The organism is Taibaiella helva (genome assembly GCF_003545695.1).
GTDB lineage: Bacteria > Bacteroidota > Bacteroidia > Chitinophagales > Chitinophagaceae > Taibaiella > Taibaiella helva.
Genome location: NZ_QUZZ01000004.1, coordinates 57,672 through 115,342, shown reverse-complemented (window position 1 = coordinate 115,342; position 57,671 = coordinate 57,672). Strand labels below are relative to the sequence as shown.

Annotated in this window: 52 protein-coding genes (2 of these 52 cut by a window edge); 22 read left to right on the top strand and 30 right to left on the bottom strand. The window is 50.7% G+C overall.

The features are described from left to right. Both DZC79_RS08225 and DZC79_RS08220 read left to right on the top strand, forming a co-directional pair. Positions 1-818 carry the 3' portion of a BT_3928 family protein gene (locus DZC79_RS08225; protein WP_118951082.1) on the top strand. It extends 409 nt beyond the left edge of the window, so 818 of the gene's 1,227 nt are visible here — the last part of the coding sequence; its start codon lies off the left edge, out of view; its stop codon occupies positions 816-818. An 84-nt stretch (positions 819-902) separates the two neighbouring features. Next, a complete protein-coding gene (locus DZC79_RS08220) occupies positions 903-1,058 on the top strand; it encodes a lmo0937 family membrane protein (RefSeq protein ID WP_118951483.1) in 156 nt (51 codons plus the stop codon). Between the two features lie 143 nt (positions 1,059-1,201). Here the strand turns inward: DZC79_RS08220 and DZC79_RS08215 are convergent, their stop codons facing one another. The 4 genes from DZC79_RS08215 to DZC79_RS08200 all read right to left on the bottom strand — a co-directional run bounded on the left by DZC79_RS08215 (position 1,202) and on the right by DZC79_RS08200 (position 5,650). Then, positions 1,202-1,759 (bottom strand): DUF1579 domain-containing protein, encoded by a 558-nt coding sequence (locus DZC79_RS08215; protein ID WP_118951081.1) that lies wholly within the window; start codon positions 1,757-1,759, stop codon positions 1,202-1,204. Positions 1,760-1,897: 138 nt separating this feature from the next. Further along, the gene (locus tag DZC79_RS08210) at positions 1,898-2,347 is read right to left on the bottom strand and encodes an Hsp20/alpha crystallin family protein (RefSeq protein ID WP_198666827.1); all 450 of its coding nucleotides are present in this window, start codon (positions 2,345-2,347) and stop codon (positions 1,898-1,900) included. A gap of 537 nt (positions 2,348-2,884) precedes the next feature. Continuing rightward, positions 2,885-5,305 carry a TonB-dependent receptor gene (locus DZC79_RS08205; RefSeq protein WP_157977006.1) on the bottom strand — a complete coding sequence of 807 codons (2,421 nt, stop codon included), beginning with the start codon at positions 5,303-5,305 and terminating at the stop codon, positions 2,885-2,887. Between the two features lie 105 nt (positions 5,306-5,410). Then, a complete protein-coding gene (locus tag DZC79_RS08200) occupies positions 5,411-5,650 on the bottom strand; it encodes a hypothetical protein (RefSeq protein WP_118951078.1) in 240 nt (79 codons plus the stop codon). A 253-nt stretch (positions 5,651-5,903) separates the two neighbouring features. Between DZC79_RS08200 and DZC79_RS08195 the strand changes: the two genes are divergently transcribed. Continuing rightward, positions 5,904-6,998: a glycosyltransferase gene (locus DZC79_RS08195; protein ID WP_118951077.1), complete on the top strand. Its 1,095-nt coding sequence runs from the start codon at positions 5,904-5,906 to the stop codon at positions 6,996-6,998. Here DZC79_RS08195 and DZC79_RS08190 read toward each other — a convergent pair. Continuing rightward, the gene (locus DZC79_RS08190; protein WP_118951076.1) at positions 6,976-8,049 is read right to left on the bottom strand and encodes an endonuclease/exonuclease/phosphatase family protein; all 1,074 of its coding nucleotides are present in this window, start codon (positions 8,047-8,049) and stop codon (positions 6,976-6,978) included. The two genes, DZC79_RS08195 and DZC79_RS08190, sit on opposite strands and share 23 nt — an antisense overlap. 175 nt (positions 8,050-8,224) lie before the next feature. On the opposite strand from DZC79_RS08190, the gene DZC79_RS08185 reads away from it, so the two are divergent. Continuing rightward, entirely contained in the window at positions 8,225-10,366 is a 2,142-nt protein-coding gene (locus DZC79_RS08185; protein WP_118951075.1) for a heavy metal translocating P-type ATPase, read from the top strand. Positions 10,367-10,411: 45 nt separating this feature from the next. Further along, a complete protein-coding gene (locus tag DZC79_RS08180) occupies positions 10,412-11,668 on the top strand; it encodes a DUF445 domain-containing protein (RefSeq protein WP_118951074.1) in 1,257 nt (418 codons plus the stop codon). A gap of 76 nt (positions 11,669-11,744) precedes the next feature. Here the strand turns inward: DZC79_RS08180 and DZC79_RS08175 are convergent, their stop codons facing one another. Continuing rightward, a complete protein-coding gene (locus DZC79_RS08175) occupies positions 11,745-14,591 on the bottom strand; it encodes a M16 family metallopeptidase (protein ID WP_118951482.1) in 2,847 nt (948 codons plus the stop codon). A 290-nt stretch (positions 14,592-14,881) separates the two neighbouring features. On the opposite strand from DZC79_RS08175, the gene DZC79_RS08170 reads away from it, so the two are divergent. Beyond that, on the top strand, positions 14,882-15,352 hold the full coding sequence (locus DZC79_RS08170) for a peroxiredoxin (protein ID WP_118951481.1): 471 nt from the start codon (positions 14,882-14,884) through the stop codon (positions 15,350-15,352). Between the two features lie 81 nt (positions 15,353-15,433). Further along, the gene (locus tag DZC79_RS08165; RefSeq protein ID WP_118951073.1) at positions 15,434-16,453 is read left to right on the top strand and encodes a T9SS type A sorting domain-containing protein; all 1,020 of its coding nucleotides are present in this window, start codon (positions 15,434-15,436) and stop codon (positions 16,451-16,453) included. Between the two features lie 80 nt (positions 16,454-16,533). Here DZC79_RS08165 and DZC79_RS08160 read toward each other — a convergent pair whose 3' ends face one another. Continuing rightward, a complete protein-coding gene (locus DZC79_RS08160) occupies positions 16,534-17,487 on the bottom strand; it encodes an NAD-dependent epimerase/dehydratase family protein (protein ID WP_118951072.1) in 954 nt (317 codons plus the stop codon). Positions 17,488-17,596: 109 nt separating this feature from the next. Next, on the bottom strand, positions 17,597-18,715 hold the full coding sequence (gene carA, locus DZC79_RS08155; RefSeq protein WP_118951071.1) for a glutamine-hydrolyzing carbamoyl-phosphate synthase small subunit: 1,119 nt from the start codon (positions 18,713-18,715) through the stop codon (positions 17,597-17,599). 458 nt (positions 18,716-19,173) lie between these two features. On the opposite strand from carA, the gene DZC79_RS08150 reads away from it, so the two are divergent. The 3 genes from DZC79_RS08150 (at position 19,174) to DZC79_RS08140 (ending at position 21,484) form a co-directional block, all read left to right on the top strand. Beyond that, complete coding sequence (locus tag DZC79_RS08150) at positions 19,174-19,560, top strand: helix-turn-helix domain-containing protein (protein WP_118951070.1); 387 nt, start codon at positions 19,174-19,176, stop codon at positions 19,558-19,560. Positions 19,561-19,641: 81 nt separating this feature from the next. Then, entirely contained in the window at positions 19,642-20,664 is a 1,023-nt protein-coding gene (locus DZC79_RS08145) for a quinone-dependent dihydroorotate dehydrogenase (protein WP_118951069.1), read from the top strand. Between the two features lie 46 nt (positions 20,665-20,710). Next, a complete protein-coding gene (locus tag DZC79_RS08140; protein WP_118951480.1) occupies positions 20,711-21,484 on the top strand; it encodes a TerC family protein in 774 nt (257 codons plus the stop codon). Positions 21,485-21,654: 170 nt separating this feature from the next. Here the strand turns inward: DZC79_RS08140 and DZC79_RS08135 are convergent, their stop codons facing one another. From DZC79_RS08135 to DZC79_RS08125, 3 genes are all read right to left on the bottom strand, one after another. Beyond that, positions 21,655-22,896, bottom strand: a complete 1,242-nt coding sequence (locus DZC79_RS08135) for a M16 family metallopeptidase (protein ID WP_118951068.1) — start codon at positions 22,894-22,896, stop codon at positions 21,655-21,657. A gap of 175 nt (positions 22,897-23,071) precedes the next feature. Next, positions 23,072-23,584, bottom strand: coding sequence for a hypothetical protein (locus DZC79_RS08130; protein ID WP_118951067.1), 513 nt, complete (start codon positions 23,582-23,584; stop codon positions 23,072-23,074). Between the two features lie 257 nt (positions 23,585-23,841). Further along, complete coding sequence (locus tag DZC79_RS08125; RefSeq protein WP_118951066.1) at positions 23,842-25,491, bottom strand: CTP synthase; 1,650 nt, start codon at positions 25,489-25,491, stop codon at positions 23,842-23,844. Between the two features lie 185 nt (positions 25,492-25,676). Between DZC79_RS08125 and DZC79_RS08120 the strand changes: the two genes are divergently transcribed. Genes DZC79_RS08120 through DZC79_RS08105 form a run of 4 tightly spaced genes read left to right on the top strand, consistent with a single transcriptional unit; the run spans position 25,677 to position 28,548 of the window. Continuing rightward, on the top strand, positions 25,677-26,348 hold the full coding sequence (locus tag DZC79_RS08120) for an HAD family hydrolase (protein ID WP_394342494.1): 672 nt from the start codon (positions 25,677-25,679) through the stop codon (positions 26,346-26,348). 54 nt (positions 26,349-26,402) lie between these two features. Further along, entirely contained in the window at positions 26,403-26,981 is a 579-nt protein-coding gene (locus DZC79_RS08115) for a DinB family protein (RefSeq protein WP_118951064.1), read from the top strand. Continuing rightward, positions 26,971-27,558, top strand: coding sequence for a Crp/Fnr family transcriptional regulator (locus DZC79_RS08110; RefSeq protein WP_118951063.1), 588 nt, complete (start codon positions 26,971-26,973; stop codon positions 27,556-27,558). Before DZC79_RS08115 ends, DZC79_RS08110 begins: the two co-directional genes overlap by 11 nt. A gap of 57 nt (positions 27,559-27,615) precedes the next feature. Next, positions 27,616-28,548 (top strand): NAD-dependent epimerase/dehydratase family protein, encoded by a 933-nt coding sequence (locus tag DZC79_RS08105; RefSeq protein ID WP_118951062.1) that lies wholly within the window; start codon positions 27,616-27,618, stop codon positions 28,546-28,548. Here DZC79_RS08105 and DZC79_RS08100 read toward each other — a convergent pair. Further along, a complete protein-coding gene (locus DZC79_RS08100; protein ID WP_118951479.1) occupies positions 28,545-30,437 on the bottom strand; it encodes a chloride channel protein in 1,893 nt (630 codons plus the stop codon). The genes DZC79_RS08105 and DZC79_RS08100 overlap by 4 nt on opposite strands. Positions 30,438-30,630: 193 nt before the next feature. On the opposite strand from DZC79_RS08100, the gene DZC79_RS08095 reads away from it, so the two are divergent. Further along, positions 30,631-31,320: a Crp/Fnr family transcriptional regulator gene (locus DZC79_RS08095; protein WP_118951061.1), complete on the top strand. Its 690-nt coding sequence runs from the start codon at positions 30,631-30,633 to the stop codon at positions 31,318-31,320. Positions 31,321-31,323: 3 nt separating this feature from the next. Here DZC79_RS08095 and DZC79_RS08090 read toward each other — a convergent pair whose 3' ends face one another. Then, positions 31,324-33,108, bottom strand: a complete 1,785-nt coding sequence (locus DZC79_RS08090; RefSeq protein ID WP_118951060.1) for a chloride channel protein — start codon at positions 33,106-33,108, stop codon at positions 31,324-31,326. 148 nt (positions 33,109-33,256) lie between these two features. On the opposite strand from DZC79_RS08090, the gene DZC79_RS08085 reads away from it, so the two are divergent. The 3 genes from DZC79_RS08085 (at position 33,257) to DZC79_RS08075 (ending at position 36,678) form a co-directional block, all read left to right on the top strand. Then, positions 33,257-33,949 carry a DedA family protein gene (locus DZC79_RS08085; protein WP_118951059.1) on the top strand — a complete coding sequence of 231 codons (693 nt, stop codon included), beginning with the start codon at positions 33,257-33,259 and terminating at the stop codon, positions 33,947-33,949. A 79-nt stretch (positions 33,950-34,028) separates the two neighbouring features. Continuing rightward, complete coding sequence (locus DZC79_RS08080) at positions 34,029-34,640, top strand: YdeI/OmpD-associated family protein (RefSeq protein WP_118951058.1); 612 nt, start codon at positions 34,029-34,031, stop codon at positions 34,638-34,640. 49 nt (positions 34,641-34,689) lie between these two features. Further along, entirely contained in the window at positions 34,690-36,678 is a 1,989-nt protein-coding gene (locus DZC79_RS08075; RefSeq protein ID WP_157977005.1) for a TonB-dependent receptor, read from the top strand. 12 nt (positions 36,679-36,690) lie between these two features. On the opposite strand, the gene DZC79_RS08070 is transcribed toward DZC79_RS08075, so the two are convergent. The 7 genes from DZC79_RS08070 to DZC79_RS08040 all read right to left on the bottom strand — a co-directional run bounded on the left by DZC79_RS08070 (position 36,691) and on the right by DZC79_RS08040 (position 43,778). Continuing rightward, positions 36,691-37,011 (bottom strand): hotdog family protein, encoded by a 321-nt coding sequence (locus DZC79_RS08070; protein ID WP_118951478.1) that lies wholly within the window; start codon positions 37,009-37,011, stop codon positions 36,691-36,693. A gap of 34 nt (positions 37,012-37,045) precedes the next feature. Continuing rightward, positions 37,046-37,711 carry a hypothetical protein gene (locus DZC79_RS08065; RefSeq protein ID WP_118951056.1) on the bottom strand — a complete coding sequence of 222 codons (666 nt, stop codon included), beginning with the start codon at positions 37,709-37,711 and terminating at the stop codon, positions 37,046-37,048. Beyond that, positions 37,689-38,336 (bottom strand): LolA family protein, encoded by a 648-nt coding sequence (locus DZC79_RS08060; protein ID WP_198666824.1) that lies wholly within the window; start codon positions 38,334-38,336, stop codon positions 37,689-37,691. Before DZC79_RS08060 ends, DZC79_RS08065 begins: the two co-directional genes overlap by 23 nt. A 57-nt stretch (positions 38,337-38,393) precedes the next feature. Then, the gene (locus DZC79_RS08055) at positions 38,394-39,467 is read right to left on the bottom strand and encodes a PA0069 family radical SAM protein (protein ID WP_118951477.1); all 1,074 of its coding nucleotides are present in this window, start codon (positions 39,465-39,467) and stop codon (positions 38,394-38,396) included. A gap of 96 nt (positions 39,468-39,563) precedes the next feature. Further along, complete coding sequence (locus DZC79_RS08050) at positions 39,564-39,902, bottom strand: hypothetical protein (protein ID WP_118951054.1); 339 nt, start codon at positions 39,900-39,902, stop codon at positions 39,564-39,566. A 116-nt stretch (positions 39,903-40,018) separates the two neighbouring features. Further along, on the bottom strand, positions 40,019-41,548 hold the full coding sequence (amaB, locus tag DZC79_RS08045) for an L-piperidine-6-carboxylate dehydrogenase (RefSeq protein ID WP_118951053.1): 1,530 nt from the start codon (positions 41,546-41,548) through the stop codon (positions 40,019-40,021). 148 nt (positions 41,549-41,696) lie between these two features. Beyond that, on the bottom strand, positions 41,697-43,778 hold the full coding sequence (locus tag DZC79_RS08040) for a S9 family peptidase (RefSeq protein WP_198666823.1): 2,082 nt from the start codon (positions 43,776-43,778) through the stop codon (positions 41,697-41,699). A gap of 181 nt (positions 43,779-43,959) precedes the next feature. On the opposite strand from DZC79_RS08040, the gene dprA reads away from it, so the two are divergent. Both dprA and radC read left to right on the top strand, forming a co-directional pair. Continuing rightward, positions 43,960-45,072 carry a DNA-processing protein DprA gene (dprA, locus tag DZC79_RS08035; protein ID WP_198666822.1) on the top strand — a complete coding sequence of 371 codons (1,113 nt, stop codon included), beginning with the start codon at positions 43,960-43,962 and terminating at the stop codon, positions 45,070-45,072. Positions 45,073-45,094: 22 nt separating this feature from the next. Beyond that, the gene (radC, locus tag DZC79_RS08030; RefSeq protein ID WP_118951050.1) at positions 45,095-45,799 is read left to right on the top strand and encodes a RadC family protein; all 705 of its coding nucleotides are present in this window, start codon (positions 45,095-45,097) and stop codon (positions 45,797-45,799) included. On the opposite strand, the gene DZC79_RS08025 is transcribed toward radC, so the two are convergent. The 9 genes from DZC79_RS08025 to DZC79_RS07985 form a co-directional block, all read right to left on the bottom strand. Beyond that, positions 45,800-47,056, bottom strand: coding sequence for a competence/damage-inducible protein A (locus DZC79_RS08025; RefSeq protein WP_118951049.1), 1,257 nt, complete (start codon positions 47,054-47,056; stop codon positions 45,800-45,802). 60 nt (positions 47,057-47,116) lie between these two features. Continuing rightward, a complete protein-coding gene (locus DZC79_RS08020; RefSeq protein WP_118951048.1) occupies positions 47,117-48,052 on the bottom strand; it encodes a LolA-like protein in 936 nt (311 codons plus the stop codon). Positions 48,053-48,133: 81 nt separating this feature from the next. Continuing rightward, complete coding sequence (locus DZC79_RS08015) at positions 48,134-48,811, bottom strand: 2-C-methyl-D-erythritol 4-phosphate cytidylyltransferase (RefSeq protein WP_232831791.1); 678 nt, start codon at positions 48,809-48,811, stop codon at positions 48,134-48,136. A 91-nt stretch (positions 48,812-48,902) separates the two neighbouring features. Continuing rightward, complete coding sequence (locus tag DZC79_RS08010) at positions 48,903-49,325, bottom strand: hypothetical protein (protein WP_157977004.1); 423 nt, start codon at positions 49,323-49,325, stop codon at positions 48,903-48,905. 59 nt (positions 49,326-49,384) lie between these two features. Further along, the gene (locus DZC79_RS08005) at positions 49,385-49,882 is read right to left on the bottom strand and encodes a phosphoribosyltransferase family protein (protein ID WP_118951045.1); all 498 of its coding nucleotides are present in this window, start codon (positions 49,880-49,882) and stop codon (positions 49,385-49,387) included. A 48-nt stretch (positions 49,883-49,930) separates the two neighbouring features. Beyond that, positions 49,931-51,148, bottom strand: a complete 1,218-nt coding sequence (locus tag DZC79_RS08000) for an ABC transporter permease (RefSeq protein WP_198666821.1) — start codon at positions 51,146-51,148, stop codon at positions 49,931-49,933. A gap of 154 nt (positions 51,149-51,302) precedes the next feature. Then, the gene (locus tag DZC79_RS07995) at positions 51,303-52,040 is read right to left on the bottom strand and encodes a T9SS type A sorting domain-containing protein (RefSeq protein WP_118951043.1); all 738 of its coding nucleotides are present in this window, start codon (positions 52,038-52,040) and stop codon (positions 51,303-51,305) included. 241 nt (positions 52,041-52,281) lie between these two features. After that, on the bottom strand, positions 52,282-53,784 hold the full coding sequence (locus DZC79_RS07990; RefSeq protein WP_118951042.1) for a T9SS type A sorting domain-containing protein: 1,503 nt from the start codon (positions 53,782-53,784) through the stop codon (positions 52,282-52,284). A 243-nt stretch (positions 53,785-54,027) separates the two neighbouring features. Continuing rightward, positions 54,028-55,557, bottom strand: a complete 1,530-nt coding sequence (locus DZC79_RS07985; RefSeq protein WP_118951041.1) for a T9SS type A sorting domain-containing protein — start codon at positions 55,555-55,557, stop codon at positions 54,028-54,030. 243 nt (positions 55,558-55,800) lie between these two features. On the opposite strand from DZC79_RS07985, the gene DZC79_RS07980 reads away from it, so the two are divergent. Further along, on the top strand, positions 55,801-57,132 hold the full coding sequence (locus DZC79_RS07980; RefSeq protein ID WP_232831790.1) for a bifunctional folylpolyglutamate synthase/dihydrofolate synthase: 1,332 nt from the start codon (positions 55,801-55,803) through the stop codon (positions 57,130-57,132). Here the strand turns inward: DZC79_RS07980 and DZC79_RS07975 are convergent. Continuing rightward, positions 57,129-57,446 carry an eCIS core domain-containing protein gene (locus DZC79_RS07975; RefSeq protein WP_118951475.1) on the bottom strand — a complete coding sequence of 106 codons (318 nt, stop codon included), beginning with the start codon at positions 57,444-57,446 and terminating at the stop codon, positions 57,129-57,131. The two genes, DZC79_RS07980 and DZC79_RS07975, sit on opposite strands and share 4 nt — an antisense overlap. Positions 57,447-57,533: 87 nt before the next feature. Between DZC79_RS07975 and DZC79_RS07970 the strand changes: the two genes are divergently transcribed. After that, on the top strand, positions 57,534-57,671 hold the start of the coding sequence (locus DZC79_RS07970) for a Nif3-like dinuclear metal center hexameric protein (protein ID WP_118951040.1). The gene runs 963 nt beyond the window's last position; 138 of the gene's 1,101 nt are visible here — the first part of the coding sequence; it begins with the start codon at positions 57,534-57,536; the stop codon falls past the right edge of the window.

Below are 57,671 nucleotides of genomic sequence, written 5' to 3'. Positions count from 1 at the left end.
CGCTTACGGCGATGCAGAGCTTTATGAAAGATATTGTGCTGCTGGCTCTCGTTATTATCCTTTTCCTTGCCCGGAAACATGTACCCGCCCTGTTCCGCCGTCCCATTAATACCTCGCTGATGATCCTGGCGCTGTTCGGTTCGCTCCTGGTGCAGTGGTATGCGCTGGAGCATTTACCTTATGTCGATTGCCTGCCCTTTAAAGTAGGAAACAATATATGGCAGAAAATGCAGCCGCCTCCCGGTTCCACACCCGATGTGGTCGAATACCGTTATACCATGAAGAACCTGAAGACCGGTGAAACCAAAGAGATGTCGCTGGAAGACTATACCAATTCCAATATCTGGCAGGATTCGCTGACCTGGAAAACAGAAGGCGAGCCCAGGGAGAAAATCATTAAGAAGGGCAACAATACGCCCGAGATCAAGGAATTTAACGTAAGCGACTACGATGGGAACGATTATACCGAAACCCTGCTGAAAGAGCCCGGGTACAACTTTATCTTTTTCCTGAAGGATGTACGGAAAGCCTCGACGCGCAACATGGACAAGCTGCGCCGCCTGTTTGCCAAGTGTGAGAAGAATAATGTAGGCTTCTACTTGCTTTCTGCCAATTCAAAAGAAGAGACAGAAAAGTTTATCAGGGACAACAAGCTGAATATTTACTACTTCGCCATTGATGCAACAGTATGCAAAACGGCTATGCGCAGTAATCCCGGTTTGATGCTGATCAAGGCCGGTACCGTTCTGGGTAAATGGAGCTATAACGATTATCCCGATGGCTTTGAGCTGAATGGAGAAAAGCTGCTGATAAAGTAAGTCTTATTGGCATTTCTTTATGAGTCGGTTACCAACCAAAATATTGCCCGGACGTTAATAATGCATAAATCAAAACTGCATACTATGTCTGGTCTATTGTATCTTATTGCCGTCATCCTGGTTATCGGATGGGTATTTGGTTTCTTCGTTTTCCATGTAGGAGGTGGCCTTATTCATATCCTGCTGGTAATCGCCGTCATAGCCGTATTGCTACGGATCATCAGGGGGGAAAGAATTTAACGGTTTTGCCCGCTGTTACAGGAGCTGTCTCTAAAAGATGGCTCCTGTTGTTTTAATGGCTGCACCGTAGGACAAAAGAATGCCCGGGCTCAGCCCGGGCATTCTTTATTGCGACAAAGATAATCTTCAGGATATGTGATGCTTTAGGTCGCACGGGTAAGCTTGATCACCATAGACTTGTACTCCTTGCCATTTGCGGTGTTGAACATTTCCATTTCCTGCGTATTGGCATCAACCCAACGAAGCGTTTGCCTTACCGGCATGGCTTTGCCCGTAACCGGATCGGTAGTGGTGCCTTTAAGCTCAAGCATTTTCTTTGCCGCATCGTATTTGCCTTCCATATACATAATACCGGTACCCATATTGTCGATCCAGGTGCTGAAGAAGACCCTGCGGCCATTATCGTAGCCGGTAGTGCTGATGCCTTCGAAGGGCATGCCCATCATATCGCCGGTATGTACGCTGCGCTGGTAGCGGCCGCCGAGGATCATTTCATTATTGCAGGAGGCCTTGGCGGTAGAGGGCGGTGCGTCGGGCGCCATGTAGAACGTGATCTCCTCATTCCATTTGCCATTTTCCTTGGCCATGGCCTGGTGCTGTTCGCCCGGGGTCATAAAGGCCATCCAGGCTTTTTCTTCCGCCGTTTGCGCGACGGCAGAGAGGCTGATCAGTGTTGCGGAGAGTAATAGAAGCTTTTTCATAGAACGTAGTTTTGTGCAAATATATTCTATTAATCTTTATATCGTCTTCGCTTTAATGGAATTTTCATATAGCAAAAAGGGAGCTGTTCCCTATGGAAGCAGCTCCCTGACAGATGAAACCCGGTGGGCAAAAACCGCTTACTGGATATCGATCACTTTGTTGGTTGCAATAACGGCTTCTTTCTTCGGCAGGGTCAGCAATAAGATACCGTTGTTATAGGCAGCAGTGATCTTTTCGGTGTCTACCTGTTCGCCGAGCGTAAAGCTGCGTTTGAAAGAGCGATGCTTAAACTCCCTGCGCAGCCATTTGCCTTCTTCTTTTTGTTCGCCTTCTTTTAGCTCGAAAGAGAGGGTCAGCACTTTGTCGTTCACCTGGAGCTTGAGGTCTTCCTTGGCCACGCCGGGTGCAACCACTTCAAGGGTATAGCCCGATTCGTTTTCTTTTACGTTTACAGGCACCTGGTAGCTATGGCGTACCCATTCATCATGTCCCGCATCATCGCGGAAAAAACGGGCCGCATTACCGTTAAAGATATCTTCAACCAGGCCATTGAATGTACGGGGCAGGAAATGATTTGTTCTTACCATTTTCATTAGATTTAAGTTTGAATTAAAATTTTTAAAGGATTACCTTTTGTTTGAAAGCTGTAGAGCAAAACCTGTACCAGTGAAAATTTTATGACTTATTGTCATTTGCAAATGAGATTTAATGACGAAATGTCATTTTTGATTTTTTCAGAATGAAGATCAGGCATGAATGCTGAATTTTAAGCAGAAATGGGTGATATTACAAAAAAAACATTTCATTTTACCGTTCTTTTTTTTGAAATTTGCCTTACTTACGATGGGTTAGTAAGTAAAGCTCTACCGCTCCGGACTTCTTCGCCGGGGCGGTTTTTTTATATCGCTGCGAACAAGATAAAGCATGGCTTTATTGCTTCGGAAAGCATTTGCCATGCTTATACCTGTTTATCCTTACCTGCAAGCGTTCAATACCTGAAAACATTTGCAGGTACTCGTTTCAGGGTAAAGGCAAGACAGCAATCTGTTATTACAGGACACATAAAAAAAGAGAAGCCTTTATGCTTCTCTTCTTCTTTTATAGAACGACGTTGTAGTGCTTACCTAAAACTTGGCCGCCAGCTTTACGTTGATCAGCCTGGCTGTAAGCCTGTTGGGTACAGCATAAAGGCGGTTGCTGGTGTAGTCCTGTATCCATTGGTAAGAAAGCGTATTCTGTATGCCCAGCAGATTGAAGACTTCTGCACTAAGCCATACCGATTTAAAGGCGCTGAAGAAACTGAAGGCCGGACGGTTTTTCTTAGTGCCGTCGATCAGCAATGCCGAGAAGCCGATATCTACACGCTTGTAGTCGGGGATGCGTAGCTGGTAAGCCGGATCAAGCCCTTTATCCGGAGGGCTGAAGGGCAGGCCGGTCGCATACATAAGGTTAAGGAACATTTTGAAGTTCTTGTTGCGGGGCAGATAGTCGGAAAAGAACATACCGAAGTTGACGCGCTGGTCGGTTGGCCTGGGGAAATATTGCGAATAGGTGCCTGTAGCCGGATCAAGAATCGCATTGTCCGTTTTAAGATAGCCTACGCTCACCCATGATTCCGCATCTTTCACCAGGTCGCCAAACAGGCGCACTTCACCGCCATAGGCATAGCCCTTGCCGTTGTTGTTGGCATAATAGCGGATGCGCACATTATCGTATTCGTAGGGTACCAGGTCCCATAGCTGCTTATAATAAACTTCTGCGGTAACCTTAAACGGACGGTTACCCCACATCTTGAAATTGTAATCCAGCCCCGCTGCGGCATGATACGACTTCTGGGCTTTCAGCTCTGTATTCAGGTTGCCCTCCATATCGCGCATCTCCCTGTAGAAAGGCGGCTGCGCATACAGGCCCGTCGATAGCCGGAACACCACATCTCTGTTCCACTTGGGCTTGAGGGAATATTGGACGCGGGGGCTGATGATCAGCTCTTTGTTCAGGGCGGTATAGTTGGCACGCACCCCTACAGTCAGCGTCATGATATCGCTGAGCAGGATATTATCCTGAAGAAAAGCGGAGAACCGGGTATAATCAAGATCGTTGTTGGCTCTGTACGTCTTGGCCATGCGTATCGCGCTGGTGTCAAAAGGCTGGCTAAAGCCCGCAGAGTCGCGGCGCTGCCACTCAAGCAACTTATCTTCTACATTGACATAAGTCGCATCTAGTCCCCATAGCAGGTAATGCTTGTCGAGATCATGCGTGCCGCGGAGCGCCACAGTGCCTACATTGGCCGTAAGATAGTTGCGGGCAAAATCGTGGATCACACCGGTGCCCAGGCTGTATTTTTCCTGGCCGAAGTCGGGCTTGCCCAGGTCGGCTTCCAGGGCATAGAAAGCATATTCGCCATAAATATCGTAAGTCTCGTGCTCATTGGTTTGGAAGCCAGAAGCCAGAAGCTTGATCTTGCTTTTCTTCGTCGGGCGGAAAGACAAGGAAAGACCGGCGAAGCGGGAGTCGAACTGGTCGCGCTCATTACCCTGGAAAACAGTACGCAGCTTGTAGGCTTCGTTCACAAAACCAAACGCAGCGACGCTTTCTTCCGGCTGAAAGCTGAAGCGGTTGCGGGCATAGTTGCCGATCAGTTCCAATTCCCAGCGATCGCTGAAGCGGTAATTGATCAGGCCCTGTATATCGGTAAAGGAAGGATTGTATTGTCCTTTGGTCGGCTGCGACTGCAGCAGGTACTGGTTGGATTTTTGCCTTACACCAAGCAGGTAGGTCAGTTTTTTGTTGCGGGTGGCGCCTTCCACATGGGCCTGCAGGCCCAGCAGGCTCAGCATGACCGAGCCGGCAAATTTTTTGGGACGCTTATAAGTCACATCCAGCACCGACGACATCTTATCGCCATATTTGGATTGGAAGCCGCCAACAGAAAAGTTAACACCCGCTGTGAGGTCGGAGTTGACAAAGCTTAAGCCTTCCTGCTGGCCGCTGCGTACCAGGAACGGACGATAGATCTCGAAGTCGTTCACATAAACCAGGTTCTCATCGAAGTTGCCGCCGCGCACGGTGTATTGCGATGTCAGCTCATTGTTGGAGCCGACCAAGGTCTTCAGCAAGCCTTCCACCCCGCCTACAGGCCCGGGATTCAGGTCTACATTCTCCAGGTTCACCACCACATTACCCGCTTCATGACGGGTCTGGTTATCTTTCACCTCGACCTCACCCAGCATATTGTTGTAATAGCGTTTCATCACGATGTCGCGTGTGAGCGCGGCGCCCTCTGTGGCTTTTACGGAAAAAGCTTCCGGCTCGAAGCCCAGGAAGGCAATGCGGAAGCTGATCTTTTTACCTGCAGGAATGGAAATGCTGTATTGGCCGCTGCTATCGGTGAAGGCAACGTTATCGGTGCCGGTTTCTTCGACCGGTATCTTGAACAAGGGAACATTATCTTCGTCAGTGATCCTGCCGGTAAGCGTAGCGTTCTGCGCCCAGCTGCCGAAGGCGCAGCCGATACAGCAAAGCAGGAGGAGTAGAGATTTTTTCAAAGGCATATCAATGCCAAAGAAAACGAAAAAAAACGAATTTTATTGCGGAAATCTATACGCTGAAAGCGAGCCGGAGGCCCTGGCCACGCTATGTTGATCAAAATCTCAGTTCTTGTTCACAGGGAAAAGAAAGAGCTGGTCTTTTTCGGCCAGCATGCGGCTGACCATGTGCTTCTTCCGGATGATCCGGTACCGCTGAAGATCGATGATCTCCGTCAGGCCCAGATGACATTTGGTAATGCGGACATAGGACAGGTAATGAAGCAGGTAAAGTGCTTCTTTATTGTTGACCGCAGTGATGTTCTGCGGGTATTGCTTCCATATTTTCTCACTACGTCCGTACATAACGACCCGTTAAGGCCGGCAAAGCCGTATGCCTTACCTAATAAACATTTCTTTTATGGCTTTTGGGAGCTTTAATCCTGCTGAGATCATTGCAGCCGCAATTGCGGGAGCTGGCGCAGCTTTCCAATAACAATCCTAATCCCAGCGCGATCACTAAAAAATATCCTGCTTTCGAAATACGCTTCATAAGAATACGGGTATATTTGATCCCTTACTTTTGTAAAGTTAATCAAAAATTGAATTGGCTGCGTCATTGAAAATATTAATAGCGCCACTGGATTGGGGACTGGGACATACCACCCGTTGCATCCCGGTTATCCGGTATTTGCTTGATCAGGGCCATAAGGTAACAGCCGCTGCAGAAGGCGCCGCGGCTATCCTTTTGAGGGAAAATTTTCCCCGTCTGCCCTTGCTGCCGCTTAAAGGTTATGGTATCCGCTATAGCAAAAGTAAGACATGGTTCACGATGCGTATCCTGATTCAGGTACCTCGCATCTTATCGGCTATCCGGAGGGAGCATCGCTGGCTGAAGGACCAGCAGGCGCAGCATCATTTCGACCTGGTCATTTCCGACAACCGTTACGGCTTGTATCACGCGCAGCTGCCTTGTGTGATCCTTACTCATCAGCTCCAGGTACAAAGCGGCCTGGGCGATATTACCGATGCGGGCCTGCGCCGGCTGCATTATCACCTGCTGGAACGCTTCGATGCCTGCTGGGTAGTCGATGCGGAGCGCGACGGCGGCTTGTCTGGCAAGCTTGCCCACCCGGGGTTGTTGCCCCGCCAGGCTACATATATCGGCATCCTCTCGCAATTCATGGGTTGCCATCAGCCGGCTGCTGCAGGCGCCTCGATCCTCGTGCTGCTCTCGGGGCCCGAGCCCATGCGCGGCCAGTTGGAGCGGCTGATACTGGAGCAGGCTGCGCTGCTCACGCAGTATACATTTGTAGTTGTGGCGGGCAAGCCAGGCGCTGTAGTACCGCAGGCTTTGCCGGCACACATTACTTACCATACGCACCTCAGCGGAGAAGCCCTGCTGGAGCAAATCACAGCAGCCGCCTTGCTGGTTTGCCGCAGCGGCTATTCCACCGTAATGGATCTGGCCGTCCTGGGTAAGAAAGCGTTGCTGATACCGACGCCGGGACAAAGCGAACAGGAATACCTGGCACGCTACCTCGCAAAGAAGCATTACTTCAGCGCCGTGTCCCAGCGGCAGCTGCAGCTGGGACAGGATATACCAAAGGCCTTAGCGGCGGCATATACACCACTAAGGCCTTTGGGGACAAATGAAAATATGGTAAGCGTAATAGCGCCTTTTCTTGCGCTTATTGCGCAGCCTCCGCTTTAACGTCGGACGCCTCTTTCACCAGGTAAATAATCGTAGGAAAGTGATCGCTGTAGCCGTCGATCCAATTGTTGTCGGAGAAAGAACGATGCGGATAGCCTTTGTACTGGCCGAATTGTGTCTTCAGGAATTTACGGTTGAAGATCTCCGCCTGGTAGTAACGCCATTTGCTGGCCTGTGGTTTGATAAAGCCGTAGGAAATAATGATCTGGTCAAAGAGATTCCAGCTGTCGTTATAGCCCAGGGTACCGATACCCCGCTGGTAATAATCCACCCAGGGGTTGAACAGGCCGCCCGGCTTTACTTTGCTCTTGTCGCCCGTAGCGCCTAAAGTCTTGGCCACGCTGGGATCTACGGGGTCGTCGTTAAGGTCGCCCATAATGATGAACTTGGCATCGGGATTGGTGGCAGCGATACTGTTGATCACATCTTTGCTCACCTGTGCGGCTTTGGCACGCTTCCACACGGTAGCCGCTTCTCCGCCGCGGCGGGAAGGCCAGTGGTTCACGAAAACATGGAAAGTATCATCGCCCAGCTTGCCGGTCACGTACAGCACATCGCGGGTATATTCCTTCCTGCCATTCTCCTCGATATCGACGGGCAGCGCTTTTGCGTTGAGCACTTTAAAATATTTGGGATTATACAGCATGCCCACATCGATACCCCTTGAATCGGGCGATTCGAAATGAACGATCCGCAGGTTGCGGCTTTTCAGCTCGGGCTGCGCGACAAGGTCGCGCAGCACCTTATCGTTTTCAATTTCCGCTACACCGATAAAGGCCGGGCCGTCAGGATTTTTTTCCGTTGCCAGCTGCGACAGCACGGTAGCCATGTTGTGCAGCTTTTTGCGGTAGATCTCCTCCGTGTAGTGGTAAGCGCCGGTAGGCGTAAATTCTTCATCGAATTTCTTCGGATCATCTTCTGTGTCGAAAAGATTTTCCAGGTTATAGAAAGCGACCGCGCTGATCTGGTAGGTCTTCTTTTGGGCAAAAGCGGGTAGGGCGGAGATAAAAAAAGTGGCCGGCAACAGCCATTTTAAAGAAGGTAAACGCATCAATGATATAATGTTTTGTTCGAATTCAAGTGCAAAACAAGCAAAAAGATACGGGATTGAGAAGATTGGCAGGGAAATAATGATTCCTTAATATGCCGCGGCTGCAGGAAGCATTGCAATAGTGTTGCATAGGCCGCAGGCGTACCTTTGCTTTATCAAAAAAGAATGCTGAGCGATGGAGCAGACATTTCGTTGTAAGGTAGGTGGTATGACTTGCGGCAACTGTGCATTGACGATATCCCGTTACCTGGAAAAGCAGGGCGTAAGCCATATACAAGCCAATGCCGCTTCGGGCGAGCTGCAGTTTACAGCTGCCGGAACGGTGGATGTAGAACGCATTTATAAAGGCATCGGCCAGCTGGGCTACCAGGTGATCCAACCTGACGCCGCTGGTCATGAGCACGATCATCATCACGGGCATCAGCATGTGGGGCTGGGGCGCCTGCTCCTCATCAGCGCCTTGTTTACCGCGCCGCTGCTGCTGCATATGTTTCTGGGGCACGATAGCCTGCTGAACCGCCCGTGGCTGCAGCTCCTGCTGGTGCTCCCGGTATACGGCATAGGCCTGCTGCATTTCGGCCGAAGCGCTTTCCGCGCACTGCGCAACGGCATTCCCAATATGGATGTGCTCATCATTCTGGGTGCTTCCGCAGCTTTCTTTTACTCCCTTGCAGGCATGTTGTTCTTCCCGGGAGCAGCGCATCAATACTTGTTTTTTGAGACCACAGCGACTATCATCACCTTTGTGCTGGTCGGCAACTGGCTGGAAGAACGCACGGTGAAGACCACCACCTCCTCCATCAAAGCCCTTGCAGCGCTGCAGCCTTCCACCGCAAGGGTAGTGATGACCGACAGCATAGGGAAAGAAATGGTGATGACCGTGGAAAGCAAACTGCTGAAGCTGGGTGATGTGGTACTGGTAAATGATGGCGACAGTATTCCTTCCGACGGTATCGTGATCAATGGTACGGCCATGGTGAATGAAAGCATGCTGAGCGGCGAAAGCCTGCCCGTGCAGAAAGCAACGGGCATGACGGTCACCGGCGGTGCGGTTGTGGCTGCCGGTAATATGCGGATCAGGACGACGGCTGTAGGAGAGGCTACAGCCCTGGCGGAAATCATCAGGCTGGTGCAGCAGGCGCAGGCAGCCAAGCCGCCGATGCAGAAGCTGGCCGACAAGATCAGCGCCGTATTCGTACCGCTGGTGCTGGGCATTGCCATAGCAGCTTTCCTGGTCAATTACTTTGCTGCTGGTGTACCGATGGCGCAAAGCATGATGCGTAGCATTGCAGTGCTGGTGATCGCGTGTCCCTGCGCTATGGGCCTGGCTACACCAGCTGCCATTGCTGTAGGCCTGGGGCGTGCCGCGCGTAAGGGTATCCTGGTCAAAGGTGGGGATACGCTCGAGCGTTTTAAAGAGATCAAGCAGGTCGTATTCGACAAAACGGGAACCCTCACAACCGGTGTTTTGCAGATCAGCGCTTTTCATACGGAAGGCATGCCGGAGGAGGAGTTCCGGTCGGTGATCGTAAGCCTGGAGCATTATTCGGCGCATCCCATCGCCCGCTCAATCCTGGAAGCCTGGAAAGATGTGCCCCTGGTAACCTTGCGGGACATACATGAGCAAAAAGGCGAAGGTATACAGGGTACTGATGAAGCCGGCAACCACTGGCAGCTTGGATCGCTGCAACTGTTGAACGGATCTTCTAAGGATAAGGAGCGTTATGATGTTCACCTGCTGCGGAACGGGCTGTGGGTAGGCGGTCTGTGCCTGGATGATGAGCTGAGGCCGGATGCGGCCGAAACGATCCGCCAGCTGCACGTCGATGGCTATACAACGGTGCTGTTGAGCGGCGACCGGGAGGAGAAGGTTGCCGCGCTGGGAAAGATGCTGGGCATCGGTCGCATCTTTGCCGGGCAGCGTCCCGCAGAAAAAATGGCCCGTCTTGATGAGCTGCGTGCAGCAGGTCCGCTGGCTATGGTCGGCGATGGTATCAATGATGCGCCGGCGCTGGCTAAAGCGACGGTCGGTATTTCACTTAGCGATGCTACCAAAGTGGCCATGCAGTCGGCCAATGTGATCCTGTCTGGCAACCGGCTGAGCAGCCTGCCTGCGGCGATCCGCCTGGGCCGATATACTTACCAGACCATTAAGCAAAATCTCTTCTGGGCCTTTTTCTACAATGTGCTGGCCATTCCGCTGGCAGCCATGGGTTATTTGTCGCCGGTATGGGCGGCCATTGTTATGGCCTTCAGCGACGTGATCCTGGTGCTCAACTCTCTGCGGCTCAACTATCGTAAGATCGACCAGCGCTGACAACAAAAAGCAGGCTATATTGTCTTTAGCGTATATCTTTAAGCTATGAATGCACAGCAAAGAAGCGCTGATAAGATAAAACAGCTACGTTATCACAAAAGACTGGCTACAGGATTGTTCCTGCTGATGGTGGTCGTGTATGCCCTCATGACCTGGCTTTCCCGTACGGACACTTCACATTGGATCGGCTATGTGAAAGCCTTTTCAGAAGCGGCTATGGTCGGCGCGCTTGCCGATTGGTTTGCTGTAACGGCCTTATTCCATCACCCCCTCGGCCTGCCGATACCGCATACTAACCTGATCGAAAAAAGCAAGAAAAGCATAGGTGATAATCTTGGCAATTTCGTCGTCCAGAATTTCCTGACACCGCAAAATATAAGACCCTACATACAGCAGCTAACGGTATCGGCTTATGCCGCCGAATGGCTGTCGGGCGCCAGGAACAAGGCCCTGCTGGTGAGCGAAACGGCAAAGGTGCTGAAAGATATTGTGCAGAAAATGGATGATGCCGCCGTGGCGGGTTTTATCGCACGTAAAGGCGCCGAGCTGATCGGCAGCGTTCAGCTGAACCAGGTCGTGGCGGGCGCTCTGCAGTATTTTCTCGATAAGAAAGAGCATGAGCAGCTCATTACCACGCTGGCCGCGCGCATACGGCAATTCATCGGGGAGAATGAAGAGATGATCCAGGATAAGGTAAAAGAGGAAAGCTATTTCTTTGTGCCCAGGTTTGTCGAGAATAAGTTGGCTGCTAAAATATCTTCCGGACTGTCGCGCTACTTCGAAGAGGTGGAAACAGATAAGGAGCACAAGATCCGTAAAGAGATCGGACAGCAGCTCGAACAGTTTGTATCCGACCTGCGCGCCGGTGAGAAATGGGTGCAGGAATTTGAACAATTGAAAGAAAGGCTGGTCTCGGGCGAGCATCTCAATAAGTATGCAACGGATATATGGCAATCGTTGAAGCAGACACTTATCAGCGAACTGTCGGATAACGATTCCGCTATGCTGCGCTACTTCAGCCGTACAGCCGATGAGCTGGCCGGAAGCCTGAAGCAGGACGCAGCCCTCAGGGCGCGTATCGATAACTGGGTAAGGCTTACAGCCTATAAGTATATTTTGCGGAATACGGAAAATGTCGGCTTGCTCATCAGCAATACGGTAGGCAACTGGCAGGGCCGGGAGCTGAGCCAGAAGCTGGAAATGGAAGTAGGAAAAGATCTGCAGTTTATCCGGATCAACGGTACGCTGGTCGGTGGATTGGTCGGCCTGCTGATCTATGCCATTACGCATTTACTGAGCTAGCGCTTCCTATAAAACAAAGGTGCTGCTTCCGGAAAGAAGCAGCACCCTGTTGCGACTATTGTCGTTTACTAACGCTTTATTGTATTGTTTTTCCTTCTTTATCCAGCTCTACCAGCTCGTAGCCTTTTGCTTTCAGCTGATCGGCGAAGTTGGCCTTATCGCCTACCAGGAGTACGATGAGGTGGTCTTTAGCCGGCAGATGTTGTGCTGCAAGCGATTTCATATCCGCTACAGTGAGCCCTTTCAGTATGGCATTTTGCTGCTCGGTATAATTGGCAGGAAGATCGTAGGTAAGGATATTGCCCAGGAAGCCGGCTTTCTGAATGCCGGTTTCATACTTGCGGGCCTCGCTTTGCGTGATGCTGTTCTGTGTGAAGGACAGCTCTTCAGCAGTAGCGCCATTGGCTTTATACTCCGACAGGATGCGTAGCACATCATTGAAGGCGCTGTCGGTTGCCGCGGCCTTGATGCCGGCGCTGAAGGTATAATCGCCGTCGTACTTGTCGCCGTTGAAATTGGAGCGCGCGCCATAGGTCCAGCCCTTGTCTTCGCGCAGGTACAGGTTAAGGCGGCTGTTGAAAGCGCCGCCCAGCGGGTAGTTCATCACGGTTGACCGGTAAAAGGGGCCGGTCGCGTCATAACGCATATCGCTGGCAGTTCCCACGCGGAACTCGGTCTGCGCCGCTCCGGGGATATGCACAAAATAGACTTTGGTCTTTTCTATCGCAGGCGCCTGGGGCAGCATCGACGGCATCACTTCGACATTGGAAAGCTGCTTCAGGAAAGCCAGCTTACCCAGTATGGCCTGCTGCGTGACGTCGCCTACTGCCACAACCTCAGCGCCGATCCTGGTAAACCGGTTATCGTAGTAGTTCTTTATATCTTCCAGCGTAATGTTGGCGATGGTGGCTTCGGTACCGGTTGTTGGCCTGCCCAGCGGGTTGTCGGGGCCGGTCAGCAAACGGTTGTAAACAGTAGTGGCAACATAAGTAGGTTGGTTCAGCATGTTTTTCACGCTTTCCGTCAGCCTTTTCTTATTGCGGCTGAAGTCTTCTTCCGTGAACTGCGGCCCCAGCAGTCTTTCTTCCAGCAGTGCCATCGTCTTATCCAGGTTACGGGAAAGGCAGCGCATTTGCACCACGATCTCATCGTCGCCGGCAAATACCTGTATGCTGCTGCCCAGCTGTTCCAGCGCCTGGCTGAAGGCTTCTGCGCTGTAGTTTTTAGTATCCTCGTTCATCATCGTTGCAAACAGGTTGGCGGTACCGTTCTTGTCGGCGAGGTCTGTCATTTTACCGCCCTTGAAGCGAAGGACAAGGTTAACAACAGGCACTTCGCTGGTCTGTGCGCCGATTGCCTTGATGGATGGATCAATGGCGCCCTGCCAGAAAGCCGGCGCTTTCACGACCACAGCCTGGGTAGCGCCCGGCATCTGCCTCCGGTCGAAGTTGTCTTTGGCTTTATTGTATTTCAGCTTTTCATAACCGTAAGCGGGGGCTTTATAGCCGGTATGGGAAACGGTATAATTATCTTCGCCGGCTTTATTGCTTTCATTGCCTTTGGTCAGCACGCTGAGGATAACGGCATGTTTTCCCTTGATATATTGGTTGTACACCCGCATCACATCTTCTTTGGTAACCGAGGTATAGGCCCTCAGCTCCTTGCCGATATAGTTAGGGTTGCCGGTAAACGTATAATAGGCTGCAAGCTGGGATACTTTCCCCGCAACGCTTTCCAGGCCATAGATCAGACCGGCCTCGGAGCTGTTCCTGAACTTGGCGATATCCTCATCCGATGGACCCTTCTTCTCAAATTCGGCAAACGTTTCCCGCACCAGCTTTTCCATATCGGCCAGTTTCTGGCCGGGATAGGGGGTAACGCTGACGATAAACTCCCCTGACAGCTCGATGCCGTGATCATTGTTGTTTACAGAAGCATTGACAGCCTTTCCGGTCTTGATCATGTTCTTGTAGAAGAGCGAGCTTTTGCCATCGCCAAGGATCCGGGCCAGACAGTCCAGCGCAGGCTGATCCTTATGAAAAGCAGGCGGTACTGGGTAAGTCATGCGGAGCATCGGCAGCTTGGCATAATTATCCGTCATAGAGACGTAACGGTTCTTGTCCAATACCGGTAAGGGAATTGCTGCCGGCTTCACTTCAGGACCCTTGGGTATGGAGCCGAAATATTTTTCCACCCAGGCGATTACCTGCCTGGGCTGCACATCACCGCCTACCGTAAGCACGGCATTGTTAGGACCATACCAGCGCAGGAAAAAGTTTTTAAGGTCCTGGGCATTGACGCGGTTCAGGTCTTCAATATAGCCGATCGTCAGCCAGGAGTAAGGATGTCCGTAGGGATACAGGTTACGGGCCGTTACTTCGCCTACAAGGCCATAGGGCTGGTTGTCGTAGCGCTGGCCGCGTTCATTTTTTACAGTAGCGCGCTGCACTTCAAATTTCTGCTGCGTCACCGCGTCCAGCAAAAAGCCCATGCGGTCGGCTTCCAGCCACAGCATCTTTTCCAACTGGTTGGCGGGTACGGTTTCGAAGTAATTGGTCCGGTCGCGGTTGGTGGTGCCGTTGAGCGTACCGCCAGCTTCGGTGATCACCTTGAAATGCTGCTCGTCGGCTACATTATCTGAGCCCTGGAACATCATGTGCTCAAAGAAATGCGCAAAGCCCGACTTGCCGATCTCCTCGCGTGCCGAACCCACGTGATAGGTAACATCTACATGCACGAGGGGGTCGCTGTGGTCCTCGTGGATCAGCAGGGTAAGCCCGTTGGGAAGCACATAGCGCTCATAGGGAATGACCAGCTCTTTGCCTTTTTGAGTAACTTTCTCTACCAGCCTGGCCTGCCCGTGAAGGATGGCGGGGCCCAGCAGCAGTGCTGCAGCAGCAATAGAAAGAATCGTTTTCTTCATTTGTTTTGGATTTGATTGTGTGTGCACCGGCGGAAAGGTATTCTTGCCTGCCGGGGTCGTGAAGTTCCGAAAAATATTGGTTGGGAGCACAGCAGCACGATCGCCTGTCCGCTGCTTTTTTAATGTTCCGGGCAACTTTAGGTGCCGTCGCTGCATTTAAGCAAAGTATAAGGGAGTTTGGTTATGCCAGGGCTGCTATTGTAAAACTTTTATGAAAGGACTGTTGGGAAAAGCAGGAAGCCTTACTTATTTCACCGTAAACCTTACTTTTGAATTCTAAAAAAAATATTATGGCATTACAAGCAGGGCAGCAGGCCCCCGATTTTAACCTGCGCGATAGCGATAAGCAGGAAGTGAAGCTGAGCGATTTCAAAGGAAAGAATGTGGTGATCCTTTTCTTCCCCCTGGCTTTTACCGGGGTATGCACCGCCGAGCTTTGCTCGCTCAGGGACAATATGACGGCGTACAATAACCTCAATGCGCAGGTATTGGCGATCTCTGTCGATTCCCTTTTTACACTGGATAAATTCAAGAAGGAGCAGGGCTATAATTTTCCTTTGCTCAGCGACTTTAACAAAGATGTTTCTGCGGCATACGGCTCGCTGTACGACGACTTTGTGTTGGGTATGAAAGGTGTATCCAAGCGCTCGGCATTCGTGATCGATAAAGAAGGTGTGGTGCAGTATGCAGAAGTGCTGGAAGATGCCGGCAAGCTGCCCGATTTCGATGCGGTGCAACGTACCCTGAGCCAGCTGAACTAAGTGACCGGCCGGAGCCGGTAAACGCCGGTCCGGCCTTGTATTCATCCCATATTGCCCAATAAAACCTATAAAACGATAGCAATGAAGAAAACATTACTTATGGCGGCCTGCCTTACCGCCGCAACCTTAAGCAGCCAGGCGCAAACCTTTACCAATGCAGGTTTTGAGGCCTGGACGGGGCCCAGCGGCCTGCTGCAGCTGGAACATCCTGACGGCTGGACAGGATCAGATGCCACCATCAACGAGCTGGGGCCACTCTTGTTGCTGGTGGATATTACTCCCAAAAAACAATTGTCGAAAAGCACGGAAGCGCATTCCGGCTCTTTTGCGGCCCAGGTAACAACCAAGTTCCTCGGCGATACAGTAGGCAATGTGCCTGGCCTGCTGCTGAACGCCAAAATTAATATTGACCTGGGCGCTATCGGCGGCAATCCTGATCTGTCCAACTTCCTGAGTTATGTGAAGTATACCGGCGGCACACCTGTGCTGGGTAAGAAAGTAGAAAACGTAAAAGCCTGGGTAAGGCTCGACGGCAGCAACCAGGACAGGGCTTCCATAATCGTTTTAGCAATGAAGAAAGCGAAGACCGCAGGGGGCCAGGATACTATGGTCGCTATCGGTAACGCTGCGGTCATGATCAATCCCAATGCGGCAAATAGCTATGTAGAGGCGACAGCCAATGTAATTTATACCGATCCTGCTGTAACAGCTACCGACACCCTGATCGTTGCTTTTTCCAGTTCGGCTATAATTGACGAGAACACCGTGCGTACTGCCGGGAACACTTTGCTGGTGGACGATGTGAGCATGACGACCAGCGATGTGGTGTCGATCCGCCAGCCGGTATTCCGCGGTGATGTGGTGCTGGTATATCCCAATCCCGCTTCCCGTTCGATCTATTTCAACCTGAATACCGCCGAGCGCGCCGAAGATTATACGCTGACCATCTGCGATATCGCCGGCAGGACAGTGCATCAGCAGCAGCTGAAGCAATTGGTGAACGAGCAATCGCTGAGCGGATGGGCCAAAGGCAGCTATTTCTATACGTTGCACAACACCCGCAGCCAGCAATCGGTTAAAGGCCAGTTTGCGGTACAATAACAACGTTTCCTTAAAAGCAAAGAGAAGTCAAGTTTTTAAAAACTTGACTTCTCTTTCTTTTATTGCGGACGGAAATAATCTTACAGTTCCAGTTTCTTTTTCAGGTTAGCCAGCATGTCAACGGTCATTTTATCGATGTCGAACTCATGCCGCCAGCCCCAGTCGGCGCGGGCCTCGCTGTCGTCGATGCTCTGCGGCCAGCTGGCGGCGATCTGCTGGCGATAGTCGGGCGCGTAGTCAATGGTGAACCCGGGAATGTGCTTGCTGATCGTAGCAGCGATCTCTTTGGGCGAAAAGCTCATAGCCGACAGGTTGTAAGCCATGCGGTTTTTGATCTGATCTGCGGGGGCCTCCATCAGCTCTATGGTTCCCCTGATGGCGTCATTCATATACATCATGGGGAGATAGGTGTCTTCAGAAAGGAAGCAGGTAAATTGTTTTTTCTTTAAGGCTTCGATGTAAATATCGATCGCATAATCGGTAGTGCCCCCGCCCGGCGCCGATTTCCAGCTGATAAGGCCGGGGTAGCGCAGGCTGCGGATATCCAGCCCGTAACGCTGGAAGTAATAACGGCACCAGAGCTCGCCGGCATACTTGCTGATGCCATAGACCGTTACCGGCTCGATAATCGTATGTTGCGGTGTGTTTCCTTTAGGCGTATTGGGGCCAAAGGCAGCAATGGAGCTGGGCCAATAAAATTTCTTCACTTTGTTTTCGCGGCAGATCTCCAGCACGTTCAGCAGGCTTTGCATATTGATGTCCCAGGCCCATACCGGCTTAGATTCGCCGGTAGCCGACAAGATCGCGGCCAGCAGATATACCTGTGTAATGTTCTCCTGCGCGACCACTTTCGCCACTTCTTTAAAGTCCATCACATCCAGTTGCATGAAGGGGCCGTTGTCCTCTTTCAGCAGAGGATGTTCTTCCCTGATATCCGTTGCAATAACATTGTTGCGGCCATAGACCTGGCGCAGCGCCAGGGTAAGCTCCACACCGATCTGCCCGCCGGCGCCAATAATCAAGATTTTATCCATAAGCGTTGCCGAGTCCTCCGATTGAGGTTTGTAAAACAGTAGGTTTGATTGATGAAAAAGCCGGCACTATATGCCGGACAAAAACGGGCACTAAGGTAGTCAATAAGCGTTACTTTATTGCAGACTGCTCGCAGATCATATCAATAAACTGGTCGAACAGGTAACGGGAATCGTAAGGCCCTGGTGTGCTCTCGGGGTGATACTGTACCGAGAAGGCAGGCTTGTTCTTCATCCTTATCCCTTCAATCGATCCGTCGTTGAGGTTCACATGCGTTACTTCGATCGCTTCCGACTGCTGCGCTGCTTCGGGATCTACACCGAAACCATGGTTCTGTGTGGTGATCTCGCACTTACCTGTAATCAGGTTCTTTACCGGGTGATTCAGTCCGCGGTGACCATGGTGCATCTTGAACGTAGGGATGCCATTGGCCTGAGCGAGCAACTGGTGCCCGAGGCAGATGCCGAACATCGGCTTGCCTTCATTCAGGATATCTTTTACCGTATTCACAGCATAGTCCATTGATGCCGGATCGCCGGGGCCATTGGAAATAAAGTAGCCATGCGGCTCAAAGGCTTTCAGCTCAGCGATCGGGGTCTTGGCCGGGAATACCTTTACGTAAGCGTCGCGCTGGGTAAAGTTGTGCAGGATATGTTTTTTGATGCCGAAATCCAGCACCGCAATCCGGATCGAAGCGTCGGGATCGCCAGCGGTATAAGGCTCTTTGGTCGTAATGTTGGAAGAGATCTCCAGGCCTTTCATCGAAGGCACGGCGCGCAGTTTTTCTTTCAGCGCTTCGATATTATCGGTCTCGGAAGAAATGATGCAATTCATGGCGCCTTTGGTGCGTACATGCTGTACCAGCGCGCGGGTATCGACATCCTGTATGCCTACGATATTGTGCTGCAGCAGGTAATCTTCCAGCGAGCCGCTGGCGATCATCCTGGAATAGCGGGTAGCAATATTCTTGCAGATAAGCCCGGCAATCGTTACACCGTCAGATTCCACATCGGCCGTGTTCACACCATAGTTGCCCACATAGCAGGTACTCATGATCAGCATTTGTCCTGTATAGCTCGGATCGGTAAAGATTTCCTGGTAGCCGGTCATACCGGTAGTGAAGCAAAGCTCACCGCCTGTAGTGCCTTTTTTGCCAAATGATTTTCCTTTGAAAAGCGTTCCGTCTTCGAGCAGCAGAAAGGCCGGGTGGCTGATTGTGTCCTGGGGCATTGTGTGAAAGCAGTATTATTGAAATGACAGAAGATGAAAATTGCGCAAAGATACAGATCGGGCGCCAAAAAAATAAGAAATGTCCTGCAGCATATTCGCTGAAGATGATTTAAGCTATTGCATAGGTTGAATTATGAGCTACCAACATAAATGTGTAGCTGTATGTCGTCTGCAATGATTTACAGATACCCTGAAAAGTGAAACCAATTTAGCAAGAATTCAAGTGAAAAAGAGTTTGTGTTTTTAGAAATACCAGCTACATGTTTATCGTAAAAAAGAGGATAAAAAGAAAATTTCTAAATTAAAATTTTGAAAATCAAATACTTTGCTTATTTTAGCCTGGCTGAAGTAATTTTTATCCTTGAAAAAGAGCAAAGTGTTCATATTTAATGTAATTTTACAATCAGTACCATTCAATCTTTAGGCAACCAAATACCAATCGTCAACCAAAGAAGCACATGAAAAAGATAGGACAAAACATCCGCAAACTGCGGGAGTTGCGCAATTTCACGCAACAGTACATGGCTGAAAAGCTCGAAATGACCCAGGGTAACTATGCCCGTATCGAGAACGAGGAGATCCACCTTTCTGAAGAAAGGCTGCAAAAGATTTCCGGTTTGCTGGGTTACAGTACGGAATTCATCGTTCAGTTTGATGTAGAGAAGATCTACGATATCGTCAACGAGCGTCGTGAAAATGCCAACAAAGAGGTGTATCAGTTCCAGATCAGTCCTGAGCTGAAGCAGCTTTATGAAAGCCGTATCAAGTCGCTCGAAACTTATGTCGACGAGCTGAAAAGCGAGATCCGGCAGCTGAAGGAGCAATCCCTGAAGCAAAGCGTATAAAAGCGTAATCTCTCTTATTATCCCGATGGGGCGCGCAAATTCGTTTTCCGAAATTTGCTGCGCCCCATTATCTTTGCCGTAATGTATTCGCTAATTAAATTCTTTCTCTTTCGTAAAGACCCCGAAGTCATCCATTATTGGGTTATGAACCAGCTGAAAAAATGGTATGGCAACCCTGTAGTTCGCAGTTTTCTCAAAAAGAACTTTACGGTCAGCAAGCCCTCGCTGGAGCGCAAGCTCTGGGGCCTGAACTTCAAAAACCCTGTTGGCCTGGCCGCCGGCTTCGACAAGGACGCCCGGTTCACCGACGAACTGGCCTGCCTGGGGTTCGGCTTTATCGAGATCGGTACCTTAACGCCCCTGGCGCAGGATGGCAACGATAAGCCCCGCCTGTTCCGCCTGCCGAAAGACAAAGCCCTCATCAACCGTATGGGTTTCAACAACGGTGGTGTAAAGGCTGCCGCCGAACGCCTGCGCCAGCGCCGGTCGGATATTATTATCGGCGGCAACATCGGCAAGAACAAAGTGACCGCTAATGAAGATGCGACCAAAGATTATGAGATTTGTTTCCGCGAGCTTTACGATGTGGTGGACTACTTCACTGTCAATGTAAGCAGTCCGAATACACCCAACCTCCGGGCCTTGCAGGAGAAAGAACCGCTGCAAAGATTGCTGGGCCGCCTGCAGATCATTAACTCCGAGCTGGGCAAAGCGAAGCCCATACTGCTCAAGATCGCGCCCGATCTTACCCTGGAGCAGCTCGACGACATTATCGATATCGTACACAATACCGGCATACAAGGCATCGTAGCCACCAATACCACCATCAGCCGCGCAGGATTACAAACTGCAGACAAGGAAGTGGAAGCCATGGGTGCAGGCGGTGTGAGCGGCCTGCCTGTAAAAGATAAAGCCACCGATGTGATCCGCTATATTCATCAGCGCAGCAACGGTGCGATCCCGATCATAGCCGCCGGCGGTATTTTTACCGCCCGTGATGCGCAGGAAAAGCTGGATGCCGGCGCTTCCCTGGTGCAGGTCTACACCGGTTTTATTTATGAAGGCCCGCGTATTGTCCGCAATATCTGCGAAGGCCTGGCTTAATCTCTTTAGTTCAACTTAACCGTCAATCGCTACAGGAATGGAATCCATGGCTCATTTATTTACCGTTGATAACCTGATCAGCTTCGTGGTACTGGTTGTGCTGGAGATCGTGCTGGGGATCGACAACGTTATTTTCGTCAGCATTATATTGAACCGGCTGCCTGAGTCGTTGCGAAAGAAAGGGCGCTTCATCTGGATGTTTACCGGTATCGCGGTGCGTTCGCTGCTGCTCTTTGCCCTCAAATGGCTGCTGGAGCAAAAAGGCAAGCCTGTCTTCAGCATTGGCGACAAAGGTTTCGACCTGGCCAGCCTCGTGATGCTTGGCGGCGGTATTTTCCTGATCTATAAAACCGTAATGGAGATCCACCATAAGCTGGAAGGAGAAGAAGAGCATACCAAAGGTAGAGGCGCCCAGCTGACCCTGGGCAAAGCCGTAGTGCAGATCATTCTCATAGATATGGTGTTCAGCTTCGACAGCATCATTACGGCCGGGGGTACTGCCAAGCATATCGAGATCATGATCGCGGCGGTAGTGATCGCGATGGTTGTGATGTTCCTGTTCAGCGGCAATATCGCCACCTTTATCCAGAAGCATCCTACAATCAAAATGCTGGCCCTGTCTTTCCTGGTCATGATCGGCTTCATCCTGTTGGTCGAAGGCTGGGACAGCGAAAGAGCGCACGATCTGCACCTGAAGAATTATGCTTACTTTGCCATGGCCTTCTCCTTCCTGGTCGAGCTGCTGAATATGAAGCTGCGCAAAAAGACAGAAGCGCCGGTGCGGCTGAAGGATTCAGGCACTGAAGAGGAAGCGAAATAGATACCACAACAGCCATAAAAAGCATGCCGGCCCGCGATGTGGGCCGGCATACTTTTTATGGGTCGTCTGCTGTTAATGGAAAAGCAATTCCAGCACCACTTCTGGCGTCTGGAGCAGTACGCTGAACGCCATTAGACCGCCTTTATCTTTCCTTGTTTCTCTATGCATTTTTATTTCGCTTTGGCCAGGTATTTCAGGGTACTGCTGTTGGTTGGCGCAAAGATGGTGTCGATGGCCGCCTGTACATCCTGCTGTGTTACGGCCAGGTATTTGCCCAGCTCCGTATTCATCATGTTGGCGTCGCCCAGCAATTCGTAGAAGGCAAAGTTATTGGCCCTGGCCAACAGGTTCATGTCTTCGAAGGTGATCATAGATTCGATCTTATTACGTGCTTTGGCCAGCTCTTCTTCCGTTACACCATGATCCCGCATCAGCTGCAGCTCGGCTTCTACGGCAGCATCGGCTGTTTCTATAGGCACGCCTTTGATCAGTTTGCCTTCGATCACCAGCAGGCCGGGATCCACGCTGCCGGTGTGGTAGCAGGAGATATTGCTGAACAGCTGCAGCTCTTTCACCAGGCGCTGGTACAGGCGCGACGATTGCCCGCTGCCCAGCACTTCGGTAATAATATCGGCGGCATAGTATTGCGGATCGGTGCGTCCTGCGATATGCCAGGCTTTATACAGGGCGTCATAAGGGACATCGGCTTCTACTGTTAGCTCGCGGGCGGCGTCCTGCCGGGGTTCCCTGGGCAGCGACCGGACATAGGTATCGCCGGGAGTAATATCACCGAACCATTTTTCGGCAAGAGTCTTTACCTCTTCCAGGTTGGTATTGCCGGCTACGCACAGCACGGCATGCTGCGGGCGGTAATGCTTAAAGAAGAAATCCTTGACGTCCTGCAGCTGCGCCTCTTCAATATGCTTCAGCTCTTTGCCTATGGTCATCCATCGGTAGGGATGCTGCTTGTAAGCCAACCGGCGCAGGTGGTTCCATACATCACCGTAAGGCTTATTGATGTAATGCTCTTTAAATTCCTCGCTCACAACCTTGCGCTGCACATCCAGGCTCTTTTCGCTGAAAGCCAGCGACAGCATGCGATCGCTTTCAAGCCAGAACGCGGTCTCTATATTCTCTTTCGGAAGCTGGATATAATAATTGGTAATGTCGTTGGTTGTATAAGCGTTATTCTCGCCGCCTGCCATTTGCAGCGGTTCGTCATACTCGGGTATATTGACAGAGCCGCCGAACATGAGGTGCTCAAACAGATGTGCGAAGCCGGTGCGCCCGGGATCTTCATCCCTGGCGCCCACATCGTACAGGATATTGAAGGCGACCATAGGCGTAGAAAGATCCTGGTGGACGATCACGCGGAGGCCATTGTTCAGTACAAAACGATCGAAAGATATCATATGCTAATCAGGTTGCTTTAATGGTTGTAATGGAGAATACAGATGTTTGTTACACCCGTTCCGGTTTTGCAATGTTACTCATTTTCTGCGTTGGGAAGGGTTTGTCCTATTGTTTTAAGGAAAATAGAAAGGCTGCCTGGTTAAAGAATCGTCGGCGGCGATCACCAAAAATGGACTACATACCCAGCCACTCCTGCATCTTGCGGATATCGGGCATCAGCGAAGGCTTTACTTTCAATCCTTTCATCTGCGTAAAATAAGCTACTGCCTGCCTTTTGTTGTTTTTGACCATTTCCATATCGGTAAGGGCCAGCAGCGCCATGGCAATATCGTTCTGGTTGCGGATGCCCTCATTCAGCGATTCTTCCAGCAGTATACGTGCTTCCTCGTAATGATCTTTTTCCCTTGCGATGAAGCCTTTGACGAAGAGATAATAAGCCTTTTGCTTCTTGTCCAGCTTTTCGGGACGGGTCGTCTGTTCGATAATGGCTTCAGCCTCCTTATATTCCTCATTGCGCAGGCGGGCCAGCGCCAGGCTCACCGAACCTTTGCGGAAATAGCCCCAGAGGAGGAATGCCGACGCCAGGCAGGCGATGATGAGCAGGGAATAAATATTGAAGACAGCTGCAACCACCGAAAGGGCGGCACAAACAAGCAGCAGTATGATCCGGGAAAGTGGTGTAAACATTCAGCTAAAATACTGTGGAATGCAAAATTACCTATTCTTGACGGGAAATGTACGATCTAGATAAATGTCCTGTGTGGAGACGTTGCAACCAAATTAAATTTATCGCAGAGGGGTTGCACTGCAACGTCTCTCCACACATTGCAAACATCTCCACATATTGCAGTGCAACGTCTCTACACAGGACAACGTCCCAAATAAAAACGGGCTGACCAGAAAATAATGGTCAGCCCTGATAGCAACTATCTGCAATTGCAGGATTAATTATGCGATAAATTCTTCTCGTAATTAGCCTCTTCCTTCTTGGTTTCCTGCCTTTGCTTGGCGGCTTTTACAAAAGCGACAAAGAGTGGATGGGGATTCTCTACAGTGCTTTTGTATTCAGGGTGGAACTGCGTGCCGATAAAGAAAGGATGGCCGGTCAGCTCGATCACCTCTACCAGTCCTGAAGAAGGATTTTTACCCACAGGCAGCATGCCGGATTTTTCAAAAGCGTCGAGGTAGTCGTTGTTGAATTCATAGCGGTGGCGGTGACGTTCCTGGATCAGGGTCTTACCATAAATACCGGCCATGCGGGAAGCAGGATCCAGCGTGCATTCATAAGCACCCAGGCGCATGGTGCCGCCTTTGTGCAGGATGTCTTTTTGCTCATCCATCAGGTGGATCACAGGATGCTGCGTGTCGGCATTCATTTCGGTAGAATGTGCGTCCTTATGGCCCAGCACATTGCGTGCAAACTCTACTGCAGCCATCTGCATTCCGAGGCAGATACCGAAGAAGGGAATGTTTTCTTCACGGGCATAGCGGATAGCATCGATCTTGCCTTCTATGCCCCTGCTGCCGAAGCCTGGAGCGACCAGCACCGCATCGAGGTTTTGCAGCTTTTCCGCCGCATTCTCCGGGGTCAGGTACTCGGAGTGTATATTTCTTACTTCTACTTTGCATTCATTCACCGCACCGGCGTGGATCAGCGATTCCAGAATGGACTTATAAGCATCCTGCAGCTCTACATATTTACCGATAAGGCCTACAGTCACTTTGGTTTTGGGATAGCGCAGCTTTGTCAGGAACTCTTTCCATTTGATCAGCTCAGGCTCATTGCCCAGCGGCAGCTCCAGCAGCTTCAGGGCGATAATATCCAGCTTTTCCACCATCATCTCGATGGGCACGCCATAGATCGTATCGGCATCCCGGGCCTCGATCACCGCTTCGGGGCGAACATTACAAAAGAGCGCGATCTTTTTCTTCAGGTCATTGTACAGCGGCTCTTCGGTACGGCATACGATAATGTCGGGATGTACACCGTTCTCGCTCAGCATTTTTACCGAGTGCTGCGTCGGCTTGGTCTTCAGCTCTTTGGCGGCTTTCAGGTAAGGGATAAGGGTAAGGTGCACTACGAGGCAGTTCTCGTTGCCCAGCTCCCATTTCAATTGCCTTACGGCTTCTATATAAGGAAGCGACTCGATATCGCCTACAGTGCCACCCAGCTCGGTGATCACTACATCATATTTGTTCTCGTTGCCCAGCAGGCGGATGCGGCGTTTGATCTCATCGGTAATGTGTGGGATCACCTGTACGGTCTTGCCGAGGAAAGCGCCTTCCCTTTCCCTGTTGATCACATATTGGTACACGCGGCCGGTGGTCACATTATTGGCCTGTGAAGTGGGCGTATTCAGGAAACGTTCGTAGTGGCCCAGGTCCAGGTCGGTTTCGGCGCCGTCGTCTGTTACATAACATTCACCGTGCTCGTAAGGATTGAGCGTACCCGGATCCACGTTAATGTAAGGGTCGAATTTCTGGATCGTGGCGCTGTAACCACGGGCCTGTAATAATTTTGCGAGGGAAGCGGCAATGATACCTTTACCCAATGAAGATGTAACCCCGCCGGTTACAAAAATGTACTTAGTCATAATGTTTCCTGTTTGCGACCGGTGGAATAGATGCGTAACTCCAGTAAAATCTATCGGTCATGCAAAGGTAAAGAAATTTTTTCTTGCCGTAAAACCGAAATGCCGTAAAGACGGAACCTGAGACCGGAACCGGCGCCCCGATCTTAATATAAGCCTATTGAGAAAACAATGCTTCAGGAGCGGCCCTGAATTGCCCGGAAGCGGGTACCTTTGCTGCCAAAACTGCTTTTCTGAAAAATATACGGCACATTATCCTCGACCTCGGCGGGGTGATCCTCAACATCGATTATAATAAGACCGAGCAGGCATTTACAGATCTGGGTATCGCCGATTTTGCGCAAAAGTATTCGCAGCTGAAGCAGACCGAGCTATTCGATCTGCTGGAAACGGGCAAAATAGGGCGGGCGGAATTTCTCTCCGGCATTCGCGGCATGACCGGTCCGCAGATCAGCGATGAGCAGATTGTCTCGGCCTGGAACGCCATGCTGCTCGACCTGCCGCTACGCCGGCTGCAGATCCTGCAGCAATTACAGCTGCATTTCGACCTGTTCCTGCTCAGCAATACCAACGAGATCCATGAGGAGGCTTTCCTGAAAACGCTGAAAAGCCTGACCGGCTTCGATTCCCTGGGCGTGTTTTTCGATAAAGTATATTATTCCCACAGGGTAGGACTGCGTAAGCCGGATGCGGCTATCTTCCGCCTTATCATGGAACAGAACGGCCTGAACCCGGAAAAGACTTTGTTTGTCGACGACAGCCCTCAGCATATTGAAGGGGCAAAGGTCCTGGGCATCCAGACCATATTGCTGGAGCCGGGCATGACCATCGAAGAGCATATTTTTAAGCCGAAAAACTAACGCCCGCATTTGCTGCTGTTTTAAAAGGCGAGTTGAAATAACTAATTTACTTCTATGCCGGTATCCGCACAAATACAACAATGGCAGCAAAAGCTGGATGAGCTTACTCGGGAGTTCCGGGAGCGCTTTGCCGACCTGCCCGAAGACGAACTGAAACGCAAGCCCAATGCTCAAACCTGGTCTATTGCCGATAACATGAAGCACCTGATCACGGTCAATGAAAGCTATTTTCCCATGCTTGAGCAATTGCAGGCCGGTAGCTATAAGCCGCCTTTCCTGGGTAAGGTACCCTTCTTCGTGAAATTTATGGGCAATACGCTGCTGAAAAGCGTCGATCCTGCCCGCCGGAAGAAGATGAAGACCTTTCCGATGTGGGAGCCGGAAACGGCCGACATCCACGGCGATATTGTTGCCGATCTTGAACGGCACCAGGCCGCGCTGAAAAATGTCATCGGCAGTGCTGGTCCCCTGCTGGAGAAGCACACCGTGATCGCCTCACCGGTGAACCGCAATATCGTCTATACGTTGGAAAAAGCTTTTGAAATATTGGTGGCGCATGAAGAACGGCACCTGAACCAGGCTATAGAGGCTTTCGAGGTGATCTATCAAAATCAATACAAGTATGACCTCTGAGCTGATCGGGATCATTCGCCGCGAAGTGGCGGTGACTGATGAAGAGGCGGCCTACATCCTTGATCATTTCAGGGAGCGGGAATACAAGCGCCATGCCGTGCTGCTGCGTGCAGGCGAGGTGGCGCATGAGGTTTTCTTTGTATTGAAAGGCGCCCTGCACCAGTTTTACCTCGACGAAGCGGGTAATGAACGCACCTGCAATTTTGTCTTCGAGCGGGAATTTGTGACCGACCTTGAAAGCTTTTCCTACCAGACGCTATCGCCTTCTTCGATCAAAGCGCTTACCGCTACATCCTGCCTGGTGATCCGCTGTGTAGACTTGGTCGACCTGATGAGATCTCTACCCTGCATGTCCGAATTTTTCCGCATATTGGTGGAGCGCATTGCTGCCAAAAGCATTAAACGCACCAAAGCCCTGCTGTCCTTTTCACCCGAAAAGCAGTTCCGGGAATTGCTGGAGGAGTCGCCAGAGGTCTTCCAGCGGGTGCCGCAACGCTATATTGCCCAATACCTGGGCATAGCGCCGGAAAGCCTCAGCCGTATTAAAAAACGGATGATGGCGCCGGCAAAATCTTAACCCGGATCATTGTTTGTGGCCTTCCTGCGGAGCTACCTTTGCTGAAAGCAATCAAAGATGCAAACGATACTCGGATCCGGCGGCGCCATCGGTACACCGCTTGCCAAAGTCCTCAAAGCCTATACTTCAAATATAAGACTGGTAGCCCGCAATCCCAGGCAGGTAAACGGCGACGATGAGCTCTTTCCAGCCGATCTTACCAACCGTATACAAGTTGATCAGGCTGTGGCCGGTTCGGAAGTGGTCTACCTGACGGTAGGGTTGGAATACAACATTAAAGTATGGCAGCGCGACTGGCCGCTGATCATGGGCCATGTAATCGCGGCTTGCGTAAAGCATGGCGCCCGCCTTGTGTTCCTCGATAATGTGTATATGTATGCGCCCGGCGCTATTCCGCACATGACGGAGTCCTCTCCTGTAGCGCCTTCCAGCCGGAAGGGCCGGGTGCGCGCTGCATTGCAGGATATGGTCTTTCGTGCCGTGAAGGAGCAGGGGCTGCAAGCACTGATCGCGCGCAGCGCTGATTTCTACGGACCGGATGTGCAGAACAGTCCGCTTGAGGTTACCGTGTTCGAAAAATTCAGGAAAGGAAAGAAAGCCTTCTGGGAAGCGGATGCAGGCAAAATACATTCCTTCACCTTCACCCCCGATGCCGCAAAGGCAACGGCCCTCCTGGGCAATACGCCCGATGCCTTCGGAGAAGTATGGCATCTGCCCACTTCCCGCGAAAAGCTGACCGGGAAAGATTTTATCGAAAGAATCGCCGGCGCCATGAATGTAGCGCCCCGGTACTATATCCTTTCCAAATTCATGATGAGCCTGGCCGGGTTGTTTGTGCCCCTGGTCAAAGAGCTGCGGGAAATGGCTTACCAGTATGACCGGGACTATTTCTTTGACAGCAGCAAGTTTGAGCAGCGCTTCTCCTGGCAGCCCACAAGCTATGCCGAGGGCTTACGCTTATGCCTGCAAAATGATGGCCGGGCTTCTTAATGCCTGTTGAGCGTGATCCATTTCCTGCCCCTGATCATCATCCGGATCCGCTGCTGCCTGAGCGATAGATTCGCCGCCGCTTCCTCATGCTCCCGGCGCCGGATACGGTAGGCCGACAGGATGTCTTTATAGTGCAATACACCGGTCACCTTGCGGCTGTCCGATGCTGCGCAAACCGGCAGCAGATCGGTATTCTGCTCCGACATTACCGCCAGCGCCCTGGTCAGGCTGTCGTTGCTTTTTACAGAAGCTGTATAGCTGCGCATCAGCGCGGATAAGCGCGTTTGCGGATCGGGCCGGAGGCGGAAGAGATCCATAGCGTCGATATAGCCTTTCAGCATGCCTTCCTGGTCGACCACCAGGAAATGCTGGCCGTTGGACGTTTCTTTTTCGAGAAATTCCTGCAGCTCGCCAATGGTCTGGTCTTCAGTCAGCACCAAGGCTTCGTCCTGCAGCACCTGCTCTACAGTAAGCTTGCTCAATATGTCAGGTTCGTAGGCATCGGGTGTGCTGATGCCACGCCGTGCTATCTTTTCAGTCATGATGGTATTTTCCATCAGGAAGAAGGAGACCAGGTAGGCCGCTGTGCAGGCGCCCAGCAACGGCAGCAGCGCATGGGACTGCATGGTGGCCTCGAGCGCAAAGGCTACGCTGGTGAGGTAAGCGCGGGAAGCGCCGGCAAACATCGAAGCCATGCCCACCAGCGCTGCCAGGGCAATGCTGATACCGCATCCGGGGAAAAGATAAAGGATGAGACTGCCCAGCGCTGCACCGCAGGCGCCGCCGATCGTGAGCAGGGGCGCCAGGGTTCCACCCGAGGTGCCGCTGCCTAAAGCAATAGACCAGGACAGGAATTTAAGGAGCATCAGGCTGAGCACCAACGACAGCGGGGCCGTGCCGGACAGCACGCTGGTGATATTGTCGTAACCTACGCCCAGCGTATGCGGTGCGAAATAGCCAACCACACCTACCGCTAAGCCGCCGATAGCGGGCCACCACATCCAGTGTATGGGCAAGTGCTCAAAAAGGTCTTCGATCCAATAGAGGATACGGGTAATGCCCAACGCCACAAAACCCACCAGCAAACCGATAAGGCTGTATATACCCAGCGCGGTATTGCTTGAAGGCAGCACCTGCGGCATAGGGAATACCGGACCGCTCTCGAAAAGCAGGTGATGGCCGGCTGCACCGGTAATACAGGCCAATGCTACGGGGAGTATGGCCCGGGGCGAAAATTCAAACAATAATAATTCAATCGCCAGGAAAATGGCCGCGATCGGTGTGCCGAAGATAGCCGACATGCCTGCTGTAGCGCCTGCTGCCAGGATGATCTTGCGTTCGTTGGAAGTGATGCGGAAAAATTGTCCGAGCGTGGAGCCCAATGCCCCGCCGGTAGCGATGATCGGCCCTTCGGCGCCGAAAGGGCCGCCTGTGCCGATAGCAATAGCCGAAGACAAGGGCTTCAGGAAGGTGATGACCGGCTTGATCCTGCTTTGGTTCACCAGGATCTGTTCCATGGCTTCAGGAATGCCGTGTCCCCGGATGGCTTTGGAGCCGTACAGTGCCATAAGCCCCACAATAAGCCCGCCGATGACGGGGATCACGATGACCCACCAGCCGAGATGATTGTCCGCCGGGCTATGCGCCGCAAGGCTGACGTTACCGAAGAAAGCAATATTGGTCACCAGGTTGATCAGGTAGATCAGCACTTTAGCAATCAGGCTAACGAATACGGCCACAATAACGGCGGCCAGCGACAGCTGGAGCAATCTTTTCTTTTGAAAGAACCGTTTATCGGTGTCGGCGCTGTCGGGAAGGTTAAGCGACAAGGATACGGGAATGCCTTTCTGCAAAGCGATTTTGCTGCGGGCAGGGTCGGATGCGGACATGGGATTTTTTTGAAAAAAAAAAGTAATACGCAATATTTTTTGCGATGCAAAGGTATGAAATGAATGAAATAATATTGTTTATTTTAGATTTATTGTATGGTTATTGCTTTTTGTGTCAAAAAATATTGCCTAAACCATATTTTTTGATCATTTTTCTTTCGATCTTATTGTTTTACATTTACTTTGTAAGCCTATGAAAGAGCATAAAGAGGGCTGCGACCTGGAAAGCTGTTTTCTCTGTCGCAGGTGCCTGAAGGATTGGTTGCCGGCAGTCGCCGTGCACAAAAGGAACTACCGCATCCGGAAAGGGCAGCCGGTCTTTACTGAAGGCGACCCGGTTACGGGGATCTACTTTATCTATGAAGGCAAGGTAAAGGTGCATAAACGCTGGGACGATGAGAAGGAGCTCATTATCCGCTTTGCCCGGAAAGGCGATATCGTGGGGCACCTGGGCCTGGGCGACGATCCTTATTTTCCGGTGTCAGCTACCGCCCTGGAGCCGGTAACGGTATGCTATATCGATATGCCTTTCTTCCGCTCCACGCTGGCTGTGAATTCGGAGATGGTCAATGCCTTGCTTCGCTTTTTTGCCAACGAGCTGCAGGAATCGGAGCGGAGGATGCGCAACCTGGTGCATATGCCGGTAAAGGCCCGCATCGCACAGGCCCTGCTGCAGCTGCAGCAGCAGTTCGGCGCCGATGCTGAGGGCTACATCGATATCGAGCTTTCCCGGCAAGACCTGGCTTCCTTTTCGGGCTCATCTTACGAAACACTGTTCAAGGTGATCAATGAGCTCAGCGCGCAAAAGATCATGACGGCCAACGGCCGACGGTTCAGGATACTCAACCACAGGAAGATGGATGCGTTGGTGGTCAGAAGCTAAACCCTAGGCCATATAGCCCTGGTTGCGCCGGAGCAGGGCGCGGTATTTGTTGAGAATGCCGGTACGGGATACAAAGCCTTTGTACTGCATATCATTGTCGACTACCGGGAAGATGTCGATATGTTCCTGGTCCATTTTTTGCATCACTTCAAACATATTGGCGCCCACATTGATGAAATAAAGCGTATTGTCCTGCAGCTGGCTGACGGTCGCCTGCCTGTCGCCCGAGACCAGGAGCTCCAGCAGCTTTTCCCCATAGACAATACCTTGCAATCTTCCATCCGGATCGACCACCGGGAAAATGTTCTTTTCGGTATGGATGATATCCTGGGCGCGGCTTTGCAAAGTGTCGTCCGGCTTCAGGATCACGAAATTGGTTTCCAGCACATACTTCAGCTTTATGCGTTGCAGAATGCTCCGCTCCCTGCCGGCATCCGTTTCCAGTTCGCCTTTTTCCGCCAGGCTTTTGGTGTAGATGGAATGTTTGAGCGCCGCTTTGTTGATGAAATAGCTAATTGCTGAAACGAGCATCAGCGGCACCATCAGCTCGTATCCGCCGGTAATTTCTGCAATAAGGAAGATGGCCGTTAGCGGGGCATGCATGATGCCGCTGAGCGCTGCAGCCATGCCGGCTACGATAAAATTGGTCGTATTGAGCTGTATACCGCCCAATTGGTTGATGGTATATGCGAAAATGAAGCCGGTGAAGCCTCCCATAACGAGGCTGGGCCCGAAGATACCGCCATTACCGCCGCTGTTTAGAGTGATGAGCGAGGCCAGCGATTTGCCGAATAAGGTAAGCACGGCGAAACCGATCAGGATCCAGGCATTGTGCTGATAGGCAGAAAAGAAACTGTTGGCCAGCAAAGAATGATAATTGCCATTCAGCAGGTGCTGTATCGTAATGTAGCCTTCCCCGTACAAGGCCGGAAAGAGGGCGATGAAGAGGCCGATGATCAATCCGCCTATCCAGATTTTGTGGTAAGTACCTTTGATCTTATGGAACAGCTTGTGTATCCTGAAATTCAGCTTTACGAAAAAGATGGAGAAGGCGCCGATGGCGATGGCCATAAGGATATAAAAGCCCAATGCAGACATGACCCAGCCCTCAGTGACGAGGACAAAAAGCGGCTTGCTGTAAAAGATACGGGCGACTACCGAAGCTGTGGCAACAGAGATAAGCAAGGGAATAAATACAGGAATGGAAAAGGCCGGGAGCAATACTTCCAGGGCAAAGACCATGCCGGCTATGGGACTATTGAAAGCGCCGGCAATACCGGCTCCTGCACCACAGGCCAGCAATAAGGTGACCTCGCGGTAATTGAGCCCGAAGAAACGCCCTATGTTGGAACCTATTGCCGATCCGCTGCTGGCGATGGGCGCTTCCAGGCCCACCGAGCCGCCAAAGCCTACTGTAATGGCGCTTGAGATGATCTGCGAATAAATGTTGTGGAAGTCAAGACGGCTGGAATTGTGGGTGATGTTGTAGATGATCGGCGTAAGACCGTGCTGGAATCTGGACCGCCGGATAAAGGTCTTTATATAGATCACGGTAAAAAAGATGCCGATCAGCGGGAAGACCAGGTATAGGTAATACTTGTATTGCCAGTGCAGCCCGTTCTGAAGAAAATCTTCGATAAGATGCGTCAGCTGTTTCAGCATAGATGCTGCCAGCCCACCCAGCACGCCCACCACCGCCGCCGCGATAATGAGGAAAGTCTCGTTGGATATCCGTTGTTTTCTCCATTGGTTAAGCCGGGTAATGAGGGCGAGGACTTTTTCATTCATGCCAAAATAAAATTGTTTGCAGACCGTTAAAACAACAGGAAATGGTTTGTAAAGGTAAACACAAAAAAGCCCCTGAATAGAAATCTGTTAAGGTGCTTAACATTTTTTAAAGTAACTTGCAGCATTAAAATATGAACCGTCGATTATTATGGATGTAGTTATTGAGTTTATTAAGCATTTGATCGATCCGAACTGGATTATGGCGCATGGCGGACTTTTTCTCGTTGCCTTTATCATTTTTGCAGAAACCGGTTTGTTTATCGGCTTTTTTCTTCCCGGCGACTCGCTGCTTTTCATTACCGGTATGATTATTGCATCGGCCGATGCTGCTAATGCTGTACCTTTTGCCAGCCACCCGGTCAATCTTGTCTTCTGGATCATTGCCTTCAGCGTATGTGCTGTGCTCGGTAATATAGTCGGTTATTGGTTTGGCCGCAAGTCAGGCCCCTTGTTGTTTGAACGGAGGGAAACCTGGCTGTTCAAGCGGAAGCACCTACATGCTGCCCGGGAGTTTTATGAAAAGCGTGGCGGCGGCGCGATCATTATCGCCCGTTTCCTGCCTATCGTGCGCACTTTTGCTCCTATCGTAGCAGGTATTGTGCACATGGATTTCAAGAAATTCTTCCTGTACAATATCATCGGCGCCCTGGCATGGATCATCAGCATTACTACCCTGGGCTTTGTGCTGGGTGAGAATGTATGGGTGCGGGAACACCTGGAATATATCATTATCGGGCTGGTAGTGGTCACCACAGCTCCTGTATTGTTCAAGATGTTCTTCGGTCGCAAGAAGCCGGCAGGAGAGAAGGTGAATGAGCCCGATGAAATGACCACAGCATAAAATAATGTCAGATAATAAAGCCCCGGTGAATCGCAATTCCCGGGGCTTTTTTGTAAGTTAGCTTTCAAATTCCAAGTATATGCCGACAACAGATCCCCGGATCGATGCGTATATTGAAAAGGCAGCACCTTTTGCACAGCCGATACTGAACCACATCCGGGCGCTGATCCATGAGCATTGCCCCGATATACAGGAGAACATCAAGTGGGGATTCCCGCATTTCGATTATAAGGGAAAAAGCCATTTCAGCCTGGCCTCCTTTAAGCAGCATTGCGCTTTCGGCTTCTGGCTGGCCGGCGCTATGAAAGACCCCAAAGGTATATTGCAGCTGGAAGAAAAATCGGCAATGGGTTCTTTAGGCAAGATCACCGCACTGAAGGACCTGCCCTCAGATAAAATATTTGCTACTTATCTTAAAGAGAGCATCCGCCTGGCCGATGAAGGCATCAAAGCGCCCAAAGCACCGAAAAAGGCGGAAGCACTACCTATGGAGGTCCCCGAAGCCTTCCGGAAGGCCCTGGCGAAGAATAAAAAGGCGCAGGCTGTGTTCGAACAGTTTGCACCTTCCCATCGTAAAGAGTACCTGGAATGGATATCTGAAGCAAAGCGCGAAGAGACCAGGACGAAGCGCATTGAGCAGGCCATCGCCTGGATGGCTGAAGGTAAGCCCCGGCATTGGAAATACCAGTGATGATTTGCGGGAGTTCCCGGGTATTTGTCGAATTGCTTTACTTTGCGGCGTGAACCGCTACTTTACTGTTTTTATCTTTTGCTGCTGCAGCCTGTCACTCACTGCTAAACTGTGCGCCCAATCCCTGCAGGATACGCTGAAGGAAGTCCGGATCCTGGAACAGCACCGCGACTCGGCAGATGTACGCAAACTGTTTACTGCGGGGCAGCAAACACAAACGATCGAAAAAGTTTACAAGGACCTCTACAGCACGCAAAGCCTGGCTAACCTGCTGTCCCAGCAAACGCCTGTTTTCGTAAAATCTTATGGTATTAACGGCATCGCGACCCTGTCATTGCGTGGTGCTTCAGCAGCGCAATCCACTGTATTGTGGAATGGTGTGCCCATTCTGAACCCTGCCCTGGGCGTAGCCGATATCTCGATCTTATCTACCGGGCTTTTCGACAGGATCAGCCTGCAATACGGCAGCTCTGCGGCTTTGTTTGGCAGCGGCAATGTAGGTGGCGCTTTATTGCTGGAGCAATACGCGGCTACATTTACCAAAGATAAGCTGGTCGATCTCACACTTGGCGGCGGCAGCTATGGCCGCAGGGATATCGGTGCGAAGGCAGTCTGGCAGAACAACCGCTGGCGGGTGAGCCTGCGCGGCTTTTACCAGCATACGGCCAATGATTTCCCTTATGCCAATGATCAGGGAGAAGAACGAAAGCTGTCTAATGCACGGCTGAATGCCGGCGGAGGGCTCTTTACTGCTGATTATAAGCTGGGCCGGCAAGATGCCGAACAGGTGCTCAGCCTACAGGTATGGTACCAGCAATACCGCAGGGAGATCCCGCCTGCGCTCTTTGAACAATACTCTGTAAAGAAACAGACCGATGCTTCCTTACGCAGCCTGCTGGGCTGGCATAAGCAGACCCGGCGCAGCTACTTCTATGCCAAGGCTTCACTGAACAGAGAGTACCTGCATTACCAGGATAGCGTGGTGTTGCCGGATAACCGGAACAACATTACCCAGTATTACCAGGAACTGGGCTGGAAGTTCCGGCTCGATGCATCGGTGCCGGAGAAGACATTTGAGCATTATGTGCTGCTGTTCTCCCCGCTGCAATATGCCGTGGCCAAGGGTAATAATATCAGCAATAAAGAAGAGCAGTTCCGGCCGGCTATTGTAGCGACTTACAGCCTGAGTGCCTGGAAAGGGCGGCTGAAGGCCAATGCGGCGCTGCGGCAGGAGTGGGTGAATGGTAAAGCGGCGCCGCTGTTACCCGGCGCCGGCGCCGATTTCAGCTTGCTGCAGCTGGATCGTCAAAGGACAGCGATTGATTTGCGGTTGCAGGGAAATGTCCAGCGCAGCTATCGTATACCTACACTTAATGAGCTGTATTATTTCCCCGGAGGGAATATCAACCTGAAGCCGGAACAGGGCTGGAATATCGACGGCGGCTACGCTTTCGTCTTTTTACTTCATAACAAACGCGCGGAATCGCTGCTCCGCGTCGATCACCAGCTGCATGCTTTTAACCGCAACATCCATGATTGGGTGTACTGGCTGGGTGGCGCTATATGGACGCCTTACAATATCGCTGAAGTGCATAGCCGCGGTATGGAAACCGACAATACCATCCGGCTGACGACAGGACCGGTACAATGGCATGTAGGGATGAAGTACGCCTATGTGCTGTCTACGACGGTATCCTCGTACCAGCCCAATGATGGCAGCGCCGGGAAGCAGATCCCTTATGCGCCGAGGTATAACGGACAGGTCAACGCAGGCTGCACGATCGCAAGATTATTCCTCAACTACAACCATACCTATACCGGCTATCGCTTTGTGACGGTGGATGAATCGCAATACCTGGAACCTTACCAGACAGGTAACCTGCAATTGCTGTACAACTGGACGCCAGGCAATTATCGCCTGGGCCTTTCGGCGCAAATCCAGAACCTTTGGAACACCCGCTATGAAGTGGTGAATGCCCGGCCTATGCCCGGTCGTTATTTTATCGTGAGTCTGCAGCTGGGCTGGCGACAATCCTGATTAGCATAGTCTTTAAACAGAAACCGTGAACAGCCCGCTGAGCTTAAATATCGCTTCGCCGTTCCTTTTGAAATCGGCCGTGCAGGGATACTGGCCATCTTCTTCTTTCCAGGCAAGGTTCACTTCTATCTCGTCCGCAGCTGCGGGTATGAGCAATTGCAGAAACTTTAGCTGGTGCCCTTTACGGAACAGCAGCCTCCGGCCTGTTTGCTGCTCCAGCAGCTCTTTAACGATCTGAACCATGCATACGCCTGGCACCACCGGCTGACCAGGAAAATGACCCCGGAAAATATCGTGTTCCGGGTCAATATGAATACCCGCTTTAAGCTGCATTGGTGAGCCGGTTTGTGTGTTGATCGTATAAAAGCTATTCCGGAGTATCATCAGGTGTTATCTTTTTAAGGTCGATAGTAAAATGGGCGCGCAGGTGCCTGATGTTGATGGTTTCGGGCAATTGCTGCAGCGGGGAAGGCGGCGTAAAGCGCATGGTTACTACCTTGCGTTTCTCGTCTGCATTATCAATGCCGGTAAGCATGCTGCTGCTATTGGTGATGTAGTAAGTAAAGCCCTTTGCGAGGTTGAAACGAGTATAGGTAGCTCTGTCTTTTGCTGACTGGTAGACCCCTTCCGGTTGTCCGCCAAGTCCTTTCACCAGGAGTAATTCAAAATCTTTACGGAGCGTTTTGATCAGCGCCGGCTTATTCATCTGATCGATGATGTTGTATACCCGGAAGGAATCTTTGTTGTTCCAGCCAAAATCAAAAAAGGTATTGCCCATCTCGCTTTGGAATACCACGCGGTCGCCTTCCGCTCCCAGGTGTTTCAGGTAGAGGATGCCGCTGAGGTGGAATTTTTTGAAAACGAACTTGCCGTCGACGACGCAGCGGTAAAGCGCTTTGTCCAGGCGGGGTTTTAATGCAGCGCTGCTGAGCGGCTGCGCTGGCTGTATCTTTTCCAGATCACGGTAGGCTTGCCGGTTGCAGGAAAGCAGCAGCAGCAGCAGCAGCAGGCTAGCGGACAGAAAACAACGCATCGCTGAGGGGAGTATTGGTCTTTTTATTGCTGAAAGTCATCTCGGTAAAATCGCCGCCCTGCTCGCTCATTACCAGCTTGCTGACGCTGTTGTCTGCTTTGTCCAGGTAGACTTCAATACGGGCAAAGAGTCCCTTCATCGCATTGTTGACCGGGCTAAGCTGCAACAGGTATTGCCCCTTGCTGTCGTAGGCTTTTACATTGAAGTCCTTGTTGGTGAATACTGTGCCACGCATGCAATCCATCATTACCCGGTTGACGCTTTGCATGGTCTTGCTGTTGCGGGTATTGACCTTATTGCTTTTCTGCTCGTCCTTCACCATGATCTGCCCTCCATTCATCACCAGCAGGTACTGGAAGGGGCTCTGGTATTCGATGCGGATCTTGTCTTCTTTCCGGAAGTAAAATTTTCCCCTTGAGCTTACCTTGTCGTTCATCATTTTCATGTGCTTGACCTGGGTGAAATCGCTGGAGATAGATTGGGTACTCCTGGCTGTGGCTGCCAGGCTGGTTTGCAGTGCTGCCGTGCTGGCCAGGGTCTTAAAGCCTGCCGGGGTCTGCGCCTGAGCAGAGGTAATAGTCGCCAGAGAAAATGCCGCCGTGAGCCATAGCTTTTGTATCCGCATGATCATGATTTGCGGGCAAAGATATTGATATTTACCATGCTCCTTTGTTTTGAGGGGTTAAAAGAGTTCCAGCTGGTTGCCTTTGATACGCCTGAAGGCCGTAAGATCGTATTCAAAAAAGGTCTCGTTGAGGTGAAACTTACGACAGTAAAGCTTGAATTGCTGCCGGATCATCTCGGCAAATTTTCCTTCTCCGCGCATGCGGGTGCTGAAACGGCTGTCGTTGACCTGTCCGCCATGGCAGGCCTCGATCTGTCCCCATACTTTATCGGCACGGTCGGGAAAGGTCTTGTACAGCCAGTCTTTGAAAATATCACCTATAGCGCCGTTCAGCCTTACAATAGTATAGCCTGCCCATAGCGCGCCGGCTTCTGAGGCGGCTTTCAGGGTATCGTGCATGTGCATGTCGTTGAGGCCGGGGATGAGCGGGGCATTCATGATGCCTGTGGGTATGCCCTTCCGGCTCAGGGTTTGCACCACGTTCAGGCGGCCTTTGTAGGTAGCGGTGCGGGGCTCCAGCAGGGAGCGCAGCTTTTCGTCCACCGAGGTAACGGATACATAAACGCAGACCAGATTCCGGATGGCCAGCTCCTGCAACAGATCCAGGTCGCGAAGGACCAACGCATTTTTGGTAATGATGCCCACCGGGTTGCGGAATTCGAGGCAGATTTCCAGCAATTGCCGGGTCAGCTTCATTTTGCGCTCGATGGGCTGGTAGCAATCGGTATTGCCTGATAAGGAGACCGGGGCCGGCTGCCAGTTCCTGTTCTCGAAAAATTTGCGCAGCAGCTTTGGTGCATTGTGCTTGACGACTATGCGGCTTTCAAAGTCAAGACCGGCGCTGTAACCCCAGTATTCATGCGTGTTCCGGGCATAGCAATAAATACAGCCATGCTCACAGCCCTGGTAGGGATTCAGCGAAAAGGACATGCCCACATCGGGGCTTTTTACTTCGTTGACGATGGTCTTGCTTTCGTCGAGTATGTATTCTGTTTTGCGTTCTTCCTGCTCCCAATCGTCGATACCTTCGCTATGTTCCTGTACATATTCGCCTTTCAGAAAGCGGTTTTTGGGATTGAACTGGGCGCCTCTTCCTTTGGTAAATTCGTTATGGCTGTGTTGGACGATCATGCTGCACACTCCTTCTTTTGCTAGCTTATGCTGTGAGGAAAATAAAAAAACCTCCGGTCCTGCTCCGAAGGTTTTAAAGTTACGAAATCCGCTGCGTCAATTTTCGGCGGAGCGTGGTGGCAGCGTCAATAATTTTTTCTGAAAATCTTCAATACAGGGCTGAAGGTCGTTCCTGAATTCAGATAAGGTCGTATCGCCACTTTTGTTGAATGTTCGCCATTGGTCAGCATCCATCTTTGCATTGAGCTTATCGCCCATGCAATTGCAGTAGCTTTCCACGAGCTTGCGCCCTTCTGTGCTGGCTACTGTTGAATCTTTGGCATAACGGTTCACGCAGCCTTTTACAAAATCCCTGCGATAGTCTTCCCGGCTGGGTTTGCAGCCTGCTGAGACCAGGAGAGAGATCAGGCCTGTCCATAATGCATATTTCCTCATGCGCTGTACATTAAGCCGCGAAAATACTATATAAAAAGACACAGGGCAGAACGCCTTGTGTCTTTTTATATATTCCCTTGCCGGAGCGTAGCGAATGCTGACCCGGTCGGGTAGTGTTATACATCAAATTTGATACCCTGTGCCAAGGGCAGCTGTGTGCCGTAGTTGATAGTATTGGTCTGGCGACGCATATAAGCTTTCCAGGCATCTGAACCGCTTTCTCGGCCGCCGCCGGTTTCTTTTTCGCCACCGAAGGCGCCGCCGATCTCTGCTCCGGAGGTGCCTATGTTGACATTGGCGATGCCGCAATCGCTGCCGGATGCCGACAGGAACAGTTCGGCCTCGCGCAGGTTGCCGGTGAAGATAGAAGAGGAGAGACCCTGGGGCACACCATTCTGCATTTCGATGGCTTCCTCAATGGTGCTGTATTTAAGCACATAAAGGATAGGTGCAAAGGTTTCTTCCTGTACGATCTCGTATTCATTTTTAGCTTCTATAATGCAAGGCTTTACATAGCAGCCGCTTTCGTATCCTTTGCCGGTCAATACGCCGCCGGGAACTACTACCTTACCGCCTTCCTGCTTCGCCTTTTCGATGGCTTTCAGGTAATCCTCAGTAGCTTTCTTGTCGATCAGGGGACCTACGTGGTTGGCTGCATCGAGCGGGTTGCCGATTTTCAGCTGTCCGTAAGCTTTTTTCAGCACGCTGATGGTCTTGTCATAAACGCTTTCGTGCACGATCAGGCGGCGGGTAGAAGTACAGCGTTGACCGGCTGTGCCTACTGCGCCGAATACGGTGCCCATCAGCACCATGTTCAGGTTGGCATGTTCGGAAACGATAACGGCGTTGTTGCCGCCCAGCTCCAGGATAGACTTGCCGAAACGGCCGGCAACCACTTGTGATACGTGGCGCCCGATGCGGGTGGAGCCGGTGAAGGACACCAGGGGGATGCGTTTGTCGTTATTGATGAGATCGCCGGAGGCATTGCCGATCACCAGGCAGCTTACGCCTTCCGGTACGTTATTGCGTTTTAATACATCGGCGATGATATTCTGGCAGGCAATAGCGCAAAGCGGTGTTTTCGAGCTGGGCTTCCAGATGCAGACATCGCCGCATACCCAGGCAATGGCAGCGTTCCAGCTCCATACTGCTACAGGGAAGTTAAATGCGCTGATAATGCCTACAATACCCAGGGGATGCCACTGCTCATACATGCGATGCTGGGGACGTTCGCTGTGCATGGTAAGGCCATACAGCTGGCGGGACAGGCCTACGGCGAAGTCGCAGATATCGATCATCTCCTGAACCTCTCCGAGGCCTTCCTGGAGGCTTTTACCCATTTCATAAGATACGAGCGCGCCCAGTGCGTTCTTCTTTTTGCGGAGCTCTTCGCCTATCTGGCGAACAACTTCACCTCTTTTCGGTGCGGGCCAGCTGCGCCATTCTTTAAACGCGGCTTCGGCCTTGTCCATTACTTTCTGAAAGGTCTTTTCGGTAGCCTCATCGGTAGAAGCGATCAGCTTGCCGTCTACGGGCGAATAGGAATCAAGCTGCGTGCCGCCGCCTTTCAGCCATTTGGTGCCGGTAGAAGCGCCGGCGTTCATTTTTTCAATACCTAAGTCAGACAGAATCTTTTTAGTATTCATATGATTGTTTGTATTTTTTCAAATTGCCGGGCAAAGGTAAGCATATTGGCAGGATATATGATCTTTTCGGCCTCCTGCAAGCTGCTTATGCTTTGAGAATAGCCGGGCTGGTTAAAAAGAGGGGCCGCCCGTCCAGGCAGCCCCTCTTTTATTTTTTAAGGAAATTGTCGAAGTAGTCTGTGATCTTCTGCATCAGGTGCACCCTGTCTTTACCGAGGACATTGTGCTCGTGGCCCGGATAGACAAAGTAATCGAGCTGTACGCCGTTATCGACGCAGGCTTTGAGGAAGCGCATGGAATGCTGCCATACAACAACATTGTCCTGTGCGCCATGGATCATCAGCAATTTGCCTTTCAGGTTCTGCGTTTTCGTCAGCAGGTTGTTGTCCTCGTATCCTTTGGGGTTTTCCTGGGGCGTATCCATGTAGCGCTCGGTATACATGATCTCGTACATGCTCCAATCAATTACCGGGCCACCGGCTACGGCACATTTGAACACATCGGGATGCCGCAGCATAAGGGAAGTTGTCATGAAGCCGCCAAAGCTCCATCCATGCACACCCATGCGGCCGGCATCGACAAAAGACAGGGATTTAAGATAGTCTACACCCTTGAGCTGATCGTCCATCTCTACGGTGCCCAGGCGACGGAAAGTTGCCTGTTCGAACTGCAGCCCGCGATTGGCGCTTCCACGGCCGTCCATGGTAAATATGATATAGCCCTGCTGGGCCATGTATTCGTACCAGAGATTGCCGCTGGCAGGGAAATTGTTGGTAACCAGCTGTACATGCGGTCCATTGTAGAGATATACGATCACCGGGTATTTGCGGGTGGGGTCGAAATGGGTGGGGTAGATCAGCTTGCCGTATAAAGGTGTGCCATCATCGGCTTTCAGGGTAACCGATTCCACCTTGGGGCGCTCGTAGGCAGCCAGCGGGTCGGCTGCTGTCAGGATGTTCTTTCTCCACTTTTTGGTTGTTGCGCTTACATCAATGTTGCGGGGAATATCTTTGCTTTGATAGCGATCGATTATGTAATCACCTTCCGAGCTTACATCGACAAGATGGAATCCCGGTGCTTCATCCAGGCGGGTTATTTTTCCTGATGTCCAGTTTGCGGCATAGATATGCTTTTCCAAGGGCGATTCCTTGGTCGCAGTAAGGATAAGCTCTTTGCTTCTGGCATTGACGCCGGCAATAGCATTGACAAGCCAGGCTCCTTGTGTAACCTGGTTTAATAATTTGCCTTCAGTATTGTAACGGTAGAGGTGCATGTACCCGTCGCGCTGGCTCCACCAGATGAACTCGGTATTGCTGCCGGGCAAAAAGGTAAGCGGGTGCTGAGGTTCGACATACTTTTGGTCTGTTTCTTCCAGCAGCGTTTTAACGAAGTCGCCGGTGATGGCGTTGTATTGATTGAGCCAGAGATGGTTTTGCGCCCTGTTCAATATGGTAATGTAGATAAAGCGCTCGTCGGGGCTCCAGGTAATTCCTGTCAGGTACTGGTCTTTGGGCGTTCCTGTTTTTACATAAACTGTCTGACGCGTTATCGGATTGTAAATGCCCAGGGTAACTTCGTGTGACCGGTTGCCGGCCATGGGATATTTGATATTTGTATTCCTGGCGGGTGAGGCGCTCCAATCGATGATAGGATAATCATTGACCATACGCTGATCCATGTGGTAAAAGGCGAGCAGGTTTCCTTTGGGTGAAAAGAAGATGCCTCCTTCAATACCAAACTCATTCCGGTGTACGGCCTGCCCGCTGATTATATTTGGATCCGCGTCTGCAGTTACCTGGAGCGTGTTGCCATGATTGTCGTTCAGGTAGAGGTTATTGCCCATCGTATAGGCCATCTGTCTGGCCTGGTAATCCGGCTTTATGTTATTAGCGCTGTCTGGTAATGTTTTCCAGGCATTGAACTGCCACGTGCCGTTCAGCAACTGTCCCCGGTAATATTTATTGCCGGATGCAAAATAACATTTATCCTTTTCCTGCCATTGTATTTCAGGAAGCTCCTGCAGCGCAGGTGCGGAAGCAATTTGCTTGTTTATATCAGTCACCCTGAAGATGGTATCCGATTTCATGGCAGGTACATTGACTTTGACCAGCGCACCATCGAGCGCTTGTCCGGCCAGGTATACGTAGGCACTTTCCCCGGGGATCCAATTGAGCTGCTTCAGGTTCTTAGGTGCAAGGGTTGATTTTAAGCCCAGGACAGCTTCCTGCATAGTAAACTGTTTTTGCTGGGCAACACTTGTGAAGCTGATGGCCGACAATAAGAGTAAAAGTAGACTTTTGTTCATTCGTCAAAAATAAAAGGATGTCTTCTAATAACAGAGGGGGAATTTATGGGGGATGAAGCGCAGAAAGTAAATTTGATAATAAAATATGAATTTTGTAGCTTTGGAGATGAGAATAACCGCAAAAGAAGAGAAACACTTCTACGACATCGCCTTAACCCGGGCAGAGCGTATAGGCGATAGAACCGCCCGGCACCTCCTAAGCCATTTTGAAACCGCTAAAAACATATTTAATGCATCTTCCAGACGCATAGCTACCCTCGACGGCCTCAATCACAAAAAAATCGAAGCGCTTAGAAAGGCCGTAGATGAAAAGGCTATCCGAAAGGAGCTGGCATTTATTGATAAATATGATATTAAGCCGTTATTGATTACCGACGAGCAATACCCACGGCACTTAAAGGCCTGCCCCGATGCTCCGGTGCTTTTGTATTATAAAGGGAATGTACCATTGAATAACGTGCGGCTGGTCGCCGTTATCGGTACCCGTAAAAATACAGACTATGGTGTGCAGCTTACCCATGCTTTGCTGGAAGGGCTCCAGGGACAGAATGTCGCTATCGTGAGCGGACTGGCTTACGGTATCGATGTAATCGCCCATCGTAAAGCTTTGCAACTAGGTATTCCAACCCTCGGTGTGCTCGCTCATGGCATGGATACGATCTATCCCGCACAGCATAGACATGTTGCAAGGGAAATGATCCTGAACGGCGGATTGCTTACAGAATACTCATCCGGTACCGGGCCTGACCGTTTTCATTTCCCGATGCGCAATCGTATCGTGGCCGGTATGTGCGATGTCACTGTAGTCATCGAAACAGAGCGAAAGGGTGGCGCCATGATCACTGCAAAGCTGGCTTCAAGCTACAACCGTGAAGTAGCGGCTTTCCCCGGAAGGACTATCGACAGAAAATCCGATGGCTGTAACTACCTGCTGAAGACGAATATCGCTCAATTGATTACCGGCCCGGAAGAGCTGATCGAAATGATGAACTGGGACCAGCAGGTATCCAAGCCGGCAATACAGCAGCGCCTGTTTGCGCATTTAAGCGATGAGGAGCGCGTACTCATTCATGCGCTTGAATCTTCGGAAGGTATGCACGTTGATGAGCTAAGCCTTAAGACCGGCATGACAACATCTGTATTAAATCATATGCTCCTGGCTCTGGAGCTGAATAACGTAGTAAGAACATTACCCGGTAAGCGATACCGATTGCCCTGAACCTGAATAATGAATACTGCTTATGAAGCGTACCGATCCGGCAAAGCCTAACCGTATCAAGTATTGGGCTGAAGACGACCGTCCCAGAGAAAAAATGAAAACCAAGGGTAATGAGGCGCTAACGGATTCAGAGCTTATCGCCATCCTGATCCAGAGCGGCAATAAAGAAAAGTCGGCGCTTGACCTGGCGCGGGATATGCTGCTGTTAGGCAATGATAACCTTTCAAGGCTGGGAAAACTGCATATATCCGATTTTCAGCAGATCAAAGGTATCGGGGAAGCGCGTGCCATCACCCTGGCAGCGGCTCTTGAACTGGGCCGCAGAAGACAAATTGCCGAAGGGGTAGAGCTTAAGGAGGTAAGTAACAGCAGAACTGCGGCGGAGATTCTTGTTCCCCTGCTGGGCGATCTTCATCATGAACGCTTTTGCCTCATTTGCCTCAGCGCCAGCAATAAATTACTACATTACGAGGTGATCAGCTCCGGCGGGCTTACCAGCACTATTGTCGATACCAAGCTGATCTACAAAATAGCACTGCAGCATCTCGCAACTAAATTGATCCTCGCACACAATCACCCTTCAGGCAATCTCAAACCCAGTATTTCGGATAAGAATATTACCGAAAAAATAAGGCAGGGTGCCCGTTTGCTGGATCTTTATCTGATGGATCACCTCATTATCGCCGATAAAAAATACTTCAGCTTTGCCGACGAAGGGCTGCTGTAGTCATAAGCCCAGCTCTTCCTGTATAAACAGCCGTATCATATCCAGGGCAGTGTTGGTCGCCTGTTCTTTATTACGCAGCCTGTCATAAAAGAAGTGACATTTGCGGCTTACAGTTCGCCGCTTGCCAGCAATGGCCATCCATACTGTTCCCACCGGTTTCTCTGCTGACCCTCCTCCCGGCCCTAATATGCCCGATATGGAGAGTGCAATATCGGTGCGCATGATGCTGCGGACTTCTTCGGCCATTTGGGTTACGGTCTCTTCGCTTACTGCACCGACTGTCTCAAGGATTGCTTTGGGTACTTTGAGCAGTGTTTCTTTTACTTCGTTGTCGTAGCTTACTATCGAGCCCTTAAAAAAGGAGGAGCTTCCTGGTATATTGGTAATGCGATTGGCCAGATAGCCTCCTGTACAGCTTTCGGCGAGGCTTAAGCTCAACCTGTGCTCTTCCATTAGCCGTGCCAGGATCTCTTCGGGAAGCAGGTCTTCTGCTGCGGCCACGATATTGCCCAGGCGCTGGCTGATCAGTTCGGCGCGAATATCTACTTCGGCTTGCAATGCGGCTTTATCTTCCCCTTCTGTAGTCAGCCGTAGCTTTACATAGCCGGGAGTAGGCAGGTAGGCCAGGTGGATATGTGGCGGCAAGGCTGTTTCAATGTCCTCGATCTTGTCTGCTATAAAGCTTTCTCCTACGCCTGCAACGATTAATGTTTTGTGTATGATATGGTTGCCTGCCAATCGCTCTTTTAACCTTGGGAGGGCCTCTTCGGTCATAATCGTCTGCATCTCGAAGGGGACGCCGGGCAGGGAAATAATTATGCAGCCGTCCTTTTCGAACCACATGCCGGGGGCTGTACCCAGGCGGTTAAACAGTACCTTGCAGCTTTCAGGCACTTCCGCCTGCTTCAGGTTGCGCTCCAGGAAGGGCCGGTTGCGTTTGGTGAAGATTTGCTTTACATGCTGCAATACCGTTTCATTGACGACGAGCCTGCTGTCGAAATATTCACTGAGCAAAGGTTTGGTAATATCATCAGCAGTAGGACCGAGGCCCCCGGTAAGCAGGATCAAAGCGGCCTGGGGAATGGATTCATCAAGGGCCGTGACGATTGCCGAACGTTCGTCGGCTACTGCTATGCGTCGCTTTACGTTGATGCCGATATGATTCAGCTGCTGTGCGATCCACGCGGAGTTGGTATCTATGGTCTGTCCGATCAGCAGCTCGTCGCCGATGGTTATTATAATGGATTGATGAGACAAGGGGTGTGCTATTTTTCAGCAAATATAGCGGCTGCCCGGCGAATCTGCCGATGTATAAAATCAATAGTCGAATTTTGCGGTAAAGCTCACTTTTTCCCTTCCCTTGGTGAAGGCGTACCAGTTGCCCCTGTAGCTGATATATACAGGCAGCAGCAGATCGCCTTTCTGCTGCAGATCCACGTGGATCGTAACATCAAAGTCATAGGCCAGGGTGCTGTAGGACAAAGCGTAATCCCTGGAAACAATGGAATAATCCGACTGGCGGAACCAGGTTCTGAATTGTTTGTACACCACTTCGCTGGTGTATTCTTTTTTTGGTGTGGCCTCAAACAGGTAGCAGGGAACGCCGTTCTTGTCTTCCACAGCTAAACGGAAGTTGTACATCCTCGCTATATCGGCATCAAAAATGGCTGATTTGTTGCCCATAAAGGGTATGCCTTGTATCCGGCTACCGGGATTGAACATGAGCTGCTTCAACCTGGCTTTGTTTTTTTCCAGACTGCCTTTGCCATTCACTGATTTTTCCAGCTGCCCTTTGACAATGTTGTCTTCGCCGCAGATTTTGCCTTTGGTAAAGAACAGCGAAGCATACAGTTCGGCTGTATAATAGTTGTATTCCTTCTTCCGGTTATAAAAATCACCGGTTACTTTTTCTTCCAGCACATTCATGGTGCGGCATCCGTTTCTCGCGATTTGCTTGGTTTCGCTGGTAAGGGACGCTTTCACCTTATTCCCTTTTTTTTCAAAAATCCTGATGTCATTTTCTGCATTGTAGGTGACCAGGTGCATGCTGCGAAATGCTTTGTAAAAGGTAGTGTCGTTCTTGATCCGTTCGATGAAGTCTTTTATGTCGAAACCTTTATCAGACGATTTAATGATGACTTCGTCTATAAGGATCGGCGCAAAGTAAGAATTGGTATCCAGCACCTGCGCGGCTGCCGGTCCGCTGTTCCAGCTCCATACAAACAGGAGCAGGATCAAACGGTATGAAATCATATAGGGCCGGCGGCGAAATAGGGAAGGCATACTCAAGGTGAGTTGTTTTCAGGGTATATACAGGTAACAAAGGCAAGCGGTTTATGTTGCCTGCATCAGTACTTCTGCGATCTGCAGGTCTTCGGTAGTGGTGATCTTAATGTTCTTCTTCAGTCCTTCCGTCAGGAATACGGGGAGCTTCATGTGTTCCAGCACCGTGGCTTCGTCTGTAAATGCGTCCTGGTATTCCTGCTCAAATGCGCGCAGGATCAGGTCTGCCCTGAAGGTTTGCGGTGTTTGGATAATTCTTAGCATGTCCCTGTCTACCGCTTCAAAGGCGGCTTCTTTCCACTGCCGTATGCTGTCTGTAACCGGTATGGCAGGTATGGCATTGCCTTTTTCAGCGGCCAGATCATAGCAGCGTATCAGCAGGTCACGGTCGATCAGCGGACGAACGGCATCGTGAATAAATACGATGCTGCCGGGAAGCGCTTCAGCCAGGCCGTTCTTCACACTGTGAAAACGGGTCGGTCCTCCTTTCACAATCGTCAGGTCTATTCTTTCCGCGAAGGCCTGTAGCAGGATATTGCTGTAGCTGATGTGTTCTTCCGGAAGCACCAACACAATCTTAATACCGGGAAAGGTATCCAGAAAGGTTTTTGCAGCGTAATACAGAATTGGTTTGCCGCATAAGGGTAAAAATTGCTTGGGTATGGCAGAACCCATACGGAGGCCTTTGCCGCCGGCAACAAGCACAAGTGTAGTCGGTAAATTTCTCAATGATTCCATTGTGGATGCTAAGGGCGCAAAGATAACAACCAAAGACAAGCGCCGGAAATCCTCCGGCGCCCGACATAAATAATCTTTCGTATTACTGCTTTTGGACCGCTCCGGGCGCTGCTTTCTGCTGAAGGTCGGTTTGCTGCCGGCGCTGCATCATTATCTGCTTTCTTTCGGCCTTGGCAGCTTCATATTTCTGAACCTGATCGGGAGTCAGGATCGCTTTTACCTGGTTCTCGGTTTCTTTCCGCTGAATCGCTCTGCCGTTATTCGCCTGTGCGTCCTTTACAAATAATTCATTCAGCTTCTGTTTCTGGTCGGCAGATAAGGTCAATTCCTTATCCAGCCTTTCCACACGGTGCTGCGCTATGCGCTCCGGCGATTTCCGGACTACGCCGTCAACGTTCCTGCTTTGCCTGGTTACTGCAACCTTCTGATCCTGTTTCATTTCCTGTGCAAAGGCTACGGAAAGGCCGGTCAAAGTAATACCAGCCACGAAAAGTATCTTTTTCATATTGTTCTGATTTGTTTCTTTTGACAACCCTTGTTGAAAATAGTTTAATAGCTGCAGGGCTATTCGAGGTGCGCCCCTGTTAATTTACCACCTTCATAATTAACAATAATATGCTCCTGCAGTGTGGTGGCTACAGAATGGCCGATAATGTCCGGTGTTACCGGGAAATTCTTATGTTTCCGGTCGACAAGCACAGCGACCTGGATCTTTTTAGGTTCAAAGGCCAGCAGGGGCTTCAATGCATAAAGCAGCGTCTTGCCTGAGTTCGCAACATCATCGACCAGGATAACGGATTTGCCGTTCAAAGCACCAGCAGTGAGCACCGGCTCCTTTTCAAGGGGATTTTTTTTGTTGATCTCAAGGCTGGACAGTTGTATTTTGAGCGGGCTGATCTCCTGCAATATCTCGGCAATCTTGGTGGCAACAGCAGCGCCGACCTCCCGGATGCCAATCATAAATATCTCTTCTTCTTCACTGTTCTGTTCCCATATCTCAAAGGCCATGCGCCTTAATTTTTGCGCTATCTGTGCAGCCGTCAGGATCGCGATTTGATTCATGCCGTTCTTATTGTAATGGATGATAATGATATGATGAAAAGACCTCGCCTATGCCGAGCGAATGGCAACCACCGGATCAAGCCTCGATGCAGCCCGGGCAGGGATATAGCCTGCCAACACGCCCACAAACGAAGAAATAGAAATGCCGGTAATAATATTCTTAAAAGATAAGGAGACCGGAAAGTTCATGCCATAGGTCAATACCAGGGAAAGCAACAAAACGATCAGGATACCGATGAGACCACCTATAAGACAAAGTGTGATCGCCTCGATCAGGAATTCGGTAAGGATGGCCGGCCGCCGGGCGCCGATGGCTTTTTTCAGACCTATGATCTTGGTCCGTTCTTTTACCGATACAAACATGATATTGGCAATACCAAAACCACCGACGAGCAGCGAAAAGAAAGCGACAATGATACCTACGATATCGATCATGGCAAACATCTGGTCCAGCTGCGCGGTGATCTGGCTGAGCTTATTGATGGAAAAGTTGTTCTTGGCTCCGGGTTGTATTTTACGGTTTGCTCTTAAGATACCTTCTGTTTCATAGCTGATCTCATCACTGGTCATCCCGCTTTTCGCCTTGACCATCATTGTAATGTCCGCGTCGAGATCGGTAACGTCTTTCACTGCGGCAGCTGCAAAAAAAGGGAAAATAAGCCCCCGGTCGAAGTTGAAGCCAGCTACGTTATCGCCCAGCTTCTTCAGGGTTCCGATAACCGTGAATTTCCGCCCGAGGAAGGTGACGGACTTGCCCGTGGGATTGGCAATGCCGGGGAAAAGGGAGCGGGTCACATCATAGCCCAGCACAACCCTGTTGTTACCACCGGATAATTCGGTACTGTTGAAATAGCGTCCTTCCGCTATTTCAAAGTTTTGCATTTTTTCAAAATGATCGGTTACGGCGTAGCCGGTAATGCCGGTCAGCTCATATTGGTTCTGCTTGGCGGTGATATTGCCTTCCGAATAGCTCAACGTAGCATACCGTACCGTTTGCGCCTGCTGCTCCACAGCCCTCAGGTCCCTGTATCGCAGTACGGGACGGCGCCAGTATTCCCACCATTTGTATTCACCGCCTTCGTCGGTCCAGGGCCATTTGCTGATATAAATAACATCATTGCCCAGGCTGGCCACACTGCTGCGGATATTCTTTTCCAGGCTGTCCAGCACCGTCGATACGGCTACGATACAGAAAATACCAATGGTTACGCCCAGGAGGGACAGAAAGGTCCGCAGCTTATTCACCTTCAGCTCCTGAAGGGCCATTTTGAAACTGGTAACGGATATTCTGATAAACTGGCGCATAGGGAGGCCCGGAAGCAAAACTAAAGTTCAATATTAGGGTTTAAAAACCATCCGGCAAAAATATAAAAAAAGCACCGGGGTTTCCGGCGCTTTTACTTACTTGTCTTTCCTTTTATTATTTCTTGCTGAATTTCCGGGTGGTCACTACTGCGCCATTAGCATCGGTCACTTTTACCAGGTACATACCAGCAGCGAGCGAGCCCAGGCTGATCTGTGTTTTTTCTGCTCCTTTAGCAACCGGCTGAGCCAGCTGTTGCGCACCGGTGATATTAAGGATTTCGATACGGGAAGCATTCAGCTCTTTATCTGTAAAGATAGTGAGGTCGTTATTGGCAGGATTGGGATAGATGGTTACCCGCTTATCGTTTAAAGAAATAGAAGCGACGCTGGTAGTGGCTTTGGTAATGATAAATGTAGCAGTATCGGTAGTGCTGGCCGTCATTATTTTTACTCTAACCACACCCAGGGTTCCGGTGCTGGCGGCAGGAACCATGATGCGGGCTTCCATCAGGGAGCTATCGCCTACGTTAATGGGATTCGTATTTTGTTCCTGGAAAGCTGTAAGCGCAGGGCTGTTTTCGTCACGACACAATACGTTGTCACAAACGCCGCAAAGTTTCCAATCCAAAGGGATATTCTTTGACAACAATACCCAGTTTACGGTAAGCGGAGCGTTGGTCTTGTTCAAAATATAATTCTCCATCAACTGGGCATTCACATCGCAATCGGTTCCGGCTGTTCCGGCAAAATTGTCAATTCTGATTGTATCGGCCTTGAGGGTAAAATCCTGAGCTGTAGCCTTTGTCATGGCAAATGACATGCACAGGCCTAAGAATAAAAATTTACGTACCATTTGTTTCTGATTTTAAAAGAAAATGACTTAAAAGTTAAGTGCCTATCAATATGTATAGATCATGTAAAGATAGGTTTTTACCTGGAAAGATGATCGTTTTCTGCAATTTTAACAAATAAAATCTAACGGGGCGTACGGTTATTTTTATCTCTCTGCAGACCTGCTAGTGGCCATGTTGTCAAACGGCAAAGGGCTGCCGGAGGCAGCCCTTTGCTAGAAGAAAGACGGACCGGAAACCTCCTTATTTCTTAACGAACTTTTGCTGGATGCTTCCTTTATTTGTAGCGATGCTCAGCACATATACACCCGGAGCGAGGGCAGCCGTATTCAAGGTTACTTTATTCTGGCCATTGCCTAGCGCTTTCTCAACAGGGGCGCCGATTTGCTGACCCAGCAGGTTCACAAAAGTGAAGCTTACTTTGGTCGACTTAACCAGGTTCATTTCAATGTTCAGCTGATCGGTAACGGGGTTGGGATAAGTTTTCAGCTCGCCCTGAACGATCACTTCTTCAATACCTACGCCCTGGTCTCCTGACTTAACAATAGCTGCTTTGCCTTTGCCAAAACCACCGCCGAAGTTGTAGAGCAGGCCGACGCCATCTTTCAGCTGGATATATCCGGTGTCAGCCGCTGCGCTTACACCATTGAGGCCGTCTCCGTAAGCATCGGCAACTTCTACAGTATAGCACTCGTTAGCATTCAGGCTCAGGTTGTGGGTAAACAGCTTCATAGCATCAGGGCCGCCTTTGCCGTTCTGACCGGTTCCGGCTGTATAGGTGTGCTGCTGCACTACAGTACCTGCGCTGTTCTTCACTTTCCAGGAAGTTTCGCCGGGGTAGTTGTCGGTTTTCACGGTCAATACCCAGGTTTTGTAAGTTGAAGTTTTGGTAGTGGTTGCCTGTGTTTTGGCATTGTCAGAAACCAGTGCATCGCTCGGTGCTGTGATTTCATAAGAGACGTCAGTGCTGGGCTGTGTGAAGGTGTAATCACCGATTTCTACAAGTGCAGATTCGTACTTAGCCAGGTTTCCGGTCCAGTTTTTAGTCGCTACGGCGCTGCCGTTTACTTTAGCAACCACGGTTGCAGCAGTCAGCGGAGCAGTACCCATGTTCTGGATCTCAGCAGTCAGCTTGGTTTGGCCGCCGTTACAGACCATAGCAGGTGTTTTTACCAGCGCAGTGGCGCCGTTCACGCCGCTAACCGCTGAAGGGCATTGACCGATGAAGGGTGTCCAGAAGGCAGTTGTCAGCATGGGCGCGCTGGCACCTGCTTGGAAGAAGGCTACGCGCCTGTTGGGGCAAATCACCGTAAAGGTGGGGAAACCGCCATCCAGGTAGTTGGTGTTCTGGGATGCATTGTCGATGATCGGGAACGGTTCGCCGGTTACCCAGTCGCCCTGAGTATTGGATCCCGTACCGTGAAGAGCGGCTGAAGTAGTTGCATTGTCCCCTTCAATAAAAAGGACCATGATCTTACCGGGTGTTACGGTTCCGGTGGGGCCGTACTGGTTGTAAAGATCTTTCAATACATGGCTGTTATGCACATTCCAGCAGGGGCCGCACCAGGTAGCGGATACGTCGATAATGACGGTATAGCCCTGATCGGTATATTCGTACAGGTGCCGGCTCACGCCGTTGATGTCCGTAAGGGTGAAATCCGGTGCAATAGTACCAACCTCCACCTTAGCCTGTGCCGATCCCCAAGCCAATCCGGCAACTGCTAATGAAAATAGTGTTTTTTTCATGCTCTGTCTTTTTTAATAATTTATGCTTGAAAATGAAATTCAGATGCTGAAGGTGGTAAAATTTTTACTGTCATCAAAAGAAATATCGCCTACATAAATGTGTAGATTCTTATTTTATAACTAAATAACACATTGTAGTGAGCTGAAAAATAAGAGATATTGTATGCGTGGTATAGACAAAAAAAGAGGCCGTCCCTGAATTTTGGGACGGCCTCCTGGAAGAAGCGAAAATGATTAAAACATTTATTTCTTCACGAACTTCTGCTGGATGCTTCCTTTGTCTGTAATGATGTTCAGCACATATACACCCGGAGCGAGGGCAGCCGTATTCAAGGTTACTTTATTCTGGCCGTTGCTCAGCGCTTTCTCAACAGGGGCGCCGATTTGCTGACCCAGCAGGTTCACAAAAGTGAAGCTTACTTTGGTCGACTTAACCAGGTTCATTTCAATGTTCAGCTGATCGGTAACGGGGTTGGGATAAGTTTTCAGCTCGCCCTGAGCGATCACTTCTTCAATACCTACGCCCTGGTCTCCTGACTTAACAATAGTTGCTGCGCCTTCGCCAAAGCCACCGCCGAAGTTGTAGATCATGCCACCAGCGCCATCTTTCAGCAGAACGTATCCGGTATCAGCCGCTGAGCTTACACCATAGAGGCCGTCTCCGTAAGCATCGGCAACCTCTACAGTATAGCACTCATTGGCATTCAGGCTCAGGTTGTGGGTAAACAGCTTCATAGCATCAGGGCCGCCTGCGCCGTTCTGACCGGTTCCGGCTGTGTAGGTGTGCTGCTGCACTACAGTACCTGCGCTGTTCTTCACTTTCCAGGAAGTTTCGCCGGGGTAGTTGTCGGTTTTCACGGTCAATACCCAGGTTTTGTAAGTTGAAGTTTTGGTAGTGGTTGCCTGTGTTTTGGCATTGTCAGAAGCCAGTGCATCGCTCGGTACTGTGATTTCATAAGAAACGTCGGTGCTGGGCTGTGTGAAGGTGTAGTCACCGATTTCTACAAGTGCAGATTCGTACTTAGCCAGGTTTCCGGTCCAGTTTTTAGTCGCTACGGCGCTGCCGTTTACTTTAGCAACCACGGTTGCAGTAGTCAGCGGAGCAGTACCCATGTTCTGGATCTCAGCAGTCAGCTTGGTTTGGCCGCCGTTACAGGCCAGTGTAGGTGTTTTTACCAGCGCAGTAGCGCCGTTCACGCCGCTAACCGCTGAAGGGCATTGACCGATGAAGGGTGTCCAGAAGGCAGTTGTCAGCATGGGCGCATTGTAGCCTGCTGTAGAGAAAGCTACACGCCTGTTGGGGCACACCACAGTAAAGGTAGGGAAGCCGCCGATCTGATAAGTGGAGTTGAGTGTAGAGTTATCGATGAAGGGATAAGGCTCTCCGCTTACCCAGTCACCCTGAGTGCCGGTGGCATAGTCGGCAGGAGGGGTAGTTCCTGTACCGTGCAATTGAGCTGTAGTATTGGTTGATTCACCTTCCACAAAAAGCACCATGATCTTGCCGGGTGTTACGGTTCCGGTAGGACCATATTGATTGTAAAGATCTTTCAATACATGGCTGTTGTGCACCGCCCAGCATGGACCACACCATGCCGCTGAGATATCGATAATAACCGTATAGCCTTGGTCGGTATACTCATAAAGGTGGCGGCTAACACCATTGATATCCGTCAATGTAAAGTCGGGGGCTGTGGTACCCACTGGCAATTGGGCTTGTGCCGATCCGAAAGCAAATCCAGCCAGCGCTAATGAAAGTAGCGTTTTTTTCATGTTCTGTTTTTTTTAAAAAGGTAATTTAAACTTAATTCTGGGGTAAAATTGGAATAATCTCTAGATAAAGAGAGATGAAATTCTAGATAAAAATAGATTAAATTCTAGATATTGTCAAAAAAAAAAGTCTCCTACATAAATGGGTAGGGGGGGCTTGATCGCTTCCGATCCTTTTGATTTTAACAACACGCGGAATTGCAATATTTTCGCAGTCTGTATTCATTATCATCAAATTGACGCCTGATGCCTACCTACCGGGAAACCGTTGCCCTGCTCACCGAAAGATTGCCTATGTTCTCAAGAATCGGGCAGCAAGCGATCAAGAGCGGGCTGGATAATATTATTGAGTTATGTGCTGCGCTGGATCAGCCCCAGCAAAAATTTCCGGCTATCCATATCGCCGGCACCAACGGCAAAGGCAGCACCAGCCATATGATCGCAGCAGCGCTGCAGCAAGCGGGGTACCGGACCGGCTTGTATACTTCGCCACACCTGGTCGACCTCAGAGAACGGATACGTATCAACGGCATTCCTGTATCGGAATCCTTTGTGATTTCTTTTGTGGAAAAAATGCGCCCCTTGTTCGATAGCATCGAGCCTTCCTATTTCGAGCTGAACGTAGCGATGGCCTTTGCTGCTTTTGCAGAAGAGAAAGTAGATGTAGCCGTGGTGGAAACGGGGCTTGGCGGCAGGCTCGATAGCACCAATATTCTCGATCCTGTACTGTCGGTGATCACCAATATCGGGCTGGATCATACCCAGATACTGGGAGATACCTTACCCCAGATCGCCAGGGAGAAAGCCGGGATCATTAAGGAAAAAGTACCCGTGGTGGTGGGTGAAACACAGGCGGAAACGGAGCAGGTATTTTTCCTGGCAGCATTGAATAAGCATACCAGCGTTGTATATGCCGACAGCCTGTGGGATTTGGTAAGGGTAAAGCAGGACGCAGATTATCAATATTATAAGGCGATCCATAAAGGAGAGCAAAAAATGTACGATCTCAAAACCGATCTCCTGGGCAGCTACCAGGCGCATAATATCAAGACGGTGCTCGCTTCATGTGATCTGCTGCAGCAGATGGGCTGGCGGCTGGACCGGGACCAGGTGCTGAAAAGCATGGAGCAGGTAAAGACCACTACGGGGCTGCGTGGCCGCTGGGAACGTTTGCGGCAGCAGCCTGAGATTGTGCTCGATGTAGCGCATAATGCAGAAGGTATGTCTTTCCTGGCCGCTAACCTGGCAGCTCTGAGAGCATCGGGAGCGGCCGTGGCCGGTCTGCGCATCGTTTGCGGTTTTGTGCGGGACAAAGATGTTGCCCAGGCCCTGGCGCTCTTTCCCACCGATGCGGTCTATTATTTTACCCAGGCTAATGTGCCCCGTGCTATGCCTTTCGATGAGCTGGCTAGCATAGCTGAGCAAGGCCAGCTGCAAGGTAAGGCCTATCCCACTGTTGCTGACGCGCTGGCTGCCGCCCGTGACGATGCCGGTGCAGAAGATGTGATCCTGATTACCGGCAGCTTTTTTATCGTCGGCGAAGCCATCGCGATCCTGGAGCAGCGTGTATTATCTTAGATAAAGGAGACATTCCGTAGCAATGACCGGTCGGTTTCCTTTTCTCTTGCCTCCGCTTCCCAGCGGTTATTATAATAGCCGCGACGCATGCTTTCCCATAAGTAGCGGAGCAAGAAGCCGGTAAAGCCATATCGCCGGTACTGCAGCACATGCGCCAGCTCGTGGCATACCCAGGAGGGGTTACCCAGGAAATCGGCCCGCGAGGTATTGTGCAGGTGAATGGTGCTGCCCAGGGTAATGGCCATGGTGCTCGTGCCGAGCTTCCAGGCGGCAATCCTGGCGATCCTGCTGTTTTCTTTTATCCTGACCTTCATGAATTTTTTATTGCCGCAGTAGCCGCTTGCCTGGTCACTTGCCTTATTTTTGTGCAGCGGTAGCCAATAGCCGCATTTGAAGAGACTATGCAAATTAAAGATATCCTGGCCGAAATCGAACGTTTCGCGCCGCTGCCTTACCAGGAAAGCTACGACAATTGCGGGGTGCAGGTAGGCGATGCCGGCATCGAAGCTACCGGCGCTTTACTTACGCTGGATGTAACG

Bases quoted from the DNA above. Each gene is read 5' to 3' on its own strand.
- DZC79_RS08220 (WP_118951483.1), top strand. From the start codon at position 903: ATGTCTGGTCTATTGTATCTTATTGCCGTCATCCTGGTTATCGGATGG.
- DZC79_RS08215 (WP_118951081.1), bottom strand. From the start codon at position 1,759: ATGAAAAAGCTTCTATTACTCTCCGCAACACTGATCAGCCTCTCTGCC.
- DZC79_RS08210 (WP_198666827.1), bottom strand. From the start codon at position 2,347: ATGGTAAGAACAAATCATTTCCTGCCCCGTACATTCAATGGCCTGGTT.
- DZC79_RS08200 (WP_118951078.1), bottom strand. From the start codon at position 5,650: ATGTACGGACGTAGTGAGAAAATATGGAAGCAATACCCGCAGAACATC.
- DZC79_RS08190 (WP_118951076.1), bottom strand. From the start codon at position 8,049: ATGCGTTTACCTTCTTTAAAATGGCTGTTGCCGGCCACTTTTTTTATC.
- DZC79_RS08185 (WP_118951075.1), top strand. From the start codon at position 8,225: ATGGAGCAGACATTTCGTTGTAAGGTAGGTGGTATGACTTGCGGCAAC.
- DZC79_RS08180 (WP_118951074.1), top strand. From the start codon at position 10,412: ATGAATGCACAGCAAAGAAGCGCTGATAAGATAAAACAGCTACGTTAT.
- DZC79_RS08175 (WP_118951482.1), bottom strand. From the start codon at position 14,591: ATGAAGAAAACGATTCTTTCTATTGCTGCTGCAGCACTGCTGCTGGGC.
- DZC79_RS08170 (WP_118951481.1), top strand. From the start codon at position 14,882: ATGGCATTACAAGCAGGGCAGCAGGCCCCCGATTTTAACCTGCGCGAT.
- DZC79_RS08165 (WP_118951073.1), top strand. From the start codon at position 15,434: ATGAAGAAAACATTACTTATGGCGGCCTGCCTTACCGCCGCAACCTTA.
- DZC79_RS08160 (WP_118951072.1), bottom strand. From the start codon at position 17,487: ATGGATAAAATCTTGATTATTGGCGCCGGCGGGCAGATCGGTGTGGAG.
- carA (WP_118951071.1), bottom strand. From the start codon at position 18,715: ATGCCCCAGGACACAATCAGCCACCCGGCCTTTCTGCTGCTCGAAGAC.
- DZC79_RS08150 (WP_118951070.1), top strand. From the start codon at position 19,174: ATGAAAAAGATAGGACAAAACATCCGCAAACTGCGGGAGTTGCGCAAT.
- DZC79_RS08145 (WP_118951069.1), top strand. From the start codon at position 19,642: ATGTATTCGCTAATTAAATTCTTTCTCTTTCGTAAAGACCCCGAAGTC.
- DZC79_RS08140 (WP_118951480.1), top strand. From the start codon at position 20,711: ATGGCTCATTTATTTACCGTTGATAACCTGATCAGCTTCGTGGTACTG.
- DZC79_RS08135 (WP_118951068.1), bottom strand. From the start codon at position 22,896: ATGATATCTTTCGATCGTTTTGTACTGAACAATGGCCTCCGCGTGATC.
- DZC79_RS08130 (WP_118951067.1), bottom strand. From the start codon at position 23,584: ATGTTTACACCACTTTCCCGGATCATACTGCTGCTTGTTTGTGCCGCC.
- DZC79_RS08125 (WP_118951066.1), bottom strand. From the start codon at position 25,491: ATGACTAAGTACATTTTTGTAACCGGCGGGGTTACATCTTCATTGGGT.
- DZC79_RS08115 (WP_118951064.1), top strand. From the start codon at position 26,403: ATGCCGGTATCCGCACAAATACAACAATGGCAGCAAAAGCTGGATGAG.
- DZC79_RS08110 (WP_118951063.1), top strand. From the start codon at position 26,971: ATGACCTCTGAGCTGATCGGGATCATTCGCCGCGAAGTGGCGGTGACT.
- DZC79_RS08105 (WP_118951062.1), top strand. From the start codon at position 27,616: ATGCAAACGATACTCGGATCCGGCGGCGCCATCGGTACACCGCTTGCC.
- DZC79_RS08100 (WP_118951479.1), bottom strand. From the start codon at position 30,437: ATGTCCGCATCCGACCCTGCCCGCAGCAAAATCGCTTTGCAGAAAGGC.
- DZC79_RS08095 (WP_118951061.1), top strand. From the start codon at position 30,631: ATGAAAGAGCATAAAGAGGGCTGCGACCTGGAAAGCTGTTTTCTCTGT.
- DZC79_RS08090 (WP_118951060.1), bottom strand. From the start codon at position 33,108: ATGAATGAAAAAGTCCTCGCCCTCATTACCCGGCTTAACCAATGGAGA.
- DZC79_RS08085 (WP_118951059.1), top strand. From the start codon at position 33,257: ATGGATGTAGTTATTGAGTTTATTAAGCATTTGATCGATCCGAACTGG.
- DZC79_RS08080 (WP_118951058.1), top strand. From the start codon at position 34,029: ATGCCGACAACAGATCCCCGGATCGATGCGTATATTGAAAAGGCAGCA.
- DZC79_RS08070 (WP_118951478.1), bottom strand. From the start codon at position 37,011: ATGCAGCTTAAAGCGGGTATTCATATTGACCCGGAACACGATATTTTC.
- DZC79_RS08065 (WP_118951056.1), bottom strand. From the start codon at position 37,711: ATGCGTTGTTTTCTGTCCGCTAGCCTGCTGCTGCTGCTGCTGCTGCTT.
- DZC79_RS08060 (WP_198666824.1), bottom strand. From the start codon at position 38,336: ATGCGGATACAAAAGCTATGGCTCACGGCGGCATTTTCTCTGGCGACT.
- DZC79_RS08055 (WP_118951477.1), bottom strand. From the start codon at position 39,467: ATGATCGTCCAACACAGCCATAACGAATTTACCAAAGGAAGAGGCGCC.
- DZC79_RS08050 (WP_118951054.1), bottom strand. From the start codon at position 39,902: ATGAGGAAATATGCATTATGGACAGGCCTGATCTCTCTCCTGGTCTCA.
- amaB (WP_118951053.1), bottom strand. From the start codon at position 41,548: ATGAATACTAAAAAGATTCTGTCTGACTTAGGTATTGAAAAAATGAAC.
- DZC79_RS08040 (WP_198666823.1), bottom strand. From the start codon at position 43,778: ATGCAGGAAGCTGTCCTGGGCTTAAAATCAACCCTTGCACCTAAGAAC.
- dprA (WP_198666822.1), top strand. From the start codon at position 43,960: ATGAGAATAACCGCAAAAGAAGAGAAACACTTCTACGACATCGCCTTA.
- radC (WP_118951050.1), top strand. From the start codon at position 45,095: ATGAAGCGTACCGATCCGGCAAAGCCTAACCGTATCAAGTATTGGGCT.
- DZC79_RS08020 (WP_118951048.1), bottom strand. From the start codon at position 48,052: ATGATTTCATACCGTTTGATCCTGCTCCTGTTTGTATGGAGCTGGAAC.
- DZC79_RS08010 (WP_157977004.1), bottom strand. From the start codon at position 49,325: ATGAAAAAGATACTTTTCGTGGCTGGTATTACTTTGACCGGCCTTTCC.
- DZC79_RS08005 (WP_118951045.1), bottom strand. From the start codon at position 49,882: ATGAATCAAATCGCGATCCTGACGGCTGCACAGATAGCGCAAAAATTA.
- DZC79_RS08000 (WP_198666821.1), bottom strand. From the start codon at position 51,148: ATGGCCCTTCAGGAGCTGAAGGTGAATAAGCTGCGGACCTTTCTGTCC.
- DZC79_RS07995 (WP_118951043.1), bottom strand. From the start codon at position 52,040: ATGGTACGTAAATTTTTATTCTTAGGCCTGTGCATGTCATTTGCCATG.
- DZC79_RS07990 (WP_118951042.1), bottom strand. From the start codon at position 53,784: ATGAAAAAAACACTATTTTCATTAGCAGTTGCCGGATTGGCTTGGGGA.
- DZC79_RS07985 (WP_118951041.1), bottom strand. From the start codon at position 55,557: ATGAAAAAAACGCTACTTTCATTAGCGCTGGCTGGATTTGCTTTCGGA.
- DZC79_RS07980 (WP_232831790.1), top strand. From the start codon at position 55,801: ATGCCTACCTACCGGGAAACCGTTGCCCTGCTCACCGAAAGATTGCCT.
- DZC79_RS07975 (WP_118951475.1), bottom strand. From the start codon at position 57,446: ATGAAGGTCAGGATAAAAGAAAACAGCAGGATCGCCAGGATTGCCGCC.